The following is a 54,399-nucleotide window of genomic DNA, read 5'->3' on the forward strand; positions in this document are numbered from 1 at the left end:
CTTGCCGCGCTGACGCTGTTTCTTGCCGTGCTGGGTCCGGTGGCGGCGGCGCTGGCGCTGCGGCATGGAACGGATTGATATGACCGCTCCGGCGCGACGATCAATTGCGAAGCCCCAGCGGCAAAGCTAAGAAGGCCGCAAAGCTATGGGAAGGCCATGATCGAGCACGACGAAGTGACGGTGGAAGGGGAGCGAAGCGCATGAGTGCACACGCACTCTATGTCGCGGCCGCCTATGGCATCACGGCGATCGTGCTGGCCGGGCTGATCGGCTGGATCCTGCTCGACCAGCGGACCCGCAAGCGCGAACTGGCAGACCTCGAAGCGGCCGGCGTGCGGCGTCGCTCGGACAAAGCCGGTACTGGGGCCAGCACTGGGGCCAGCAAGCCATGAGCACGGAAAGCGAAACGCCGGCGTCGCCGCGCCGCCGCCTGATCGTGCTGTTGCCGCTGCTGGTTTTTCTCGGCCTCGCCGGATTGTTCCTGTCGCAGCTTTTGTCGGGACGCGATGAGGCGGCAGTGCCGTCGGCGCTGATCGGCCTGCCGGCGCCGCAGACCAACCTGCCGGCGCTGGAAGGGTCAAACCTGCCCGGGCTGGATTCGAAAGCCTTCGCCGGCAAGGTAACGCTGGTCAACGTCTTTGCATCGTGGTGCGCGCCGTGCCGGGAAGAGCATCCGGTGCTCTTGGCGCTGTCGCAGGACAAGCGCTTCGTCATGGCCGCGCTAAACTACAAGGACCAAGCGCAAAACGCGCGCCGGTTCCTTGGTGATCTCGGCAATCCATTCCAGGCGATAGGTGTCGACGAGGCTGGCCGCACGGCCATCGACTGGGGCGTCTACGGCGTGCCGGAAACGTTCGTCATCGGCAAGGACGGCAAGATTGCCTACAAGCATGTCGGGCCGCTGACAGGGGAGTCGGCGAGGGATGTTCTGTTGCCGCAGATTGAAAAGGCGCTCGCGGCACCGGGCTGACGTTGGCGCCATGCCCCCTCATCGGGCCGCTACGCGCCCCCTCCTCCCCGTGGGGGAGAAGAGGGAAGCATCGGCACAGGCTAGCTCCTCTCCCTGGGGGGAGAGGTCGGATTGCCCGAATTGCTCATGCAATTCGGTTTGGCAATCCGGGTGAGGGGGCGGTGCCCCGCTGAGGTCTGAAATGCTCAGCCGTAGATCTGCCTGTGGACCTGGTAGAGCATTTCCGAGCGGTCGGCGCGCAGGTCGGCCAGATCGCGGCTCGTCAGGTTTTCGATTTCCGCGACGAGGCGGTTGTAGTGGCGGCGCTTGGCCATCGAGGTGCGCGCGCGGGAGAAGAGGTTGTCAAAAGCCATAGCAAGGGTCCTTTCGTGCCGCATATCAGCGGTGAATTTGTTCCTCCCTTGGTCGTTCGCACCATGACATAGGAATGGTGCGGTGCAAAAAGAAGATGTTGCAATGCACCATTGCACAGGGCGCATAGCGGGTTAATACAGCGCTACAGCACCATAAACGGCCGGACAGGCTGGCGGGCCATGCCGGCCGGGCACCTTTTGTCTTACAAATTGCGCCTGCGCCACCTTGCCATCGCGCCCGCAGGCTGGCTTGATCCGCGCGTCACGTGATGCCCGGAGGAAATGCATGGCGACCGCAGACTATTACGAAATTCTCGATCCGCGTTTCGCGCGGCTGTTCAACGGCAACGCCCAGGTGGAAAAGCTGTTTACCGGATGTCAGTGGGCGGAAGGGCCGGCCTGGTTCGCCGCCGGCCGCTATGTCGTCTGGTCCGACATCCCCAACAACCGCATGCTGCGCTATGACGAGACCGACGGCAATGTCAGCGTCTTCCGTCAGCCCTCCGGCAATTCCAACGGCAACACCGTCGACCGCCAGGGCCGACTGGTGACGTGCGAGCATTCCGGCCGCCGCGTCAGCCGCACCGAGCATGACGGTTCCGTCACCACCATCGCGGCCGAATGGAAGGGCAAGCGGCTGAATTCGCCCAATGACGCGGTCGTGAAATCCGACGGCTCGATCTGGTTCACCGATCCGAGCTACGGCATCGACACCGACTATGAGGGCGACAAGGCCGAAAGCGAGATCGGCGCTTGCAATGTCTACCGGGTCGATCCGGATACGGGCGAGGTCGAGGCCGTCATCACCGACATGGTCCGGCCGAACGGGCTTGCCTTTTCACTGGATGAAAGCCAGCTCTATGTCGTCGACACCGGCCGCACCCATGGCGCGCAGAACCCCGCGCATATGCGAGTCTTCAACGTCGGCAAGCACGGCAAGAAGGTCTCGGGCGGGAAGGTGTTCGCTGACTGCACGGCCGGCCTGTTCGACGGCTTCCGGCTCGACGAGGCCGGCCGCATCTGGACCAGTGCCGCCGACGGCATCCATTGCTACGATCCCGACGGCACGCTGATCGGCAAGGTCAAGGTGCCGGAAGTGACCGCCAATTGCGTGTTCGGCGGCAACAAGCTGAACTGCCTCTACATCGCCGGCACCACGTCGCTCTACATGGTGCGGCTGATGGTGAACGGGGCGAAGACGTATTGAGGCTGCTGGAAACGCTTCTCTGGCGGCCCTTGATGGCATTTCTGCGCATGTCCGCGGCGCCTGTTGCGCGGCGGCCGCCGGAACCGCCGCCAAGCGGTTCGCCGGAGCGGATTTCGAAGCCGCCCAGCGGCGGCGGTATCAGACACAATTCAAGGGGAGGACGTCATGCCATTCGTCAACATCCGCATCGTCAAGGAAGTGATCGCCGCTGATCCCGCTGGCAAGAAGGCCGACATCGCCAAAAAGGTCACGGCGGCCATCATGGACGCCACCGGGCTTAGCAATGACGACGTCTGGGTGGTGTTCGAAGAGGTCAATGCGCGTGACTGGTATGTCGGCAAGACTGATGTCGAGACGTTGCGGAAGGGGTAGCACAGCGGCACGTTGGGGTGCGGCCGCACCCTTTCGTTCGTCATCCTAGGGTCTGCGCCGCGTCGCTTCGCTCCTTGCTCCGCCCTAGGATGACGAGGCAACGTTTGCGCGTATAAAACTCGCGAAAACCTGCACCGCTTCGCGCATGGCCCGCAGGTTCTCGTCCTCTACCAGGATCGCTTCCATCTCCGGCGGTTTCTTGCCGAGCAAGGCGATCTCCAGCACTGCGTCCTCACAAAGCGCGAACGACATGGTGCGCATGATCTCGGCCAGCGCGGCGCGGGCATAGAGCGAGCGCGCGGAGGCGTGGGCCAGCATGGCGGGCTTGCTGACTGCGGCGTCGCGTGAGACCAGCCAGTCGAGCGCGTTTTTCATGCCGCCCGGCACGCCATGGGCATATTCGGGGCAGGAGACGATGATGCCGTCGGCGCCGGTGACGGCCTCGATCAGCCGCGTGGCCTCGGCCGGTGTGCGCTCGCCTTCGTCATCCGGGTTGAAGATCGGCAGCAGGCCGAGCCCGTCATAGACAGTTACGCGGCAATCCGAAGGCGCGTTCGCGGACAGCGCCGCCAGCAGCGCCGAATTGGTCGAGGCGGCGCGCAGGCTGCCGGAGATGGCGAGGAGTTCGATCACGGGGAACCAAGACTAGGGAAACCGGCAATGGCGAATCGTACCCGAAATCTACCACAGGGTCTTGCTGTAGGCCTCGTCCAGTGAGCGGTCGAAATCGTCGGCAGTTTCGGTATGCGCCATCTGATCGGACAGCATCTGACCCAGCGTCGGCAATGTCGCGCGGTTGTGCCAGCTGTCCGGCTTCCACAAGTCGGAGCGCATGAAGGCCTTGGCGCAGTGCATGTAGGCGGCCTTGACGCTCACCACGACGACGCTTTGCGGTTGCTTGCCGTCGACGGCGAGGCGCTCGCGCAAACCGGCATCGACGGTTATGCGGGCGTCGCCATTGATGCGCAGCGTCTCGTTCATGCCGGGGATGAGGAAAAGCAGGCCGACCGAAGGGTTGAGCAGGATGTTTTCCAGCGTGTCCAGCCGGTTGTTGCCGGGCCGGTCGGGAATGGCGATGGTCGTGTCGTCTAGGACAAGGGCGAAGCCCGGCCTGTCGCCTTTCGGCGTCACGTCGGAATTTCCGGCGCCGTCGGAAGAACCAATCAGCACGAAGGGGCTCTTGCCGATGAAGGAGCGGCAGTGGCCGTCGAGCGCCCTGAGCTCCTTGCGCATCGATGCGTCGGTCGGCCGCGGCGTTTTGTAGATCGCCCTCAGTTCATCGCGCGTGGTGACGAATTCCATGGCCGTCTCCGTTTATTCGGACGCAATTCCGGACGGAAAACCGCTTCACACTTTTCCTGGAATTGCTCTACTTGCCGGCTTCTTCCACCTTCTCGGCCTTATCCTCGATCGAATGGTGCAGGATCAGCGGCATCTGGCTGAAGGTGAACAACAGGGTGATCGGCATGATGCCCCAGACCTTGAAGGTAACCCAGAAGTCGGTGGAAAAATTCCGCCACACCACTTCATTGGCAAGAGCCAGGAACAGGAAGAACAGGCCCCAGCGGAAAGTCAGCTTGCGCCAGCCTTCGGCATCGAGGCGAAAGGCCGAATCGAAGACATAGCCGAGCAGCGATCGGCCGAAATACAGACCGCCGAGCAGCACGCCGCCGAACAGGGTGTTGACGATGGTCGGCTTCATCTTGATGAACACGTCGTCCTGCAGATAGAGCGTCAGCGCGCCGAAGATGAAGACGACGACGCCCGAGACCATCGGCATGATCGGCAAGGTGCGCAGCAGCAGCCAGGACGCGATCAGCGCGATCGCGGTCGCCGCCATGAACAGGCCGGTAGCGACGAAGATCGGCCCGCCGAATTCGGCCAGGACAGGAAATTTCTGCACCAGCCAGGCGCCGCGTGCATTGGCGAAGAAGAACACCATCAGCGGCCCGAGTTCCAGCACCAGCTTGAGCAGCGGATTGACGCTTTCTTTCTTCTTTCGCGGGTCGGACGGGTCGCGTTCGAGGATGGGAGGGTTCATGACTTCCTTCTGACGCATGATCTTGTCCAAAAAAGCCTGCAGCTCTTCGGGATCATTGCCTGTTACGCTACGCCGGCGATCGCCCTGGCGAATTCGCCGGCCGAGAATGGTTCGAGGTCGTCGACCTGTTCGCCGACGCCGATGAAATAGACCGGCAGTTTGTGCTTTGCCGCGATCGCGACCAGAATACCGCCGCGCGCCGTGCCGTCCAGCTTGGTCATCACCAGGCCATTGACGCCGGCGACATTGCGGAAGATCTCGACCTGATTGAGCGCATTCTGGCCGGTGGTGGCGTCGACCGTCTGCAGCACGGTATGCGGCGCTTCCGGATCGAGCTTGCCCAGCACGCGCACGATCTTTTCCAGCTCCGCCATCAGTTCGGTCTTGTTTTGCAGCCGGCCGGCGGTGTCGATGATCAGTACGTCGGAGCCGGCCTCCTTGGCGCGTTCGAAAGCGTCGTAGGCGAGGCCGGCGGCATCCGCGCCGATCTTCGAGGCGATGACCGGGGACTTCGTCCTCTCGCCCCAGATCTTCAGCTGCTCGATGGCTGCAGCGCGAAAGGTATCGCCGGCGGCCAGCATCACCGACAGGCCACCATCGGTCAGTTTGGCGGCGAGCTTGCCGATGGTCGTGGTCTTGCCGGTGCCGTTGACGCCGACCACCAGAATGACATGCGGCTTGTGCGACAGGTCGAGCTCCAGCGGCATGGCGACATGGGCCAGCACCTTCTCCACCTCGGCCGCCATGATGGTGCGGACATCCGCGTCGGAGACATCCTTGCCATAGCGGCTGGCGGCGAGCGCATCGGTGACGCGCAAGGCTGTTTCCATGCCGAGATCGGCGCGGATCAGCACGTCTTCGAGGTCCTGTAGCGTCTCTTCGTCGAGCTTTCGCTTGGTGAAGACGCCGGCAATGTTGCCGGTGAGTTCTTTCGAGGAGCGGGCAAGCCCGTCGCGCATGCGCTGGAACCAGGAGCGTCGCGGCGCCGGTTCGGGCGCCTTTTGCGGCTCGGCTTTCTGCTCGACCTTTTTGGTGACGGTGACTTTGCCGGGAGCTGGTTTTGACTGTGGCGAAGGTTGCGGGGCCGGCGCGGGCGCTAGCTCGGCAACGATGGTCTTGGCTTCGACCGGCGCGGGTACAGCTTCAACCGACGTGCGCTTTACCTCCCCCTTGATGGGGGAGGTCCCAAGCGAAGCTTGGGGGTGAGGGTGATTTGCGCTGGCGTCGGCGCCATCACCCCACCCCGCCGCTTCGCGTCGACCCTCCCCATCGAGGGGAGGGTGGGGCGCCTCGTCCTTCTCCCCGTGGCTATACGGGGAGAAGGTGCCGGCAGGCGGATGAGGGGCGGCGCTGACCTCTGAGGTAGGCTGTGCGGGAGGCGCGGACGGTTGCGGCACTTCGATCGGGGCGGCCGGTTCTGCTGGAGTATCGGCAGGCGTCGGCACTTCGACGGGAGCCGGCTCCAGCTGCGGTTCCGGACGCGATGGTTCGATCTCCGGCTCGGCCGGCGCCGGCGGCACTTCTTGGGGTTGCGGCTCGGGAGCCGGCTCCGGAACGGCTGGCGGCGCAGGAACTTCTTCCGGTGCAGGCGGCTCGGGTATCTCCGGCTCAGGCTGCGGTTCTTCTACCGGCGCGGGCTCCGGCAACGGTTCCGGCTCGGATGGGACGACCGGTTCCGGCGCGGGCGGGATGGTCGGCGCGGGTTCGGGCTTCGGTTCTTCTGGCGCCGACTGCGGCGCAGGCTTTACCTCCCCCTCGATGGGGGAGGTCCCAAGCGAAGCTTGGGGGTGGGGGTGAGTGGCGCCGGCGTCGGCGCTCTCACCCCTCCCCGCCACTTCGTGGCGACCCTCCCCATCGAGGGGAGGGTGGGGCGTCGGCGGCTCGGGCTCCTCGCGCTTCAAGAACTCCGGAACGACCTGCTCGGCCGCCGGCTTCAGCGCCTCAAGCGCATCCCATTTGATCGGCGGCAGGGGAGCGGTTTCGTCGATGCGCTCCTCGACGACTTCCTTCTTGCCGAACGAAAATATGTTCTTGAAAAAACCGGCCATGCTTCAATCGTCTCAGGCGGCGCAGGCAGTGAGCGGCGCCGCTATTAGGCGCACGCCGTCATGGCCGGTGATGTCTGCCTCGACGATCTCGCCCGGCGCGCCTGTGCCGAGCGCGGCAAGCGTGAACCCTTCGGTGCGGCCGAGGCCGTCGCGCTCGATAAGGATCGTTTGGCGCGTTCCGGGAAGCGACGACAGATGGCGGCGATACGCAGTCTCACCAGCGGCGCGCAGCTGGGCCGCGCGCTGCTTGACCAGTTCGCGGCGGACCTGCGGCATGCGCGCGGCGGGCGTGCCTTCGCGCGGCGAAAACGGGAAGACATGCAGGTGCGTCAGCCCACATTCCTCGACGATCTTTATCGAATTCTGAAACATTTCCTCGGTCTCGGTCGGGAAGCCGGCGATGATGTCGGCGCCGAAGACGATTGCCGGGCGCAATTTGCGCACATCTTCGCAGAAGCGGATCGACTGGTCGCGCAAATGCCTGCGCTTCATGCGCTTCAGGATCATGTCGTCACCTGATTGCAGCGACAGATGCAGATGCGGCATCAGCCTGGGTTCGGTGGCGATGGCGTCGAGCAGATCATCATCCGCCTCGATCGAATCGATGGAGGACAGCCGCAGCCGCTTCACATCAGGCACCTGCTTCAGGATGGTCTTCACCAGCTTTCCCAGCTTCGGCGCGCCCGGCAGGTCGGCGCCGAAAGAGGTCATGTCGACGCCGGTCAGCACGATCTCGGCATAGCCGTTGCCGGCGAGACGCTTGACCTGCTCGACAACCGCGCCCATCGGCACCGAGCGTGAGTTGCCGCGGCCATAGGGGATGATGCAGAAGGTGCAGCGATGGTCGCAGCCGTTCTGCACCTGGACGAAAGCACGTGCCCGGCCCTCAATGGCGTCGACCATGTGGCCGGCGGTCTCGCGCACCGAGAAAATGTCGTTGACGCGCGCCTTCTCGCTGTCGTTGACGCCGAAATCCGGCAGCGCGCGGTAGGAGTTGGCCTTCAGCTTCTCTTCGTTGCCAAGCACGAGGTCGACCTCGTCCATGGCGGCAAAATTCTGCGGTTCGGTTTGCGCGGCGCAGCCGGTGACGATGATGCGCGCCGCCGGATTTTCGCGGCGGGCCTTTCTGATCGACTGCCTGGCCTGGCGCACCGCTTCGGCGGTGACGGCGCAGGTGTTGAAGATGATGGCGCCGCCTTTGAGCACGCCGAGGCCGGCACTTTCGGCCTCGCGCCGCATCACCTCGGATTCATAGGTGTTGAGACGGCAGCCGAAGGTGACGACGTCTATGCCTTGGGAGTTGAGGCCCTTGGTATCGGCAAGTGCAGACATCAGGCCGCGCTTTCGGTGTCGCGGGCCCAGCTGCCGGTCGACGGATCGAAACTGCCGGAAAATTCCCATTCGGCGGCGCCGGTCAGGATGACGTGGTCGTCGTCGCGCCATTCCACATGCAGCGAGCCGCCGCCGGGCGTCATCAGCGTAACGCTGCGGCCGGTGCGCCGGGTGCGGGCAGCGGCGACGACGGAAGCGCAAGCGGCCGAGCCGCAGGCCTTAGTCAGGCCGGCGCCGCGCTCCCAGGTGCGGATGATCATCGTCTCCGGCGACGTTACCTGGGCGATGGTGATGTTGGCGCGCTCGGGGAAGATCGGATGATTTTCGAGCAGCGGGCCGAAACGCTCGAGTTCGTAGGACCAGACATCGTTGTCGACCCAGAAGATGGCGTGCGGGTTGCCCATCGAGAGAGCCGAAGGCGAATGCAGCACCGGCGCGTCGATGGGGCCGATCTGCAACTCGATCATGCGGGTGTCGCGGAATTCCTCGGCCAGCGGAATGTCCTGCCAGCCAAAGCGCGGCGTGCCCATGTCGACCGAGATGGTGCCGTCGGCATGTTCGACGGCGTTGAGGATGCCGGCGCGGGTCTCGAAGGTGAAAGTCTTCTGGCCGGTTTCGGCAGCCAGCGCCTGGACGACACAGCGCATGCCGTTGCCGCAGGCCTGCGCGCCCGAGCCGTCGGAATTCAAGATGTCGATGTAAAAGGCGGTGCCCGGCGTGCGCGAATCGTGGATCGCCATGATCTGGTCGAACCTGGTCGCCGCATCGGCGTTCAGCGCGACAGCCGACGCCGCCGTGACCCTATCGGCACGGCCACGCATGTCGGCGACGATGATTTCGTTGCCGATGCCGTTCATCTTGGCGAAGGGGGCAGTGCCTGCCATGATCTGAGGTAATTCCTGTACGTTTCGCCGCTATATGGCGGAAACGGGCGGGAATTACCAGTGTGGGCTGCGTCTAGGTTACCGCGAAAACGCCGAGTACGATCAGCAGGAAGATGACGAGAACGATGCCGATCAGCAGGCGCGCGCCGGTGGCGGCGGCACCGGCCAGCGCCGGCATGCCGAGCAGGCTGGCGGCGGCAGCAACGATCAGAAGAATGATGATCCATTTGATCATGGACAATGCCTCGCAAATTGACTGGCCTGCAGCCGGCTTAAGAACGCATCTGCGGCGCTCTGGTTCCGTTGCCGCGAGGCTCTTTCCGACTGGGTGCGCTATTCGGCAATCTCGAAGTCGGTCGTGAAAGGCGCCGTCTTTGGCGAGTTCTCGTCGTGCATGAGGAAATCCGCGCGGTATTTGCCGGGGGGAACGCCATCCAGGGAGACGTTTAATTTGAAGAACATCTCTCGGTTATGCGAGCGCGAGGCGAGCTGGACCCGACCAAGCTTTTCGTCGGTTCCCAGCTTCTCGCCCGACTGGGAAAGCACGGTAAGGTCAACGTAAAGCGCGATCTGGTTGTTGCCGAGCCCATCCGAGCCGTAGGCGTAACCAACCGGCTCCATATAAAGCACAATCTCTTCGCCCGGCTTGTAGACATGGTTCGGGCGCTCGGCGTAGGCGCCGAACCCGCTGGCCGACAGGATATGCTTCACATTTTGCACGCCAAGCGGCATCGCTTGCCACAGAGCGTCCTCGGCGCTGCGGAATTTGTCCAGCGCGCCGGCGCCATCACCCGCCTGCAGTGCCTTTTCGGCTTCAGCGGCGCGATCGGTGATTTCACCCGCGAAAGCGGCCGGCGTCGAAATTACCAGCGCGATCAAAACTGCCAAGATTGATTTCATCTGTTCCCCCTATTGCGATAGACCATCGGCTAAAATGGCAGTGCCGTAAACGGCCAAATGCAGACTCCAGCCGCGCTCGATCTCGGGAACGTCCCAAACCTCGCCCGGACGCAAGGCGCGAAACCGCTCACGCGCCAGGCCTTGCGCCTCAAGCGCTTCAGTCAGTTTTGCGCCGGCAGTTGCGCTCGACCGCCGATGCGCCGACCTGCTGCGGGCTCCGGTGCCGCTTTCGCAACCAATGTACCGGTTGGAACCGCGCTAGAGCGAAGACATGCCTTTTGTCCGCCAGCCATTTTGCGACAAATTTACAACAATTCGTGGTGCAAACCCTATTTTAACCATATCGGGTTGAAATTTCGCCACCTTCTCCATCTTGGTGAGGGGTGAGATTGTGCGGACGGCTTCCCCCCAGCCGGATCCGACGGAGGTTTGAATGATTTTTTCGAGAAGCGGGCTGATGGCCGTATCGCTGGCAGCGCTCGTTGCGAGCGGCTGTTCGACCTCGCGTTTTTCATCGATGGATGACCAGCAGCCCGCCCCGCTGCAGCCCGCGCCCGCCGGCACGGTGAGCGGAAGCCAACTGCCGCCCCCGGCAGCGCCGGGCACCACCGACCCATCGCAATTCCCGACCGCGCCGGCAGGCGCGCAGGTCGCCTCGCTGCCGCCGGACGGATCGGCGCCGGCCGGAGCCTCCGACCTTACCGCTGCGAGCGTTGCCGGCGTCTGGAACGCCAGCGTGTCCGGACAGAGCTGCAAGGTGGCGACGCCGCAGACCAAATTCGGCGCCGGCTTCCGCGCCGGGCCGCTGCATTGCCCGCCGCCCATCGACGGCATCAAATCGTGGAACGTCGCCGGCAAGCAGCTGACGCTCTATGACGAGAATGGCGGCACGCTGGCGCGGCTCTATTCCTCGGGCGGTTCGAAATTCGACGGCCAGACTACCAACGGCTTGCCGATATCGCTTACAAGGTAGGCAGGGTATGCTGATATTCAGGTGAGGCCGGCCTGCGAACGGCGGCTTCCTGCGCTTCAGGTGCGTACTTAAGTACGCTCCGCTCCGGTTCTCAGGAGCCACCATTCTCGGCTCGGCCTGACCTGAACCTCAACACACCCTGATCTTTCCTGGAGCAATCCGCTCAAAGTAAGCGACGTGACCGATGCATCTGCGTGACGGCCTCCAGACCCATGCGACCGTCAGGCAGCGCTACGACCATCTGGTCGCAACCGGCGCCATCGAGCGCGATCCTGCGCAGGAGCGCATCGCCGCCGCGCTCGACCGGCTGACCGACGAGATCTCGGTCAAGCGGCTGGCGCACAAGTCGAGCGCGCTCGGCTGGCTGTTTGCCCGCAAGCGCGAGACGCGCGAGGTCGTCAAGGGCCTCTACATTCATGGCGGCGTCGGTCGCGGCAAGACCATGCTGATGGATATGTTCTTCGAGCTGTTGCCGGTCAGGCGCAAGCGCCGCGTTCATTTCAACGACTTCATGGCCGATGTGCAGGACCGCATCCAGAAGCACCGGCAGGCGCGCAAGAACGGCGACGTCAAGGAGGACGACCCGATCCCGCCGGTCGCGCTTCAGCTTGCCGAACAGGCCTGGGTGCTGTGCTTCGATGAGTTTTCGGTCACCGACATTGCCGATGCGATGGTCCTGTCGCGGCTGTTTTCGGCGCTGTTCGCCAATGGCGTGGTTCTGGTCGCCACCTCGAATGTCGCGCCGCAGGACCTTTATCGCGACGGGCTGAACCGCCAGCTCTTCCTGCCCTTCATCAGCATTCTCGAGCGCCACGCCCATGTGCTGACGCTTGATGCCGACAAGGACTACAGGCTGGAAAAGCTCGCCCGCACGTCGGTTTATGTCACCCCGGCGGATGCCGAAGCCGACCGTGTGCTCGACGAGGCCTGGCAGGCGATGACGCGTGGAGCGCTGACGGCCGAGACCTCGCTGACGCTCAAGGGGCGGCAAGTGAGGATACCGGCTGCCGCCGGGGATGCAGCGCGGTTTTCCTTCGCCGACCTCTGCGAAAAGCCGCTCGGCGCGCGCGATTTTCTGGCCATTGCCGGCCGCTTCTCGACCGTCTTCATCGATCACGTGCCGGTGCTGGGCGAAGGCAAGCGCAACGAGGCCAAGCGCTTCATCCTCCTGATAGACACGCTCTACGATCATCACACGCGGCTGGTGGTAAGCGCCGACGCCTCGCCGCCGGAGCTCTATACGGCCAGGCGCGGCGTCGAGGTGTTCGAATTCGAACGCACCGCCTCGCGGCTGATCGAGATGCAAAGCCGCGACTGGCTGGAGGACTGGGCGGAACGGCAGAAGGACAACGCGGAAGCGCAGGTCTGAGGGTTCCAAGAGGTCATTATGTAGTGATCCTTCGCGCCCCCCTCTGTCCTGCCGGACATCTCCCCCACACGGGGGGAGATTGGCGGTTTCGGCGCTCCGCTCATTCCTGCGGCCATTGGAGATTGGCGAAAGGTCGCGTGACGTCCGATCTCCCCCCTCGTGGGGGAGATGCCTGGCAAGGCAGAGGGGGCGCTGTCCCGCCGACGCCTAAAGCTCGTACACATACATCACAAACGACTCCGCCGGCCCATGCACCTCCTTGCGCGATTCATATAGCGCGCGCCCTGGGACATTGTCCGGTTCGGTGCCGACCCAGGCTTCGCCGCATCCCTGCTCGCGGCCGAGCGCGAACATGGCGTCGAGCATCTTTCGCGCGATGCCATGGCGCTGGTAGGCGGGTGAGACGCCGACCTCGACGATGTAGAGTTCGCTGACCTTGTCCAGGTGGCGGTGGATGACGGCAGCACACTGGCCGACGACGACGCCATCGGTCAGTGCCACAATCATCATATGACCTGAGGAGGCGAGGTAGGCGGACAGTCTGTCGGCCCGTACCGGTTCATCGAACACGTCTCGGCGATGCGCTTCACAAGGGCGTCATCGCCTGGATATAGTCTTCTGATTTCCACGTTCATTGTGTAAAATCTCTCAAGTCGGCTTACAAACTTTGACGTTTACGTAAATCCCAATGTTTCTAACCGATTGAAATTGTTCACTCGAAAATAATCGATTGAATATATTTTCCACCAAGGCTACTGGATGCGGCGAAATCTCGCTGAGACCACAGCATTCCGGCCTCTTCCTCGGCGCCGTCAACCAGATCACCAGATTTGGGCGTCGTCACAGACAAAGGGAAAATTTCCTCACATGGCACGCAACAAGATAGCGCTCATCGGCTCCGGCATGATCGGCGGCACGCTCGCTCACATGATCGGCCTCAAGGACCTCGGCGACGTGGTGCTATTCGATATTGCCGAGGGCATCCCGCAAGGCAAGGGGCTCGATATCGCGCAGTCTTCGCCGGTCGATGGTTTTGACTCCCGGCTGACCGGCGTCAATGATTATGCCGGGATCGAGGGCGCCGATGTCTGCATCGTCACTGCCGGCGTGCCGCGCAAGCCGGGTATGAGCCGCGACGATCTGCTCGGCATCAACCTCAAGGTCATGGAACAGGTCGGCGCCGGGCTGAAGAAATATGCACCCAAGGCCTTCGTCATCTGCATCACCAACCCGCTCGACGCCATGGTATGGGCGCTGCAGAAGTTTTCGGGCCTGCCCAAGACCCATGTCGTCGGCATGGCCGGCGTGCTCGACAGCGCGCGCTTCCGCTATTTCCTAGCCGAGGAATTCAAGGTCTCGGTCGAGGACGTTACCGCCTTCGTGCTTGGCGGCCACGGCGATTCCATGGTGCCGATGATCCGCTATTCCACGGTGTCGGGCATTCCGCTGCCCGACCTCATCAAGATGGGTTGGACCTCGAAGGAAAAGCTCGACCAGATCGTGCAGCGTACCCGCGATGGCGGCGCCGAGATCGTCGGCCTCTTGAAGACCGGCTCGGCCTACTATGCGCCGGCGGCTTCCGCAATTTCGATGGCCGAATCCTATCTCAAGGACAAGAAGCGTGTGCTGCCTTGTGCGGCGCATCTCTCGGGTCAGTATGGCGTCAAGGGCACCTATGTCGGCGTTCCCGTGGTCATCGGCGCCGGCGGCGTCGAGCGCATCATCGAGATCGACCTCAACAAGGCCGAGCAGAAGATGTTCGACGCTTCGGTGGCGACGGTGCAGGGCCTGACCGAGGCCTGCGTCAAGATCGCCCCGCATCTCGCCTCGAAATAATCCTCCGGAGACCATCCAGATGAACATCCATGAATATCAAGGCAAGGCGCTGCTGAAGAGCTTTGGCGCGCCGGTGGCCGAAGGCGTGCCGGTGTTCAAGGCAAGCGAAGCGGAAGCCGCGGCACAAGCGCTTCCCGGTCCGCTCTATGTGGTGAAGAGCCAAATCCATGCCGGCGGCCGCGGCAAGGGGAAGTTCAAGGAACTGTCGCCCGACGCAAAGGGCGGCGTGCGGCTGGCTAAGTCGGTTGCCGAAGTCGTTGCCAACGCCAATGAGATGCTCGGCCACACGCTGGTGACCAAGCAGACCGGCCCCGCCGGCAAGCAGGTCAACCGCCTCTATATCGAGGACGGCGCCGACATCGATCGCGAGCTTTATCTGTCGATCCTGGTCGACCGCTCGGTCGGCCGCATCGCTTTCGTCGTCTCGACCGAGGGCGGCATGGACATTGAAGGCGTCGCCCACGACACACCGGAAAAGATCATCACCCGCGCCATCGATCCGCTGGCCGGCGTGACGACCATCGACGTCGACATATTGGTGGAAGCGCTGGGCCTCACCGGCGATGCCGCCAAGGATGCCGGCACGCTGTTCCCGATCCTCTACAAGGCCTTTGTCGAGAAGGACATGAGCCTGCTCGAGGTCAACCCGCTGATAGTGATGAAAAACGGCCGCCTGCGCGTGCTGGACGCCAAGGTGTCGTTCGACAACAACGCGCTGTTTCGCCACCCCGAACTGATGGAATTGCGCGACACCACGGAAGAGGACGAGAAGGAGATCGAGGCGTCGAAATACGACCTCGCCTATGTCGCGCTCGACGGCAATATCGGCTGCATGGTCAATGGCGCCGGCCTCGCGATGGCGACGATGGACATCATCAAGCTCTACGGCGCCGAGCCCGCCAACTTCCTCGATGTCGGCGGCGGTGCGTCCAAGGAAAAAGTGACGGCAGCGTTCAAGATCATCACCAGGGACCCGGCGGTCAAAGGCATTTTGATCAACATCTTCGGCGGCATCATGAAGTGCGACATCATTGCCGAGGGCGTCATTGCCGCGGTCAAGGAAGTCGGCCTGGAAGTGCCGCTGGTGGTGCGCCTCGAAGGCACAAACGCCGAACTCGGCAAGAAGATCATCAACGACAGCGGCCTGAACGTGGTGTCGGCCGATGATCTCGACGACGCAGCCAAGAAGATCGTGGCGGCGGTGAAGGGCTGAAGGCGAATGCCTCCGCGCATGATAAACCTCGTCGAGGCGGCGGACGCGAAGATCACCAAGGTCTTCGATCCGCATATCGCCGGCGACGTCAATGACAGCCAGGCCAAGGTCGCCAAGTTCGGCGAGACCTTCGACTGGCATGCGCATGAGCATGAGGACGAAGCCTTCCTCGTCCTGCGGGGCAAGATCGCCATCGATTTCCGTGACGGTCCGGTCGAACTCGGCGAGGGTGATTTCATCGTCGTGCCTAAGGGCGTCGAGCATCGGCCGCGGTCGCTGACCGCCGAGCCGGTGGTGCTGATGTTCGAGCCGGCAACGACGCTCAACACCGGCAACGCCAAGAGCGACCTCACCGTCTCCGACCTGAAGCGGCTCTGACCCATGAACGCGTTCTCCTCGCTCTCGGCCGATCACCAGCGCCTGCAGGCACTGGTCGGCGCTTGGCGCGGCGAGGAAGAGGTGGCGGAAACGCAGTGGGCCGATGGCGGACCGGCGGCGTCGGAAGTGCTGGCAGAGCCACAGTTCGGCGGCCTGTTCGTGGTGCAGCGCTATCGCCAGCGCCGCGACGGCACGGTCTCGTTCGGCTCGCACAGCGTGTTCGGCTTCGACCAGCCAAACAGGCTCTTCACCATGCACCAGTTCGACTCCATGGGTTTTGTGCCGGCCTCGCCGGCCACAGGAACGTGGAACGGCGATGAGCTGGTTCTGGAGCGGTCGTCGCCGCGTGGCTCAGCACGCGTGACGTATATTTTCGACAATGTCGATGCCTACCGGATGCGACTGCATTTCAAACCTGCCGGCATCGACAGCTGGCAAGACATGGTGAGCGGCGTCTACCGGCGCGTTTCGCCTTCCTCGATCAACGGTTTTTAGAAAAGGGCTCCGATGTCCATTCTCATCGACAAGAACACCAAGGTGCTGGTTCAGGGCCTGACCGGCAAGACCGGCACGTTCCACACCGAGCAGGCCTTGGCCTATCACGGCACCAAGATGGTCGGCGGCATCCATCCCAAGAAGGGTGGCGAGACCTGGACCAGCGCCAAGGGCGAAAACCTGCCGATCTTCGCTTCCGTTGCCGAGGGCAAGGAAAAGACCGGCGCCAATGCCTCGGTGGTCTATGTGCCGCCGGCGGGCGCCGCCGAAGCCATCCTCGAAGCCATCGAAGCCGAGATCCCGCTGATCGTCTGCATCACCGAAGGCATTCCGGTGATGGACATGGTCAGGGTCAAGGCGCGGCTCGACCGCTCGACCTCGCGGCTGATCGGCCCGAACTGCCCCGGCGTGCTCACCCCCGACGAATGCAAGATCGGTATCATGCCCGGCAACATCTTCCGCAAGGGCTCGGTCGGCGTTGTTTCGCGCTCGGGAACGCTTACCTACGAGGCAGTGTTCCAGACCACCAATGTCGGCCTCGGCCAGACCACCGCCGTCGGTATCGGCGGCGACCCCGTCAAAGGCACCGAGTTCATCGACATGCTCGAAATGTTCCTCGCCGACGACGAGACCAAGTCGATCATCATGATCGGCGAGATCGGCGGTTCGGCCGAGGAAGACGCCGCGCAGTTCCTCAAGGACGAGGCCAAGCGCGGCCGCAGGAAACCGATGGCCGGCTTCATCGCCGGGCGCACCGCGCCGGCCGGTCGCACCATGGGCCATGCGGGCGCGGTCATCTCCGGCGGTAAGGGCGGCGCGGAAGACAAGATCGCGGCGATGGAATCGGCCGATATTAAAGTATCGCCATCGCCGGCGCGTCTGGGCACGACGCTGGTTGAGGCGATCAAGGCTAAGTGAGTAGCGAGTACTGAATAGCGAATAGGGAAAAGAGAGCAACGGCGCGACCCGGGAAAAATCCCTACTCGCTATTCGCTACTCACTATTCGCTTTTGAAAAGGAGACGGAGCCAGGCTCCGCGGACAAAAATGGCAAGACAAGATCAGGCCAACGACCAATTTTCGCTCACCTCTTTCCTGTATGGCGGCAATGCCGACTATATCGACGCGCTGTACGCGTCCTATGAGGATGATCCAGAGTCGGTAAACCCCGAATGGCAGGACTTCTTCGCCGGGCTGAAGGACGACGCCGGCGATGTCCGCAAGAACGCCAAGGGCGCTTCCTGGGCAAAGCCGTCCTGGCCGCTGCAAGCCAATGGCGAACTGGTGTCGGCGCTGGACGGCAATTGGGGCATCGTCGAGAAGCATCTGGAAAAGAAGGTCAAGGACAAGGCGGTCACCAATGGCGTCGTGCTGTCGGATGCCGACGTGCATCAGGCGACGCGCGATTCGGTGCGCGCCATCATGATGATCCGCGCCTTCCGCATGCGGGGCCATCTGCACGCCAATCTCGACCCGCTCGGCATCGCCAAGCCGCTTGAGGACTATAACGAGCTGTCCCCGGAAAATTACGGTTTCACCGCAGCCGACTACGACCGGCCGATCTTCCTCGACAATGTGCTCGGCCTCGAATTCGGCACCATCCGGCAGATGCTGGAGATCCTGACCCGCACCTATTGCTCGACGCTCGGTGTCGAGTTCATGCACATTTCCGACCCCGAGGAAAAGGCCTGGATCCAGGCGCGCATCGAGGGTGCCGACAAGGAGATTTCCTTCACCGCTACAGGAAAAAAAGCGATCCTGCAGAAGCTGGTCGAGGCCGAAGGCTTCGAGCAGTTCATCGATGTCAAGTACAAGGGTACCAAGCGCTTCGGCCTCGATGGCAGCGAAGGCCTGATCCCGGCGCTGGAGCAGATCATCAAGCGCGGCGGCCAGCTCGGCATGAAGGAGATCGTGCTCGGCATGGCGCATCGCGGCCGGCTGAATGTGCTGTCCCAGGTGATGGCCAAACCGCATCGCGCCATCTTCCACGAATTCAAGGGCGGCTCGGCCGCTCCTGACGAGGTCGAGGGCTCGGGCGACGTCAAGTACCATCTCGGCGCCTCGTCGGACCGCGAATTCGACGGCAACAAGGTGCATCTGTCGCTGACCGCCAATCCTTCGCATCTGGAAATCGTCGATCCGGTTGTGATGGGCAAGGCGCGCGCCAAGCAGGACTATCTGTTCGGCCGCAGCCGCGAGGAGATCGTGCCGCTGGAAGAGCGCGCCAAGGTGCTGCCGCTGCTTCTGCATGGCGACGCCGCCTTTGCTGGCCAGGGCGTAATCGCGGAAATTCTCGGCCTGTCGGGCCTGCGCGGCCACCGCGTCGCCGGCACGCTGCATTTCATCATCAACAACCAGATCGGCTTCACCACCAATCCGCGCTTCTCGCGCTCGTCGCCCTATCCGTCCGACGTCGCCAAGATGATCGAGGCGCCGATCTTCCACGTCAATGGCGACGACCCGGAAGCGGTGGTGCACGCCACGAAGGTGGCGATCGAATTCCGCATGAAGTTCCACAAGCCGGTGGTGGTGGACATGTTCTGCTACCGCCGCTTCGGCCACAATGAGGGCGACGAGCCGGCTTTCACCCAGCCGATCATGTACGCCAACATCCGCAACCACAAGACGACGGTGCAGATCTATGGCGAGCGGCTGATCGCCGAGGGCCATATCAGCCAGGCCGAACTCGACAAGATGAAGGCCGACTGGCGCGCCCATCTGGAATCCGAATGGGAAGTCGGCCAGCACTACAAGCCCAACAAGGCCGACTGGCTGGACGGCGCCTGGTCTGGCCTGCGCACCGCGGACAACCAGGACGAACAGCGCCGCGGCAAGACGGCCGTGCCGGTCAAGGTGCTGAAGGACATCGGCAAGAAACTGACCGAGGTGCCGAAGGGTTTCGAGGCGCACAAGACCATCATCCGCTTCCTCGAAAACCGCCGCCAGGCGATCGACTCCGGCGAAGGCATCGACTGGTCGACGGCCGAGGCGCTGGCCTTCGGCGCCATCCTGCTCGACGGCAATCCGATCCGGCTCTCCGGCCAGGATTCCGAACGCGGCACCTTCTCGCAGCGCCATTCCGTGCTCTACGACCAGCGCGACGAGACCCGCTACATCCCGCTCAACAATCTGTCGGCGGCACAGGCCGGCTACGAAGTCATCAACTCGATGCTGTCGGAAGAGGCGGTGCTCGGCTTCGAATATGGCTACAGCCTGGCCGAGCCTAAGGCGCTGACGCTCTGGGAAGCGCAGTTCGGCGACTTCGCCAACGGCGCCCAGGTGGTGTTCGACCAGTTCATCTCGTCGGGCGAGCGCAAGTGGCTCAGAATGTCAGGCCTGGTCTGCCTGCTGCCGCATGGCTATGAAGGCCAGGGTCCAGAGCATTCCTCGGCCCGGCTCGAGCGCTTTCTGCAGCTTTGCGCCGAAGACAATATGCAAGTCGCCAACTGCACCACGCCGGCCAACTACTTCCACATATTGCGCCGGCAGCTGAAGCGCGACTTCCGCAAGCCGCTGATCCTGATGACGCCGAAGTCGCTGCTGCGCCACAAGCGGGCAGTGTCGACGCTGCCGGAAATTTCGGGCGAAAGCTCGTTCCACCGGCTTTTGTGGGACGATGCCCAGCTGCTGCAGAACCAAGCGATCAAGCTCACCAAGGATTCCAAGATCCGCCGCGTCGTGCTGTGCTCGGGCAAAGTCTATTATGACCTCTACGAGGAGCGCGAGAAGCGCGGCATCAACGACATCTACCTGCTGCGCGTCGAACAGCTCTATCCCTTCCCGGCCAAGGCGCTGATCACCGAACTGTCGCGTTTCCGCAATGCGGAGATGGTGTGGTGCCAGGAAGAACCCAAGAACATGGGCGCATGGTCGTTCATCGACCCTTATCTGGAATGGGTGCTGGCGCATATCGACGCCAAGCATCAGCGGGTGCGCTACACCGGCAGGCCGGCGGCGGCATCGCCGGCGACCGGTCTGATGTCGAAGCATTTGGCGCAGCTCGCCGCCCTGCTCGAAGACGCGCTCGGCGAATAGAACAAACCCGGCGAATAGAACAGACAGAGAAGAAACGGACAGGCACAATGGCTACCGAAATCCGCGTTCCCACTCTCGGCGAATCCGTCACCGAGGCGACCATCGGCAAGTGGTTCAAGAAGGTCGGCGATGCCATTGCCGTCGACGAGCCGCTGGTCGAGCTCGAAACCGACAAGGTGACGGTGGAAGTGCCTGCCGCCGCCGCCGGCACGCTGGGCGAGATCACCGCCAAGGAAGGCGAGACCGTCGGCGTCGGTGCGCTGCTCGGTTCGATCTCGGCTGGAGGCGCTGCCGCCGCCCCGGCGTCCAAGCAGGAGACCAAGCCGCAAGCTGTGTCGCAGGCGTCGAGCCCCGACGCGGCACATACGACCAAGCAGGCCGCGGCCGAGACCGCCAAGATTGCCGGCGATGCCGGGCCGGTCGAGCCGCGCGCCATGCCGCCGGCGCCAGCTGCCGCAAAGCTGATCGCCGAGAACAATCTGTCGGTCGACCAGGTTTCTGGCTCGGGCAAGCGCGGCCAGGTGCTGAAAGGCGATGTGCTCGACGCGATTTCCAAGGGCGCGCCGTCGCAGCCGGCCGAAATTCCGAAGGCCGCACCGGCTCCGGTCGCCGTGCGTGCGCCGTCCTCGGGCGACGATGCGTCGCGCGAGGAGCGCGTGCGCATGACCAAGCTGCGCCAGACCATTGCGCGCCGGCTGAAGGAAGCGCAGTTGACCGCCGCCATGCTGACCACCTTCAACGAGGTCGACATGTCGGCGGTGATGGCGCTCAGGACCAAGTACAAGGACATCTTCGAGAAGAAGCATGGCGTGAAGCTCGGCTTCATGGGCTTCTTCACCAAGGCGGTTACGCACGCATTGAAGGAAATCCCCTCGGTCAATGCCGAGATCGACGGCACCGACATCATCTTCAAGAACTATGCCCATATCGGCGTTGCCGTCGGCACCGAAAAGGGTCTCGTCGTGCCAGTGGTGCGCAATGCCGACCAAATGTCGATTGCCGAGATCGAGAAGGATATCGGCCGGCTGGGCATCGCCGCGCGTGACGGCAAGCTCTCCGTCGCCGACATGCAAGGCGGCACGTTCACGATCTCCAACGGCGGCGTCTACGGCTCGCTGATGTCGACGCCGATCCTCAATGCGCCGCAGTCCGGGATTTTGGGCATGCACAAGATCCAGGACCGGCCGGTCGTGGTCGGCGGCCAGATCGTGATCCGGCCGATGATGTACTTGGCGCTGAGCTACGATCACCGCATTGTCGACGGCAAGGAAGCTGTGACCTTCCTGGTCCGCGTCAAGGATAGTCTGGAGGATCCCGAACGGCTGGTGCTCGATCTGTGAGTGATCCGGGATGGCCGAGCCCGCCCAGCCGATCGATCTTTTCGAACTCCTGACGACTGGCCGCGCGGGTCCTCTCGAACTCGGCAAAAGCAGCCGTGAGGCGGTTCGACAACTGATCGAGGCGGAGGATGTGCGGGCGGACGGTCATTATCGCCACGGGGACACGGAGTCCGCGTGGTGTATCTATGGCGCCAATTGCGAATTCTTCTTCAGCCCCGATTTTCGCTTGCGATCGATCAGCGTCGAGCCTTCCAAGACCGCCTTGGCACTCAATGGCATGATGGCGACCTGGCGCGGCGATTTCGCACTCAATCTGGGAAGACATCCAACCATTCTGGCTGGCAACGACCCGATTGCATTTCACGCGTTGCCGAAAGCGCTGCAGGTCCTGAACAAGCCTGAGTTCAATTGGACAATCGGTGGCGGCGATGAGCGCGACATCTATATCGAACTGTCGGAAGGCTCCCGCTATTTGACCCTCAAGTATGAGATCAACACCATTCCGGTGGACGGGGATGCGAAAATTGTCTTTGAGATAGATTACTTTCTAGCAGCGGTCTTCCTTGTCGACCGGGATGTTCAGGGCGACGAATGACAATCCGGTCCTTCCGCATTTCGCAGCGTGTTCTGGCCCTGTCGCTAGCAGCAGCGGTGGCGACGCCGATCCCCGCACACGCCGCCTGCCCTCTGGCGCTTGCCGTTTATGGCGATGCCGAGAGCGATGCCGGAATCGATTTTCGGCCGACGATGGGTGCGGCCACCGTCACCAATACCTTCGAGATGGTGCTCGACAAGGGCATCGTGCTCGACGGCCTTGTGATGTGGACCTCCGGTGTTTCGCGACCGCATGGCTCGCTGATGTACAAATGCCCGACCGGCGACGTCACCGGTGACGAGCTTGCCGCCTGCACGGTCTGGCAGGGCGTGGTCTACAGCGCCGACGACAAGGGCAACATTGCGCTGCTGGCGGCCGAAGGCACGGACGCGCCGCAGAGCCTGATCTTCCCCGACCTGGGTCCATCGTTGCAGATGTCGTCCGCCTTTGGCTCCAACGGTTTTTCGAAACTGCCGTGGGATGTGTTTTTGCTGAAAGGTTGCCAGGAATGAGCGCGGCGAAGAAAGTTCTTCTGGTCACCGGCGGCAGCCGCGGCATTGGTGCGGCCACTTGCCGGCTTGCGGCGAAGGCCGGCTACCGCGTCGCGGTCAACTATGCCGCAAACGAGGCCGCGGCCCAGGCGCTGGTCGCCGAGATCGAGGCCGGTGGCGGTGAAGCGATAGCGGTCAAGGGCGATGTCGGCGTCGAGGCTGACATCGTCGCCGTGTTTGAAGCCGTCGATAGCGCCTATGGCCGGCTCGACGCCCTGGTCAACAATGCCGGAATCGTCGACGTCAAGGCGCGTGTCGACGAGATGAGCCTGGCGCGGCTGGAGCGCATGATGCGCATCAATGTCATCGGCTCGTTTCTGTGCGCCCGCGAAGCGGTGCGGCGCATGTCGAGCAAGCATGGCGGCCAGGGCGGCGCCATCGTCAACATCTCGTCGGCGGCGTCGCTACACGGCTCGCCCGGCGAATATGTCGACTATGCAGCGTCCAAGGCGGCGATCGACACTTTTACGCTCGGCCTGGCGCGCGAAGTCGCGACCGAAGGCGTGCGCGTCAACGCGATACGGCCGGGCATCATCGACACCGAGATCCACGCTTCGGGCGGCCAGCCGGACCGGGTCGAGCGGTTCCGCGACATGCTGCCGATGAAACGAGCCGGCACGGCGGATGAAGTCGCGCATGCCGTTCTCTATTTTTTGTCGGATGAAGCGTCCTACACGACGGGCGCAATCCTGAATGTAAGCGGCGGCCGCTGAGCCCCAAGCTAAGGGAAACGAACATGGCTTATGATGTCGTTATCATCGGGTCGGGGCCGGGCGGCTATGTCTGTGCCATCAAGGCGGCACAGCTCGGGCTCAAGGTCGCGGTGGTCGAGAAGAACGCCACTTTCGGCGGCACCTGCCTGAACATCGGCTGCATCCCATCCAAGGCGCTGCTTTATGCCTCGGAGATGTTCGCCGAGGCCGGCCATTCCTTCGATGCGCTGGGCGTCGAGATACCGGCGCCGAAACTCAATCTGAAGAAGATGATGGCGCACAAGGACGCGACCGTTTCGGCCAACGTCAATGGCGTCGCCTTCCTGTTCAAGAAAAACAAGATCGATAGTTTCCGTGGCACCGGGAAGGTGGTTGCGGCCGGCAAGGCGTCGGTGACGGCTGAGGACGGCAAGGTCGAGGAGATCGAGACGAAAAATATCGTTATTGCCACGGGCTCCGATGTCGCCGGCATTCCCGGCGTCAAGGTCGACATCGACGAGAAGGTGATCGTGTCGTCGACCGGCGCGCTGTCGCTGGAGAAGGTGCCGGGACATCTGGTGGTTGTCGGCGGTGGGGTCATCGGTCTGGAGCTCGGCTCGGTCTGGGCACGGCTCGGCGCCAAGGTCACCGTGGTCGAATTCCTCGACACCATCCTGGGCGGCATGGACGGCGAGGTCTCCAAGCAGTTCCAGCGCCTGCTTTCCAAGCAGGGTTTCGAGTTCAAGCTCGGCACCAAGGTGACAGGGGTGACCAAGGCCAAAAAGGGCGCCGCCGTTACCTTCGAGCCGGTCAAGGGTGGTGCGGCCGAGACCATCGAGGCCGACGCGGTGCTGATCTCGACCGGACGCCGGGCCTATTCCGACAGCCTCGGGTTGAAAGAAGCCGGCGTCGAGGTCGACGAGCGCGGCCGGGTCAAGACCGACGGGCATCTCAGGACCAACGTGGCCGGCATCTACGCCATTGGCGACGTCATCGCCGGGCCGATGCTGGCGCACAAGGCCGAGGATGAAGGCGTGGCGGTGGCCGAGACCATTGCCGGCCAGGCCGGCCATGTGAATTACGACGTCATTCCGAGCGTCGTCTACACCAGCCCGGAAATCGCTTCGGTCGGCAAGACAGAGGAAGAGCTGAGGAAGGCCGGCATCGACTACAAAAGCGGCAAATTCCCGTTCACCGCCAACGGCCGCGCGCGCGCCATGCTGCACACGGACGGCTTCGTGAAGATCCTCGCCGACAAAGCCAGCGACCGCGTGCTCGGCGTCCACATTGTCGGCTTCGGCGCCGGCGAGATGATTCATGAGGCGGCGGTGCTGATGGAATTCGGCGGCTCATCCGAAGACCTCGCCCGCACCTGCCACGCGCATCCGACAATGTCGGAAGCGGTGAAGGAAGCAGCGCTGGCGACGTTCTTCAAGCCGATCCATATTTAAGGAAACGCTGGAGGGACAGCACCCCCCTGTGGCCTGCCGGCCATCTCCCCCTCAAGGGGGGAGATTGGACTTCACCGCCGCGTCGCGAGCTTTCAAGTTTCTCACGTTTCTAACCCGGCGCTGTTCGTGAGACAGCCGATCTCCCCTCTCGAGGGGGAGATGTCCGGCAGGACAGAGGGGGCGGTGAAGAATCGCGACGCTCGCCGATAGGTGCCCCAAACACAACGGCCCGCTTTTCAGCGGGCCGTTCTTGGCTGGAATCAAGATGCCAGATCAGTTGGCCAGATTACGGGCTCGGCGCCGGAGCGGGCGCGGGTGCCGGGGCTGGCGCAGGAGCCGGTGCGGGCGCAGGGGCTGGTGCGGGAGCCGGTTCGGCGGGCTTCATCGGCTCAGCCGGTGCAGGTGCGGGCGCCGGTGTGCTGGCTGCCGGCGGCTCTGCGGGCGCAGGATGTTCGCCGCTTCTGCCGAAAACATAGTACGCGACAATCGCAAGGATGACGACGACCAGCGCAATCAGCCAGCCGCTGCCACCACCCGACCTGGGCGCTGGATCGTTAGGGTTCGCCATAAAAGTGTCCTCCGTGGATGAAAAGCATCAATCAACACCCCTCAACGCGCAACCGTTGAACGGGTTCATACTAGGCCTTCAAATTGACGAACGCAGGAAAATTCTGATTCGCAACCGCTTGTTGGCCTGTATTTCCCCCGCAAAATCAATCACGAAAGAGGTAGAACGAGCTTAGCTGGCCTTTTCCGCCAAAAATAGGGCCAACCGCCTCCGCTTTGCGAATCAGTTGCGCACCGCACAGAGCCGGGCTTACGTGATTCGGCATTCAAGACGGGCGCTGCTCAGTCGACGGCGGTGACGGTATAGCCGGCCTTGCGAAAATCCTCGACCAGGCCTTCGGGGCCGGGAAGATGCATGGCGCCGACGGCCATGAAGGCATTGCCCTTGGCCAGGATCGGTGCGGCATGGTCGGCCATGACCTTGTTGCGGCCGGTGATCATCGTCCGGTCGAATTCGGCGTAACCTGCGTCGTCTTCGTCGGGCGAGATCGAACGCAACAGCGGCCAGAAGGTGCCGGTGTCGCCGCGCTGGTAAAGCACGATCATGGTTTCGTTGATGTCGTTTATCTTGTCGCCGAGCTTCAGGGTCTCGACCAGCCCCTTGATGTGGAACGCAAGCGGCAGCGAGGCCATGGCGCGCAGCTGGCTGGCTGCGGTCTCCAACCCTTCCACCGGCTTGCCATTAGCCTTGGCGTCCTGCGCCAGCTTGACGTCGAGAACCGGTGCGCCGCCTGCCTGACGGGCGACCTCACAGACCGGCAGCGCGACCATGGCCGACAGCAGCCACGGCTTCATCTTGGAGACGCTCGCCGGCGGAATGCCGCGCGCATCGAGCCCTTTGTTCACCACCGCCGCATCCTCCGGCGACAACAGCGACGACAACGTCGTGTTGTCGGTGAACATCATCAGCTCGGGTTCCTTGAGCATGGCCTCCATCATCTTCTGCTTGTCGAGCACGTCGGTGGTCTCGATGATGATGGTGCCGGCAGCGCCATAGGCTTTCCTGGCTGCCGGCGGCAGAGTGGTCACGCGCGGGTCGGTCATGTGCATGGTGCCGAACAGGAAGGATGGCTTTTCGCCTGATTTCTCCAGCTTCCACAACAGGCCCTTGCCGTTCAGCGTCGCTGCTGCTTCCGTCTCGATCCTGGAATAGGTGGCGGGGTCTTCCTTCTGCAGGGCCGACAGCAGATCGGCGCCGGCGCAGGCCGGGGCTTCGGCATGCGCCCTGCCCATGGCAAGCAGCAGCACGATGAGGAAAGACAGGAAAAACAGGGCGTTGAGCGCGACGAGCAGCTTCAGCGACACAAGGGCGGCGCGGTCGGCGATGGCAAGGGCGCGTTTCATGGTGCGGTTCTAGGACTGAAAAGCGGCGAAACGGTTAACCGGCGTGGGGAAATTGTCCTGGACTTATACAGTGTCACGCGCGGGGATGGGCAGATTCGTAGATCTCGAGCAGCCTTGCCGTGTCGACGCCGGTATAGACCTGCGTCGTCGACAGGCTGGCGTGGCCGAGCAGTTCCTGGATGGTGCGCAGGTCGCCGCCGCGCCCGAGCAGATGGGTGGCGAAGGAATGGCGCAACGCGTGCGGCGTCGCGGTGTCGGGCAGGTTCAACGCCGAGCGCAGCCTGGCCATGTCGCGCTGGACGATGGCCGGGTTGAGCGGCCCGCCGCGGGCGCCGCGAAATAGCAGGCCCTTGGGATCGAGATGGTAGGGACACAGTTTTCGGTATTCGGCGATTGCCCTGAGCGCCACCGGCAGCACCGGCACCAGCCGTGTCTTGCCACCCTTGCCGGTGACGCGCAGCACGGTGTCGGCTTCCGATGCCAGGTCGGCGGCGCTGAGGCCCAGCGCTTCGGAAATGCGCAGGCCCGATCCATAAAGCAGCGTCAGCACGGCGGCGTTGCGGGCGGCGATCCAGGGCTCTTCAGCCAGCTGGCCTTCCACCGACACGACATGTTTGGCATCGCTGGCGGTCAGCGGCTTGGGCAGCGATTTCGGCTGGCGCGGCGCGCGCAAAGCTGCTGCACCCGCGGCGTTGGCGAGGCCGCGCCGTTCGAGGAAACGCAGCAGCGAACGGATGCCGGCAAGACCCCGGCCGAGCGTGCGGGCGCCAGCGCCAGCGTTGCGCCGCGCGGCAAGAAAGCCGCGCAGATCGGCCGGGCGTAAGGTTGCGATGTCGGAAATGCCGGGCGAGCCGCCGCAATGTCCGGTCAGGAAATGCAGGAACTGGCGCGTGTCGCGCTCGTAGGCCTCGACAGTCGCCGGTGACAGCCGACGCTCGCGCGCCAGCATCTTCAGCCAGCTTTCGCGCGCTGCCTGGAGGTCGGGTTTTGCCGGGATGAGAAATTCCTGCATGCCGCCATTGTCAGGCAGCCGGGTTAGGAAGCGGTGAAGAACCTGTCATTGAAATGGCCACGGGCGATCATTGAAATGACGCCGGTAGGGCGTTAGAGCAGGGCAAAGGATATCAGCCATGTCGAAGCCCCAGAACCCCGTGCAAATGGCCGTGATCGGCGCCGCCCACGGCATCAAGGGCGAATTGCGGGTGAAAACCTTCACCGGCGAGCCGCTGGCGCTGGCGGATTATGGCCCGCTCTATGCCAAGGACGGCCGCGCCTTCCAGATCATCGACATAAGGCCGGCAAACACTGTCGTCGTGGTGCGTTTCAAGGGCATTGCCGACCGCAACGCCGCCGAGGCGCTGGCCGGCACGGAGCTGTTCGTCGACCGCTCGATGCTGCCGGACGATGGCGAAGAGGACGAGTTCTACCACGCCGATCTCGTCGGGCTGGAAGTCCGCGACGACACGGATGCGGTTGTCGGCAAGGTGGTCGCGGTACACAATTTCGGCGGCGGCGACATTCTCGATGTCACGCTTGGCGGGCGCAAAGGCGTGCTGATCCCGTTCACGCAGGCCGCCGTGCCGCAGGTGGTGGTTGCCGAAGGTTTTGTCCGTGTCGATCCGGCGGCGGCCGGGCTGGTCGAGGACGAGGATGGCGAGGCGCCGCGCGAAGAAGACTTCGACGCGAAGGGCCGGCCGCGCGGGCCACGCGACGCCGGGGGCAACCGGTGACGTTCAAGGCTTCGGTGCTGACGCTCTATCCCGAGATGTTTCCGGGCGGGCTAGGTCTGTCGCTGGCCGGACGGGCGCTCGAAGTCGGGACATGGTCGCTGGAAGCTATCCAGATCCGCGACTTCGCCAGCGATCGCCATCACACCGTCGACGACACGCCGGCCGGCGGTGGCGCCGGCATGGTGATGCGCGCCGATGTGCTGGCCAAGGCGATCGACCACACCTCGCCGTCCGGCGATCCGCGGCCAAAATTGCTGATGAGCCCGCGCGGCAAGCCGTTGACGCAGGCGCGGGTGCGCGAGCTGGCCGCCGGGCCGGGCGCCGTCATCGTCTGCGGCCGCTTCGAGGGTGTAGACCAGCGATTGATCGAGGCGCGTGGGCTGGAGGAAGTCTCGATCGGCGATTTCATCCTCTCCGGTGGCGAGCCGGCAGCCCTGGTGCTGCTCGATGCCGTGGTCCGGCTGTTGCCCGGTGTGATGGGCAATGCGGTATCAGGCGAGGAAGAAAGTTTTGAGAACGGTCTGCTCGAACATCCGCATTACACGCGACCGCAGGAGTTCGAAGGCAGGCCAATCCCCGACGTGCTGGTTTCCGGCAATCACAAGAAGATCGCCGCCTGGCGCCGCGCAGAGTCCGAGAGGCTGACGAAGGAGCGGCGGCCGGATTTGCTCGCCGCTCAGCCCTTGGCAAAATAGTAGACGGCGAGAAACAGGCCGACGGCGATGACGAAGCCGCGTACTGCGTTTTGCGGCACGCGCTTGGCGATCCAGACGCCGGCATAGCCGCCGAGCGCGCCGCCGGGGATCATGACGATTGCCTGAGGCCAGGCAACAACGCCGCCGGAAACGAAGACCAGTATGGCAACGGCGGCGATGACCACGGCCAGCATGTTCTTCAGCGCGTTCAGCCGGTGATAGTCGCCGGATTGCGTCAGGCCGAGCGTCGCCAGCATCATGACGCCCATGCCGGCGCCGAAGAAGCCGCCATAGATGGCGGTAGCGAACTGCGCCAGCGAACCGGCCAGAGAGCCGACCGTGGCTTCATGCCCAGGCTTCGGCGTTGGTTTCAGCCACGGCCCGGCGGCGAACAAGGCGGTTGCGGCCAGCAGCAGCCACGGCACGAGGGCGCGGAACGACGGATTTGAGAGCGCCAGCAGGATGAGCGCACCAGCCAGCGCGCCCAAAGCCGAGATCAGGCAAAGCAGCAGCGCGCCGCGCCAGAAATGCTTGATGTCGGTCCAGTAAGCCAGCGTCGAGGTGATGTAACCGGGAAACTGCGTTACCGAGGACGTGGCGTTGGCGACGATCGGCGGCAGGCCGGCCAGCGTCATGGCGCCGAAGGTTATGAAGGTGCCGCCGCCGGCAACGGCGTTGACGGCGCCTGACAGAAAACCCGCGAGGAAGAGCAGGACTGCGTCGAAAACAGACATTGTGAGGCCGCCGGACAAGTGTGCTGCTCCCGGATTAGGAAGCTTGAAGGGCCGGCGCAACCCTGCACTGGACGATTGCGTGGTGGCATGCGACCAAAAAAGACAGGGCCAAGGCGTGACAAGTCAGTGAAATAGCTGTATGTGCCCGCCCGTACTGGCGAGAAAAATCTCCCGGACCCGTCAACAATGACGGTGTAGTCGCCCCTGCCCAATGTTTCGAAGACAAGATGTCTCGGGGACAAAGGGCATAGCCGAGCGGTCAATGGAACTGCAAGGCGAGTGTCGGACGCTCTGACTGTCGGAAGAACAAGAAGTGGACTATTGAGATGGATATCATCCGTCAGCTCGAGGCCGAACAGGCCGCCAAGATCGAAGCCAAGCGCAAGCTTCCCGAGTTTCAGCCCGGCGACACCGTGCGCGTCCAGGTCCGCGTGACCGAAGGCACCCGCACCCGCGTCCAGGCCTATGAGGGCGTCGTCATCGCCCGCGCCGGCGCCGGCTTCCAGGAAAATTTCACCGTCCGCAAGATCTCCTACGGCGAAGGCGTCGAGCGCGTTTTCCCGGTCTACTCGCCGATGGTCGAAGGCGTCGAGATCGTGCGCCGCGGCAAGGTGCGCCGCGCCAAGCTCTATTATTTGCGCGACCGTCGCGGCAAGTCGGCCCGTATTTCGGAAAACACCGGCGTGCGCGCCCGCAAGCTGAACGATGAGGAGCGCGACGCGCTGAACGCTGAGAAGGCCCGCATCGAGGCCGAGAAGATCGCCGCCGTGCAGGCGCTGGCAGCCGAGAAGGCCGCGCAGGAAGCCGCCGAGAAGAAGGCCGCCGACGAAGCCGCCAAGGCCGCCGACGAGGCTGCAAAGGCCGCGGAAGCGACCCCGGCCGAATAAGATCTCGACCAAGGATTTTGAAAAGGCGGCTTCGGCCGCCTTTTTTCGTTTCACCAGACTGTGAACGATTGCCGGCCGAGAGTTGCGCCACGGCTGTTGACTCGAATTATCTTGTACACTAAATGATCGGATACAAAGCAAATGGAGAACTGACATGGCACTCTACACCACACAGGCTCGCGTCACCGGCGGCCGCGCCGGCCAAGGCGAGACCAGCGACGGCCTGCTGAAGGTCGACCTCGCTTTGCCGAAGGAGCTCGGTGGACAGGGTGGCGCCACCAATCCCGAGCAGCTGTTCGCGGTCGGCTATGCCGCCTGCTTCGAAAGCGCCATCCGCTTCGTCGCGCGCAAGCAGAAGCTGCCGCTGGACGATGCGGCGGTGAGCGCCACCGTCAGCCTGCTTCCCAATGGTGAAGGCTTCAAACTTGGTGTCGCACTGGCCGCGGAGACCAAAGGCCTTGATCAGGCGGCGGCGGAAGCGCTTGTATCGGCAGCGCATCAGATTTGCCCCTATTCCAATGCGATCAAAGGCAATATCGAGGTGGCGCTTTCGACCGTGGCGCTTCCGGCAAAGGCAGCATGACGACGAAGACCGAAACCAGGGCCAGCGAAGTCCCGGCGGACACCGCCGGGAGGATCGCCGTTCCGCGCCTCGACCAGCAGCTCTGCTTCGCGCTCTATTCGGCGAGCGGGCTGATGACCAAGCTCTATCGGCCGCTGCTTGACCCGCTCGGCCTGACCTATCCGCAATATTTGGCGATGCTGGCGCTGTGGCAGCATGCGCCGAGCACGGTCGGCGAACTCGGCGAGGCGCTGGGGCTGGATTCGGCGACATTGACGCCTCTGCTCAAGCGGATGGAAGCGGCTGGTCTCGTCACCCGCCGTCGCGATCCGGCCGACGAGCGCCGCGTGCTGGTCGAACCGACTGCCAAGGGCCAGGCGCTGCGCGCCCGCATCAAGGACGTATCCGCAGGCCTTGCCTGCGCCATGCCGCTGGAAGTCGAGGAGCTGAAGTCGCTGCACCGGACCTTGACCGGATTTGTCGCCAAGCTGCGTGAGGCTACGTCACCATCCTGATCCGTCATCTGACGGGTTCCCGTGTCCAGGAGGGGCCTGGTTTGCCGGCGGCGCAATCACGGAATAAATTCCGACCACGGGGCGTTCTAAAACCGCGTTGGTTGAAGGCATTGGAATCCGCTTTCACCGGACGCTGAGCACCGGACCGGCTTGCAAGCCGTCTGCGGACGGCTAAAGTCGCGCCTGGATTTTCATGCGAGCCCGGCTGCAAGCGGGCTTCTCATCCTGGAGCGTGTCATGACCAAATCGAAGCTGCTGCTGGCCGCCCTCGCGGCCTGTTTCCTCGCGCCCGTCGCTGCATGGGCGGCCGATGCGCTGCCCGATCTCGGCGGCAAGAAGGTCGTGGTAGTGACGGAAAACGCCTATCCGCCGTTGCAGTTCATCGACGCCAAGACCGGCAAGCAGATCGGCTGGGAGTATGACGCGATGGACGAAATCGCCAAGCGGCTGAACTTCAAGGTGGAGTACCAGAACACCTCCTGGGACGCGATGATCCAGGCGGTTTCCGACAACCAGTACAACATTGGCATGACCGGCATCACCATCAAGGACGACCGAAAGGAGAAGGTCGATTTCTCCGACCCCTATATGCGTTCGGAGCAGTTCATGCTGGTGCGCGCCGATGAAAGCCGCTTCACCGACGCCAAGACCTTCGCCGCCTTCAAGGACGGGTTGATCGGCGCGCAGGCCGGAACGACGCCGTTCTACACCGCCGTCTACAGCGTGCTCGACGGCAATGAGCAGAACCCGCGCATCAAGCAGTTCGAGACCTTCGGCGCTTCGGTGCAGGCACTGAAATCCGGCGACGTCGATGTCGTCCTGACCGACGGCACCGCCGGCAAAGGCTATGTCGATGCCTCCGGCGGCAAGCTCAAGCTGATCGGCGGCCCGCTCGGCACCGAGGATTTTGGCTTCATCTTCCCGAAGGGCTCGGACCTGGTGAAGCCGGTCAACGCGGCGATCGCGGCGCTGAAGGCCGACGGCACGATCGAGGCGCTCAACAAGAAGTGGTTTCTCGACTACAAGATGGGGCGGTGATGTCCGACTCCTTACCCTCCCCCTTGTGGGGAGGGTCGATCCGCGAAGCGGAGCGGGGTGGGGGTGCCAGCGCCGGCGCTTTGTCACCACCCCCACCCCGGCTCACCAGCTTTGCGATGCAAAGCTTGTTCGCCGACCCTCCCCACAAGGGGGAGGGTGAAGCGCCCTGATGGCCACGCCCCACGCCTCAACCCCAAAATCCGATTTCCCCTGGTGGCTTGCCGCCGCGATCGCGCTCGCCGTCGTCGCTGCGCTCTCCATTGCCGCCAGCGATCTCTACGCCCAGGTTTTTGCCACCGTCGCCAAAGGCATCGGCATCACCATTCTTGTCACCGTGGTCGCCTTCGCGCTGGCTTCCGCCGTCGGGCTCGGCATTGCGCTGATGGGGTTGTCGGGGTCGCGTTGGCTCAGGCAGATCGCTCGTTTCTATGTCGAGATCATCCGCGGCGTGCCGATCCTGGTGCTGTTGTTCTGGATCGCCTTCGCCGGCGCGCCGGCCTTCGTGGCTGCGTGGAATGCGCTGACCGCGCCGCTGCAAAACGCCGGCTATCTCGGCGAGCTTTTGGTGCGCGACGTGTCGCTGTTGTGGCGTGCAATCATGGCGCTGACCATCGGTTATTCCGCCTTCATCTCCGAGGTCTTCCGCGCCGGCATCCAGTCGGTCGAGAAAGGCCAGATCGAGGCTGCCAAGGCGCTCGGGCTGACGCGCACGCAGCGCTTCCGGCTGATCGTGTTCCCACAGGCGATCCGCACCATCCTGCCGCCGCTCGGCAATGACTTCGTCGCCATGGTCAAGGATTCCTCGCTGGTCTCGGTGCTCGGCGTCGCCGACATCACGCAGATGGGCAAGATCTACGCCGCCGGCTCGTTCCGCTTCTTCGAGACCTATTCGATCGTCGCCTATATCTATCTCATCCTCACCGTCAGCCTGTCGCTGGCGCTGCGGGGGCTGGAGCAACGACTGCGGCGGGCGCAGCAGGAATAGAAGTCCGACGCGGGCACGGCTACGATCGCGGAGGACAGGATTCCGGAGGATGCAGGCGATGACGATCGACAAGGCCAATGCGGCGCTGGGTACCGTCTATTCGGCCGACACGCCGGAAGGGCTGGCCAAGGCCTATGCAGACTGGGCCGCGACCTATGACGGCGAGACCGCTTCGCTCGGCTATCTGCTGCCGTTCCTGATCACCGCCTGGGTGGCGCGCCATGTGAAGGTGGGTGAAGGCCCGCTGCTCGACGCCGGCTGCGGCACCGGCCTGTCGGGCCCGTCATTGAAGGCGCTGGGTTATCACGACATTGCCGGGCTCGACCTCTCCGACGACATGCTGAAGATCGCCGGCAGCCGCAATGCCTATGGCGATCTGAAGCAGGCAATGCTCGGCGGGCCGCTGCCCTGGCCGGACGGGCATTTCCGCGCCTTCTTCTCGACTGGCGTGTTCACCATCAGCCATGCGCCGGCGTCCGGCCTGCACGAGCTTGTCCGCATCACCAGAAAAGGCGGCCACGCCATCTTCACCGTGCGCGACCAGGTGTTTGACAGCGGCGGCTTCCAGGACGTGTTCGATGAGTTGGAACGGGCCGGGAAATGGCGGCCGGTCGAGCAAAGCCCATGGTTCCGCTGCTATGCGATCGCCGAGCCGGATGCGTTGGTAAAGACTTTTGTGTTCGAGGTGCTTTGAGCGCCGCCCCTTCCCCTTCTCTTACAAGGGGAGAAGGGAAAACACGCCGCAATTGCCGAAAAGCCAAAACATTGGTATGAGCCACGCCATGGAAGAGCTTTTTGGCGATCCGGCCTATAAGGGTTTCGTGCTGCAGGACAGAAAACGCCTGCCGTCGCGTTTCTCTTCGCGCATTTCCGGCGCGCTCACCAGCCGACTTAGCTAAGCCGCTTTCGCTGGGCCGAAGGCTTAGGCGCGTCTGCCCCTCCCCTTTTTTGCAAATCGACGGATTTACGCACATGAGCGCACCGCGCACCCTCTACGACAAGATATTCGACGACCACGTCGTCGACCGCCAGGACGATGGCACCTGCCTGCTCTACATCGACCGCCATCTCGTCCATGAAGTGACCAGCCCGCAGGCCTTCGAAGGTCTGCGCATGACCGGCAGAAAAGTCCGGCATCCGGAAAAGACGCTGGCCGTGGTCGATCATAATGTCTCGACCTCGCCGGAGCGCAAATTCGGCATCAAGAACGAGGAAAGCCGCATCCAGGTCGAGGCCTTGGCCAAGAACGCTAGGGATTTCGGCGTCGAATATTACTCCGAAAACGATATCCGCCAGGGCATCGTCCACATCATCGGGCCGGAGCAGGGCTTCACGCTGCCTGGCATGACGATCGTCTGCGGCGACAGCCACACCTCGACGCATGGCGCCTTCGGCGCATTGGCACATGGCATCGGCACCTCCGAGGTCGAGCATGTGCTGGCGACCCAGACGCTGATCCAGCGCAAGGCCAAGAACATGCTGGTGCGCGTCGACGGCGTGCTGCCGGAAGGCGTCACCGCCAAGGACATTATCCTCGCCATCATCGGCGAGATCGGCACTGCCGGCGGCACCGGCTATGTCATCGAATATGCCGGCGAGGCGATCCGCGCGCTGTCGATGGAAGGCCGCATGACGATCTGCAACATGTCGATCGAGGGCGGCGCGCGCGCCGGCCTGATCGCGGCCGACGAAACCACCTTCGCCTATGTCAAAGACAAGCCGCGCGCGCCGAAGGGCGCGTCGTGGGACGCCGCGCTCGAATACTGGAAGACGCTGCAGTCCGACGAGGGCGCGCATTTCGACAAGGTGATCGTGCTCGACGCGGCCAAGCTGCCGCCGATCGTCTCCTGGGGTTCCTCGCCCGAGGACGTCGTTTCGGTGCAGGGCGTCGTTCCCGATCCGGAAGAGATCACGGACGAGAACAAGCGGACGTCAAAGATCCGCGCGCTCGACTATATGGGGCTGACGCCGGGCACGAAGATCACCGACATCACGCTCGACCGCGTCTTCATCGGCTCCTGCACCAATGGCCGCATCGAGGATCTGCGTGCGGTGGCCAAGGTGGTCGAAGGCAAGACGGTGAGTGCGCATGTCGATGCGATGATCGTGCCGGGCTCCGGTCTGGTCAAGGAACAGGCGGAGGCCGAGGGTCTCGACAAGATCTTCATTGCCGCCGGTTTCGACTGGCGCGAGCCGGGCTGCTCGATGTGCCTGGCCATGAACGACGACCGGCTGAAGCCGCATGAGCGCTGCGCCTCGACCTCGAACCGCAATTTCGAGGGCCGGCAAGGCTTCAAGGGCCGCACCCATCTGGTGTCGCCGGCGATGGCGGCGGCGGCGGCGATCGCCGGCCATTTCGTCGACATCCGCGACTGGAAATAGCGCAGACTGTTTCAAGCCTGATCTGAGCTTATGCAAACCCCGAACGGCAAAACCGTTCGGGGTTTTGTTTAATGCGCGCCGCTCTAAGACCCTTGGGGTATATGCCCTAGCCGGCACGCCGGATGATTTCATGAAATTCCTCCCGGCTGCCGGGTTCGTCGGCCGCGACCACCAGCGCCAGTTCGCGCTCGTCGAAGATCTTGAACCACTCGTCCCATTCGACCAGCTCGTAGCCGCCTGCGTTGATCGGGCGTTCAGGTTGATCCTGGTCCTGATAGGCGTGCTGGCCGAAGACGAGCCTCAGCAACGGCTGCGTTCCGGTTTCGGGCGATACATCGACGATCGCCGGAAATCCGGCGCGCCCTGCGGCCCATGAGCGAATTGCTTCGTGGTCGGTCAGCGTGATCGTGTCGGCCATGAATAACTTCTCCTTGATTGCTGTCACGAAACGCCTGCCTCAGGTCCCGGTTCCGTGCAGCAGCTTCATCAGTGGCGACTTGCATATTCGTCCCGGCTTAACCGCTTGTTGGGGCTTGCGCTCTAAGGTCTTCCCTGACGTCAAGCGGGGAAGTCACCGTCCTTTGGACACCGGCCTGTTCATAGCGCTGCTCAATCCGACGATCGCGCTGGCGCTCGGCGCGGCGTTCCTCGTGCTGTGGTTCTACCAGCGCCACCGGCCCTATCTGGCTGTGCTCGGCACGAGCTATTGCGTGTCCGCGCCCGGCTTCCTGCTGCAGTATTTCACGCTGCCCGGCGGCATGGTGCTGACCAAGCTGGTCTCCAACCTCTGCTTCACGCTCGCCGCCTGCTGCCTCGTCGGTGCGATCATCTCGCGCTACGGCAGGCGCGTGCCCTATATCGCGATCGGCATTCTGGCGGGTGGCGGGATGGTCGCATTCTCCTGGTTCCTGTTCGTCCAGCCGGACCTAACTTGGCGCATCCTGTCGATCAATTTCGGCTTTGGTGGCCTCAGCCTGCTGGTCGCAGCCGAGCTGCGTGCCGTGCGCAAGAACGGCCCGACGGAAAAAATCCTGTTCGTATTGTCGCTGCTGTCCGGGCTGAACTTCATCGGCCGCACGCTGCTCGTCGTCATCTGGCACGGGCCGTTCACCAGCTATGACGGGTTTTATGGCTCGTCCTACTGGACGACGGCGCTTTTGACGCACGCGCTGCTGTCGTTGCTGATCGCGCTCTGCCTGTTCTCGGCAGCTGCGCTCGACGTGATGAAGGCGCTGAAGACCGAGACGCACACCGATCCGCTGTCTGGCCTGCTCAACCGCAGGGGTTTCGAGGAGCGCGCCTTGCTGGTGCTGCAGCATTGCGCTGTTACCAAGGTGCCGGTCGCGCTGGTGCTGGCCGATCTCGATCACTTCAAGGCGCTCAACGACAAATACGGACATGCCGCGGGCGACCAGGTGATCGCCGACTTCGCCGCCAAGCTTCGCGCGGCCGCCGGCACGCGTGCGGTTGCCGGCCGCATCGGCGGCGAGGAGTTCGCTGTGCTTCTGTCGCTGAGCGATCTTGCCACGGCGCGGCTGTTTGCCGAAGCCGTGCGCACGCACTATTCGGCCGGCAGTGTCGACGGGTTGCCGCCGGGCACCAGGGTGACCGCGAGCTTCGGCGTCGCGGCGCGCACCGGCGACGAAGGGCTGGAGCCGCTGATGCGGCGCGCCGACGAAGCGCTCTACAAGGCCAAGAAGAACGGCCGCGACAGTGTGCGATTGTCCTATGAGCGGGCGGAAACGGTGTTCATCCCGGATACAGGCAGCGTCGGTTAGCGTCTCGCTTAAACGGCCTCTCGGCCGTGCCGGATCATCAGCGGCAAGGGCTGAGGTTGGGCATTTCGCCATCGGAGAGGCCGTACATATAGGAGCGGCCCTTCACGAACACCGGCGGCTGGTAGCAGCCACGCCTGGAGATGTGATCCGCCTCGTCTTCATAAAGGACTTCCGGTTCCGCTTCCGGCTGCCCGGCGCTGGTGTAGTCGGACAATTTCTTGGCCAGCCTGCCTTGGCCGACAATGATGCGCTTGTAGCCGGCGGCGCTGTCGATGACGAGATTGCCCAGGGAATCGGCATAGACGCGGTCATGATGGCGCGACCAGGCCATTGCCGGGGCGGCGAAGCCGAGACTGGCTGTCGCCAGCACAAGCGCCGCAAGGCGCGCTCTTCCTGAATTCGAAAGCATGGTGTCCTCTCTGCTGTGGACCCGGTCGAATCGGAAATTAACCTGTTCTTAACCTTTGTTAAGAGGGCAGGCGCATCCGGCGGCGATCTCTCGCCAAACATGGTTAATATCCGACGGGATGGAAACCTGGGCGTCATCATTCGGCCATGCTTGCCCGCACCATCGGCCGCGACGCACACAACTACGCTGACGTGGGGTGAGCTTGATCTTGGTGGAACATCGCGGCTAGTTAGCCGCGCAGGAGGACAGCATATGGCGTTACGCCGGACGTTTCGGGTGACGCTGTTGTCGATCCCCTTGCTGACTGCCGCAGCCTGCGTGCCGCAGAACGGCGCGCCGACGGCGGTGAATACCGTACCACCCACTGTCGCGCCCGTGCCGGCTAAGCAGTCCGCCGCACCTGTGGCGCCCCCGGCTTCCGCAACGGCTCCGACAGCGCCTGCCGCACCTTCAGCCAAGATCGTCACCGACCTTACCGCGCCGCGGTCTGCTGTCGGCACGGCAACTTACAGATGCGGCAATGGCGGCATGATCACCATCCAGAACCTCGGCACGGCGTTGCGCGTTGTCAGGCCCGATGGCACGACCGAGGAGTTTGCCGCATCACCCGCCAACCAGTCCAGCCGCTACCAGGAAGCCGCGTCGCATGACGCAATCGTGATCGACGCGCGCGAGGCGCTGGTGATGAAGAGGGGCTCGACACCACAGACCTGCAAACGATAGCCTGGCGTCGATTGCAAAGGAAATGCCGCACTGCAGCGAACGGTGCGCCGGCTTTCGACGGTGGCCAAATCGATTGAAGCGAAACAGCAGCCTTTTGTCAGACTAAATGACGTTTTCAAAACGATTTTCCGGCTTTGACGCGGTGCAAAAAGAGCATTAGAAACCGGCTGTCTGAAGTCATATATCGAGGCGGTAAGTGCCGCTTTCCACCGCGGCTCCGGACATCGAACTGGGGCAGCCATGAGCAAATCACCAGCCACCCGAACCGCCAGACGTGAACGGCCGCTCTCGCCGCACCTGACGATTTACCGCCCACCGATCACCATGACGATGTCGATCATTCACCGCATCACTGGCGGGGCGCTGTATTTCGGCACGCTGCTGGTCGCCGCGTGGCTGATGGCGGCGGCGAGTTCGCAAGGCGCTTTCGATTGGATCAACTGGGCCTTCGGCACCTGGCTCGGCCGGCTCATCCTGTTCGGCTACACCTGGGCGCTGATGCACCACATGCTGGGCGGCGTGCGCCATCTCGTCTGGGACACCGGCGCCGGGCTGGAGAAACACACGGCATCGAAGATCGCCTGGGCGACGCTCGCCGGTTCCATCCTGCTCACGCTGCTGATCTGGGTCGCCGGCTACATGGCGCGGGGAACCTTGTGATGAGCGGCACGAACAACAACGATATGCGCACGCCGCTGGCCAAGGTCCGCGGTCTGGGCTCGGCCCGCGAAGGCACCGGGCATTTCTGGCGACAGCGGCTGACGGCCATTGCCAACATCCCGCTGATACTGTTCTTCGTCGGGTTCCTGATCGCGCTCAATGGCGCCGGCTTCGCCGAGGTGCGGGCGGCGCTCGCCAGTCCGTTCGTGGCGCTGGTGTTGGCGCTGGTGCTCGTTTCCGGTCTCACCCATATGCGTGTCGGCATGCAGGTCATTATCGAGGATTACGTGCATGCCGAAGGCATGAAGCTGGCGCTGATCGCACTCAGCACGTTTTTCACCATAGCGGTCGGCGTCGCCTCGATCTTCGCCCTGCTCAAACTGGCATTCGGAGGCTGATTTGTCCAAGGACGCGAAATCGGCCACCGGCTATACCTTTGTCGACCACAAGTTCGACGTGGTGGTCGTCGGCGCCGGCGGCGCCGGCCTGCGCGCCACGCTCGGCATGGCCGAGCAGGGCCTGCGCACGGCCTGCATCACCAAAGTGTTCCCGACCCGCTCGCACACGGTGGCGGCACAAGGCGGCATTGCCGCGTCGCTGTCCAACATGGGTCCGGACTCCTGGCAGTGGCACATGTACGACACCGTCAAGGGTTCGGACTGGCTGGGCGACGTCGACGCCATGGAATATCTGGTGCGCGAGGCACCGGCGGCGGTCTACGAGCTCGAGCATTACGGCGTGCCGTTCTCGCGCACCGAAGAGGGCAAGATCTACCAGCGGCCGTTCGGCGGACACATGATGAATTATGGCGATGGCCCGCCGGTGCAGCGCACCTGTGCTGCCGCCGACCGCACCGGTCACGCCATCCTGCACACGCTCTACGGCCAGTCGCTGAAGAACAATGCACAGTTCTTCATCGAGTATTTTGCGCTCGACCTGATCATGGAACCGGACGGCACCTGCACCGGCGTCGTCGCCTGGAACCTCGACGACGGCACCATCCATCGCTTCTCCGCCAAGATGGTGGTGCTGGCGACCGGCGGATATGGCCGCGCCTATTTCTCGGCGACGTCGGCGCACACCTGTACAGGCGACGGCGGCGGCATGGCGGCACGGGCCGGCTTCCCGCTGCAGGATATGGAGTTCGTGCAGTTTCATCCGACCGGCATCTATGGCGCCGGCTGCCTGATCACCGAAGGCGCGCGCGGCGAGGGCGGCTATCTCGTCAATTCCGAGGGCGAGCGCTTCATGGAACGCTACGCGCCGTCGGCCAAGGACCTGGCCTCGCGCGACGTCGTCTCGCGTTGCATGACGCTGGAGATCCGCGAAGGCCGCGGGGTCGGCAAGAACAAGGACCATATTTTCCTGCATCTCGATCATCTCGATCCGGCCGTGCTGCATGAGCGGCTGCCGGGCATTTCGGAATCGGCCAGGATTTTCGCCGGCGTCGACCTGACCAAGGAGCCGATCCCGGTGCTGCCGACGGTGCACTACAATATGGGCGGCGTGCCGACCAATTACTGGGGCGAGGTGCTGAACCCGACGGTCGAGAATCCTGACCGGGTGTCACCCGGGCTGATGGCGGTCGGCGAGGCCGGCTGTGCCTCCGTGCACGGCGCCAACCGGCTGGGCTCGAACTCGTTGATCGATCTGGTGGTGTTCGGCCGCGCCGCCGCAATCCGCGCCGGCCAGGTCATCGACCGTAATTCGGCGATCCCTTCGCCCAACGAAGCCTCGGTCGAAAAGATCATGGATCGCTTCGACCGGCTGCGCCACGCCAATGGGTCGACGCCAACCGCCGTTCTGCGTGAGAAAATGCAGAAGGCGATGCAGGAAGACGCGGCCGTGTTCCGCACACAGGAGTCACTCGAAAACGGCTGCAAGCGCATTTCGCAGATATGGACCGAGCTCAAGGACCTGAAAGTCTCCGACCGTTCGACGATCTGGAATTCCGATCTGGTCGAGACGCTGGAGCTGGAAAATCTGATGGCCAACGCCATCACCACGGTCTACGGCGCCGAGGCGCGCAAGGAGAGCCGCGGCGCGCATGCGCGCGAAGATTTTTCGGCCCGCGACGACATTGTCTGGCGCAAGCATACGCTGGCTCGGCTAAGCGAGGACGGCCAGGTGAGCCTCAGCTATCGTCCCGTGCACACCGAGCCGCTGGTGGCGGAAAAGGACGGCGGCATCAGCCTTGCCAAGATCGCGCCGAAGGCCAGGGTGTACTGACCATGGTGCCGAAGCCCGTCATCCGAAAGGACCAGAGGTAATGGTCGAACTCACGCTTCCCAAGAACTCCAAGGTGCAGCCGGGCAAGACCTGGCCGAAGCCGGAGGGCGCCACCAACCTGCGGGAATACCGCATCTACCGCTGGTCGCCCGACGATGACGAGAACCCGCGCATCGACACCTATTTCGTCGACATGGACGATTGTGGGCCGATGGTGCTCGACGCGCTGCTCTGGATCAAGAACAAGATCGACCCGACGCTGGCGTTGCGCCGCTCCTGCCGCGAAGGCATTTGCGGCTCCTGCGCCATGAACATCGATGGCTCCAACACGCTGGCCTGCACCAAGGGCTGCGACGACATTTCCGGCGCCGTCAAAGTCTACCCGCTGCCGCATATGCAGGTGGTCAAGGACCTGGTGCCCGACCTCACCAATTTCTACGCCCAGCACGCCTCGATCCAGCCATGGCTGAAGACAGTGTCGCCAGAGCCAGCCAAGGAATGGCTGCAGAGCCATGAGGACCGCGAAAAGCTCGACGGGCTCTACGAGTGCATCCTATGCGCCTGCTGCTCGACCTCGTGCCCGAGCTATTGGTGGAACGGCGACCGCTATCTCGGCCCGGCGACGCTGCTGCAGGCCTATCGCTGGCTGATCGACAGCCGCGACGAAGCCACGGGCGAACGGCTCGACGATCTCGAAGACCCGTTCCGGCTCTACCGCTGCCACACCATCATGAACTGCGCCCAGACCTGCCCGAAGGGGCTCAACCCGGCCAAGGCGATTGCCGAGATCAAGAAGATGATGGTGGAGCGCAGAGTCTGACGCCACCGCTACCCGCCGACTTTTCGCCGGACGCCGTCGCGGCGCTGCGCGCCCGCCTTGATCTGGTGCGAAGCCAGCCTGTAAAAATCCTGTTTGCCATCGAAAGCGGCAGCCGCGCCTGGGGGTTTCCGTCTCCCGACAGCGATTATGACTGCCGCTTTGTCTATATCAGACCGGTAACCGATCACCTCGTGCTGCAGCAGGCGCGCGATGTGATCGAGTATCCGATCGAAGGCGAGATCGATGCCGGCGGCTGGGATCTGCGCAAGGCGTTGCTGCTGGCGCTTGGCGGCAATGCCGTCATAGTCGAATGGGCGAAGTCGCCGATCGTCTATGAGGAGGTTTCGGGGTTTCGCCAGCGCCTTCTCGATTTGCTGGCCGAGATCGTCGATCCGGCGAAGGTATCGCACCACTATCTCGGCCTTGCGCGTTCGCATGTCGCCAAGATCGGCAGTTTCTCCGGCGAGGTGAAGCTGAAGAAGCTGTTCTATCTGATCCGCCCGCTCGTGGCGCTCGACTGGATGGAACAGCGCGGCTTTGCCAGCCTGCCGCCGATGAACCTTGGCGAATGCCTCGATCAGACCGAGATACCGGCTCAAGCCAGCGACGAAATCCGCGGCCTGATCGAGCGCAAAAGCCGGACGCGGGAGATGGGCTCGGGCCTCATCCCGACCGCAATCGCGCGCTATCTCGAAGCCCGCTATGGTCACCACGAAATGAACCTAGTCGGCCCCGTCAGGGACAAAGCCGGCCAAGCGCGCAAACATGCCCTTGCAACCGAATTTTACCGCCGGGAGGCTGAACTTCAATGAGCGATGACCTTCCCATTCTCAATCCCGTCGAAGCCCGTGTGCTCGGCTGCCTGATCGAGAAGAAGGAGCTGACGCCGGATGTCTATCCGCTGACGCTGAATGCAGCACTTGCAGCCGCCAACCAGAAGACGGCGCGCGAGCCTGTGATGGCGCTCGAGCCGACAGAGGTGCATCGGACGCTGAAGCTGCTCGAGCAGAAGGGGCTGGTGCGTCAGATGTTCGGCTCGCGCGTCGAGCGCTATGAGCATCAGATGGCGCAGCGCTTCTCGCTGACTAGGCCGCAGACTGCGGTGATCGGCCTGCTTTTGCTGCGCGGGCCGCAGACGGCGCATGAGTTGCTGGCGCGAGCTGAGCGCATGGCGCGGTTTTCGTCGATCGAAGACCTGCGCGCTGAACTCGACATGCTGATCGGCCGCCGACCGCCGCTGATCCAGGAAATACCGCGCGGGCCGGGGCAGCGCGAGGACCGTTTTATGCATCTGCTCGCAGGACCGGTGGACGTCGCGGCGTTATCGATGCAGCGGAGTGCGCCGGCCTTGCCTGCTTCCGACCTGGAAGCAAGATTGGAGGCTCTGGAGCAGGAAGTCGCCGCCCTTCGCGCCCGGCTTGATGCGCTGGGCGCCCAATAGTATCCGAGACGTCGGCGGGACAGCACCCCCCTCTGGCCTGCCGGCCATCTCCCCCTCAAGTGGGGAGATCAGATGTCACGCCGGCCTTCGCCAATTACGAACGTCGAAAGAAGAGTGCCAGCTACCGAGCTTCCAATCTCCCCGGGAGATGCCCGGCAGGGCAGAGGGGGGCGCGAAGGATCGCTACCCCGGGCAAAATCGGCGGATCACCCCAGTTTCGCGTCGAGCGACACTTTGATGGCGCCGAGCGCCTTCGAAACCGGGCATTCGGCCTTGGCCTTCTCGGCCAATTCCTTGAACTTCGCCGCATCGATGCCCGGTACCTTGCCGATCAGGGTGATGGCGCTGCCGGTGATGCCGGTGCCGGGGACCAGCGTCACCACCGCCTTGGCGTCGAGTTCAGTGGCGGGCGTGCCGTTCTCGGCCAGGAAATGCGACAGCTGCATGGCGTAGCAGCCGGCGTGTGCCGCCGCGATCAACTCTTCGGGATTGGTGCCGGATTTGCCGCTCTCGTCCTCGAAGCGAGCCTTGAACGAATAGGGCGTGCCCTTCAAGGTGCCGCTCTGGCTGTCGAGCGTGCCCTTGCCTTCCTTCAGATTGCCTTTCCAGACGGCGTTTGCGGTGCGGTCCATAAAATTCTCCTTGATTACAGCGACAGCGCCGGCCACGCGGCGTTCCCTCCAACTATAGCGCGGCGGCAGGGGAAGACCACCGCGCTGTTTCGGCGGGATGCGACGCCGGCGTGCCCTGCAAATTTTTTCTGAAAAAATGTGCGTGCAAAAATGTCGACTTGCATCGGCGCCGGCCGTCCTGCGAGCGTCCACGGATTCTCGTGGCGGATGGAGATCCAAGATGAACAATCTGTTTTCTGCCCATTGGAACGACGCCGACAAAAGCGCGCGTCTACACGAGATCGACTGCTCGCGACCTTCCGGCTTCGGCCGGCTGCTTGCTGCGGTCACTGTGATCGGCATTGCGGTCTGCGTGCTCGACCACGCTGCTGCCGGCAGGGATGCCGCCGGCGCCGTGATCGCATATGCTTCGTCACAGCAAGGGAGCTGGAAATGAAATATGTCTGTCTGGTCTACGGCGAGGAAAAGGACCTCCATGCCATGACGCCGGAGCGTCTGGCCAAGCTCGACGCCGATTCGATGGCCTATGATCGGTCATTGGACCAGCAAGGCAAGCTGATCATCGCGCAGGCGCTGCAATCGGTGAAGACGTCGAAGACGGTGCGGCGGCGCCAAGGCAAGCGGCTGATCACTGACGGTCCGTTTGCCGAAACCAAGGAGCAGTTGCTTGGTTTCGTCATGATCGAAGCCGACACTCTCGACAAGGCGCTGGAGATCGCCGGCAAAATTCCGCTGGCCGAAATCGGCACCGTCGAAGTCAGGGCGATCTACGACGTGCCGGGGTCATAGGCGGCGGCGACGTCATGCAGGCCGGCGGATCATATCCGCCGCCTTCTCGGCGATCATCACCACTGGCGAGGCGGTGTTGCCGGAGACGATGCGCGGCATGATCGAGGCGTCGACGACGCGCAGGCCCTCGACACCGGTCACGCGCAGGTCCGGGCTGACGACGGCGCGGCCATCGACACCCATCCTACAGGTGCCGACCGGGTGGAAGATGGTCGTCGCGATCGAGCCGATCTGGTGCAGCAGGTCCTCGTCCGACTGGTGGGCGAGACCAGGCAGGATTTCTTCCGGATGGAAGCCGGCAAGAGCCTTGGCGGTCATGATGCTGCGCGCCTGGCGCACCGAACGCAGCGCGATCTCGCGGTCGCGCGCCGTAGAGAGGTAGTTCAGCCGGATCTCCGGCTGCACGGCCAGCTCGCGCGTCGTAGCGTGCACCGAGCCGACGCTCTCGGGCCGCAGATTGCAGACCGACATGGTGATTGCCGGGAACGGGTGCAGCGGGTCGCCCAGCCGGTCGGTAGACAAGGGCTGGACGTGGTACTCCAGGTCCGGCGTCGCCATCGACGGATCGGATTTCGAGAACATGCCGAACTGGCTCGGCGCCATCGACATCGGTCCCGAGCGGCCAAAGGCATATTGCAGCGCGATCTTCGCCTTGCCGCTCAGGCTGTTGGCTAGCGTGTTGAGCGTCAGCGCCGACGACACTTTGTAGACAGTGCGGATCTGCAGATGGTCCTGAAGGTTCTCGCCGACATCGGGGCTGGCGTGAACCACATCGATGCCGAGCGCGGCGAGGCGATCCGGCTCGCCGACCCCGGAAAGCTCCAGCAGTTTCGGCGTGTTGATCGAGCCGGCGGTCAGCAGCACCTCGCTCCTGGCCTTTGCCTCGATGGTTTGGCCGCCGACGCGATAACAAACGCCGATAGCACGCTTGCCCTCGAACAACACCGTCTCGACATGCGCGTTGACGACCAGCCTGAGGTTCGGCCGTCGCAGCGCCGGGCGCAAGAATGCCTTGGCTGTGTTCCAGCGCACGCCCTTGCTCTGGTTGACTTCGAAGAAGCCGGACCCCTCATTGTCGCCGTCGTTGAAATCCTCGCGCGGCATGATGCCGAATTCCTTGGCCGCCTCCTGCACGGTGTTCAGGATCGGCCAGGACAGGCGTTGCCGCGCCACTTTCCATTCGCCGCCGGAACCGTGCAGCTCGGTCTTGCCGCCATGATGGTCCTCGGATTTGAGGAAATAGGGCAGCACATCGTCCCAGCCCCAGCCGACATTGCCCATCTGCCGCCAGCCATCATAGTCCGCCGCCTGTCCCCGCATGTAGATCATGCCGTTGACCGAGGTGCAGCCGCCCAACACCTTGCCCCGGGGATAGACCAGCGAGCGGCCGTTCAGGCCGGCTTCGGGGGCAGTCTTCATCATCCAGTCGGTGCGCGGATTGCCGATGCAATAGAGATAGCCGACCGGGATATGCACCCAGTGATAATTGTCGCTGCCGCCGGCCTCAAGCAGCAGCACGCGCGTCGCCGGGTTTTCGCTCAGCCGATTGGCCAGCACGCAGCCCGCCGTGCCTGCGCCGACGATGATGTAGTCGTAGTCGCCATCGAGCCGTTGGGTCATTGCGGTGGTTTACTCGGCGGTGTTCTACTCGGTTCTGCCGCCTGTTCGTCCCAGAACGATCGCAGCGTATCGGCAAGGCCGCAATAGGCGCGATAACGCCTGTTGTAATGGTCCTGCATGGCCGGGTTCGGACGATAGGCGGCGCTTGACCGGGTCATGGCGTCGACGCCGGCCTCATAGTCGGCGAACAGGCCGGCCGCGACCCCGGCGCCGATTGCCGCGCCAAGCGCGCCGGTCTCGCGCGCCACAGGCACGGTGATCGGCACCCCAAGCCCGTCGGCGAAGATTTGCGGCCAGTGCTCGCTGCGCGAGCCGCCGCCGGACAGGACCGCCTTGTCGAAGCTGACACCGGCGTCCTTCAGGACATTGATGTGGCGCCTATGCTCGAACATCACGCCCTCGAACAGCGCGCGCAGCATATGGCCTTCCCTATGCCAGCCGGCAAGGCCGTAGAAGCCGGCGCGGTATTCCGCCCCATGCCCCGACCCGTAGAGAAACGGGTGGAACATCGGATCGTCCCAGGCCGGCGTCACCGCGCGGACAGCCGCATTGCAGTGGCCGAACGGATCGTCATGATGGGCACCGCGCTCGATGCGAAGTCGGCGTTATCGCTAAGCGGTTGCACCATCAGATGCCCGTGACGAGCGACCTGAACCCAGGACGTCCGGTCTCGGCGTCTGGATGATTAGGGGGCCAGCTCTGTTTTCTCATCAGATACAATTCTGCGTGTTGAAGCAACGCCGGAGTTCTCCTATCGTCGCCGCAATTTTCGGGGGAATTCGACATGCCTTTCCTGATTGCTATTCTCGGCGTGCTGGGAGCCGGGGCGTTCTGGTGGTATCGCATGAAGGCCATGAACGAAGCCGCGCGCGAGGTCGCCGACGTCGTCGGCCGCGTTCAGGGCAACATAAGGCGCAAGAAGCTGCGCAAGCAGGCGGCGCTGTCGCCGCTGACGGCGATCGACGATCCGGTGGTGGCGGCGGCAACGCTGATCACCGCACTGGCAGCGGAGCACGGCCCGATCCTGCCGAAGCGCGAAACGGTCATCCGCGAGGTGATCTCGCAGATTGCGGACAACCAGAAGAAGACCGATGAAGCCGTCGTCTACGCCAAATGGGCCGCGGCGCAGATCGACGACACGACGATCGTCATCGACAAGCTGGCGCCCTTCCTGCGCGAGCGCCTCGATCCGCATGAGCGCGAAGACCTGCTGCAGATGCTGGATCGTGTTGCCAAGAGCGGCGAGCAGAGTTTCAAGGTCGCCGACCAACGCATGCTGCGACTGCGGCAGAAGCTGGGGTTTGAGGTCAACTGAGAAACAGCCCAGGCGCATGTCATTCTGGATAGCGAGCGTGGTAGGATCGGCTGCCGCTTACCTTATCGGCTCTACGCCTGCCGGCTATCTGGCGGGGAAACTGCTTAGGGGCATCGATATCCGGGAGCACGGCTCCAAGTCCACCGGTGCGACAAATGTATTGCGCACACTCGGGAAATGGCCAAAATTGGTGGTGCTTCTGGTGGACGTGCTGAAAGGGGCGGCAGCGGTCATCTTTGCCCGTTGGTTTTGTTTCTGGTCTTCCGCAACGCCGCCGTCGGCAATATCTGATATGCCCGTTTGGGTTCCTTGGGTTCTATGCCTGGCCGGACTCGCTGTTTTGCTTGGGCATAGCCGTTCGATCTGGCTGAATTTCACCGGCGGCAAATCGGCTGCGACGGGGTTGGGTGTTTTGTTGGCGATGTCCTGGCCTGTGGGTCTAGGCGCGGCGACGGCATTTGCCGTGGTGTTGGCAGTTTCCCGAATTGTGTCCCTGAGTTCGATGCTGGCGGCGCTCACCGCGATCGCCCTCGTCGGCGGCATGGAACAACCATTGCCCTACCGGTTGCTGGTCATCGCCGGCGGCATCTACGTGATCGTGCGCCACCGCGCCAACATTGCGCGGCTGATGTCAGGAGCCGAGCCGCGTCTATGACAAAGCGGCACTCATTCCCGGCCTAAATCGCCTCACCCTTGAGCAGCCGTGGTGTGCCGTTGGACAACCCCGACGCCTGGCGGATGAAGAACTCCTTCAGCCTGGGCATCCGTTCGACAAGGCCGAGGCCTATGTCGCGGAGCTGGCGCAGCGGGCCGATGTCGTTGGAAAACAGCCGGTTCAGCACATCTGTGGTGACGCCCATCTGCACCGTGTCGAAGCGGCGCCATTGCTGGTAGCGCTCGAGCACGTCGAGCGCGCCGATATCCTGTCCCAAGCGATCGGCCTCGACCACCACTTCAGCAAGGGCCGCCACATCCTTGAAGCCGAGATTGAGGCCCTGGCCGGCGATCGGGTGGATGCCGTGCGCGGCGTCGCCGGCAAGCGCGATGCGCGGGGCGACGAAGGCGCGCGCGATGGTCAGGCCGAGCGGCCAGGCGCGCGGCTTGTCGGTGACGCGGATTTCGCCGAGCTTCAGGCCGAAGCGCAATTCAAGCTCCTGCTCGAAGACGAGGTCGTCGCCCGAGACCAGCTTTTCGGCATCCTCGGAACGTTCGACCCAGACCAGCGACGAACGGTTGGTGCCGTCCTCGGTGGGCTTGAGCGGCAGCGTTGCAAACGGGCCGGCCGGCAGAAAATGCTCTTCGGCGCGGCCATTGTGCGGGCGCTCATGCGCCACCGTGCAGACGATGCCGGACTGGCCATATTCCCATTTCACCGTCTTGATGCCGGCCATGTCGCGCAATTTGGAATTGACGCCGTCGGCGGCGACCAGCAGCCGCGCCTCAATCGCCGCGCCGTCGGCCAGATGCACGGTGATGCCGGCGCCATTGCCGTCGAACGATGCGACCGCGACACCTTCGATGATGTCGATGCCGAGCTTTTGCGCGCGGCGGCGCAAGGCGCCGTTCAGGTCCTTGTTGGCGACCATGTGGGCGAACGGTTCGCCCGGCGCGACCTCGCCATCGAAGGTGAGAAACACCGGACGCACCGGGTCGGCGGTCCGCGAATCGGTGACGATCATCTCGGTGATCGCCTGCGATTGCCCGACGATTTCCTGCCAGACGCCGAGCTGGTCGAACATGCGGCAGGCGGCGGCGGCGATCGCCGAGGCGCGGCGGTCCTTCTGCCAGACGCCGGCGGGGGCAGCATCAACGACCGCCACGGCGAGGCCCGGCCGCGCCTGTTTCAGCGACACGGCGGCGGCGAGGCCGACATAGCCGGCGCCAGCGACCAGCACGTCGAGCGGGGTTTTTGCGTCCGGGTTGCGGTTCGCCATGTCAATTCCTTTCGAAGTCTCGACCATCCCCGCCCACTGGGGCATTCCGGCCTTGACTGCCCGCCATTCCTGTCGGAAACCGCCATAGCATCTTACGGCGAGGTCACGAAGCATGACGGCGGCCATGGACGAGCTTCTCAGCATTCTCGACCTCGAGCAGCTGGAACACAATCTGTACCGTGGTCGCAGCCCCAAGCTCGACTGGCAGCGCGTTTTCGGCGGCCAGACCATCGCCCAGGCGCTGGTCGCCGCGCAGCGCACCGTCGAGCCCGAGCGCCACGTGCATTCGCTGCACGGCTATTTCATGCGGCCCGGCGACACCAAGGTGCCGATCGTCTACGAGGTCGACCGCATCCGCGATGGCGGCTCCTTCACCACGCGGCGCGTGGTGGCGATCCAGCACGGCCAGGCGATCTTTTCGCTGGAAGCCTCGTTCCAGCAGGACGAGGTTGGCCTTGAGCATCAGCTGCCGATGCCGCGCGACGTGCCGCCGCCCGACAGCCTGTTGTCGCAGCGCGAATTGCTGGGCAAGTTCCGCGAGGCGGTGCCGGACGGCATCAAGCGCTACTGGGAGCGTGACCGGCCGATCGAGATGAAGCCGGTGATGCTGAAGCATTACACCAGCCGCGAAAAGCTGGAGCCGCAGCAGAACATCTGGATCCGCACCACCGGCCCGGTGCCGGCCGACCGCGGCATCCAGGCGGCGGTGCTTGCCTACCTCTCCGACATGACGCTGCTCGACACCTCGACCTTTGCGCACGGCCGCGCCATTTTCGACCGCGACATCCAGGCGGCGAGCCTCGACCATGCGATGTGGTTCCATCGCAGCCATCCGCTCGATGACTGGATCCTGTACACGCAGGACAGCCCGTCGACGCAGGGGTCGCGCGGCTTCACCCGCGGTTCGCTGTTTGCCCGCGGCGGCACGCTGATCGCCTCGGTTGCCCAGGAAGGCCTGATCCGGCTGAAGCGGCCGCCTGCGGAATAGGCATTTTCGAAAAATTGCCTACTTTTTAATCAGTGACTGTCGGTTGACAGTGCGCACCGTGGCGCCGGGACTCGAGCGATCCGTTTGTTTACAATGAGTTAACACCTGCTTCGGCAACTGGCACGGAGCTTGAATCCTGTTGGGCACTCTCCGGGCTTTTTGGGATCGGTGAAGGTGTGCAAACGCGGGGGACCGCAACAGCAAAGGGTGAAACCTTATGAAAATCGTGATGGCAATCATCAAGCCGTTCAAGCTCGACGAGGTGCGCGAAGCGCTCACCGCCGTCGGCATCCAGGGCCTGACCGTCACCGAAGTCAAAGGCTACGGGCGTCAGAAGGGACACACGGAAATCTATCGCGGGGCGGAATACGCGGTCAGTTTCCTGCCGAAAATCAAGATCGAAGTCGCGGTTAGCACAGACCTGGTCGACAAGGCCGTCGAAGCCATCACGGCGGCGGCCAAGACCGGCCAGATCGGCGACGGCAAGATCTTCGTCTTCGGCATCGATCAGGCGGTGCGCATCCGTACCGGCGAAACAGACACCGACGCACTTTGAGCGGCGAACACGTATTCCAATGGAGAGTTCAATGAATATACCTTCCACCTTGAAGTCAGTGGCGCGCTCCGCGCTGCTGGGCTCCTTAGCGCTCGGAGCATTGGGCACGGTTGCTGCCTTCGCGCAGGAGGCGGCTCCCGCCGTCGCGGCGGCAGCGCCAGCAGCGCCGGCTTTTACCGTCGACAAGGGCGACACCACGTGGATGATGATTTCCACCGTGCTGGTGCTGTTGATGACCATTCCCGGCCTTGCGCTTTTCTACGGCGGCCTGGTTCGTACCAAGAACATGCTGTCGGTGCTGATGCAGGTCTTCACCATCACCAGCGTGGTCATGATCATCTGGGTCTTCTACGGCTACAGCCTCGCCTTCACCCCGGGCAACGCCTTCGTCGGCGGCCTTTCGAAGATGTTTCTCTCCGGCGTCAACGTATCGACGCTTTCGGAAACCTTCAGCAAGGGCGTCGCCATTCCTGAACTGGTGTTCGTCGTCTTCCAGATGACCTTCGCCTGCATCACGCCCGCCCTGATCGTCGGCGCATTCGCCGAACGCGTCAAATTCTCCGCCTTGATCCTTTTCGTTATCCTATGGGTGACGTTAATCTACTTCCCGATCGCGCACATGGTCTGGTTCTGGGGCGGCCCGAGCGCCTATGCCGACCCGTCCGGCCTGATCTTCAGCTTCGGCGCCATCGACTTCGCCGGCGGCACGGTCGTTCACATCAATGCGGGCATTGCCGGTCTCGTCGGCGCGCTGATGATCGGCAAGCGCATCGGCTACAAGAAGGACATCATGGCGCCGCACTCGATGACGCTGACCATGGTCGGCGCTTCATTGCTGTGGGTCGGCTGGTTCGGCTTCAACGCCGGTTCGAACCTCGAAGCGAACGCCTATGCGGTGCTGGCCATGATCAACACCTTCGTCGCCACGGCGGCGGCGGCGGTGGCCTGGATCGTGCTTGAATCGCTGCTGCGCGGCAAAGCCTCCATGCTCGGCGCTGTTTCGGGCGCCGTCACCGGCCTCGTCGCGATTACGCCGGCTGCAGGTTTTGCGGGCCCGATGGGCGCTATCGTGCTTGGCATCGTCGCCACCTTCGTCTGCTACTTCTTCGTCTCGGTGGTGAAGAACACATTCGACTATGATGACAGCCTCGATGTCTTCGGCGTCCACTGCGTCGGTGGCATCATCGGTGCGCTCGGCACTGGCATTCTGGTCAATCCCGCCCTCGGCGGCGCCGGCATCGTCGACTATTCGACGGCCGACTTCGCCGCCGGCTATGCCGGCACGGCCACGCAGCTCCTGGCGCAGGGCAAAGGCGTCCTGGTAACCCTGCTGTGGTCGGGCATCGGCAGCGCCATCCTCTACAAGGTTGTCGACTTGATCATCGGTCTGCGTCCGACAGCCGACGCCGAGCGCGAAGGCCTCGACCTGACTTCGCATGGCGAAGCGGCCTACCACTCGTAAGCACCGCGGGGCGGCTTCGGCCGCCCCGCATTCTCCCATCCCGTCGTGACGCTCCCGAAAGGAGTTCACGCTTTGAGGCCCGGGTTATTCCGGGCCTCTCTTTTTTGGGCAACCGTGCTGGCAGGCCTCGATCCCCGCGCAATCACGTTCTAGTGATGGCCGCCGGCGGGGAGACGTCGACCGGATTGGTTCCGAACTGTTGAGACTGCCTACAGTGGAGTGAGCAAGATCGTGGCTCTGGCTGCCGTATAGTTAATGCGGCCTTAACCTTCCCCCCGATAGTCTGACATCCGAATCTGCCGGAGTGCGTCATGCGCCCGGCCAGTCCATGACAGACGGGGAACGAAGCATGCGTTCAGGGGCTTCAGCACCGCTCGCGCTGACCGATACGGGGCACGGCATCCAGGCATTCGCGCGGCGCCAGGTCGGGCGGCTGGTCGGCGCCGGCCTGTTTGCGCTGGTCGCCTTTGGCGTCGCGGCGCTGGCGACCTGGAACGTCGCCGATCCCAGCTTCTCGCACGCCACCGACAACATCGTCACCAACGCCATGGGCTATGCGGGCGCGGTATT

Annotated in this window: 61 protein-coding genes and 1 pseudogene (2 of these 62 only partly in view); 43 read left to right on the top strand and 19 right to left on the bottom strand. The window is 63.5% G+C overall.

The window, feature by feature from the left end:
• The 3 genes from ccmB to NKI46_RS23275 all read left to right on the top strand — a co-directional run.
• On the top strand, positions 1–78 hold the 3' end of the coding sequence (gene ccmB / locus NKI46_RS23265) for a heme exporter protein CcmB (protein ID WP_352748139.1). Its footprint begins 588 nt before the window's first position; 78 of the gene's 666 nt are visible here — the last part of the coding sequence; its start codon lies beyond the left edge, outside the window; its stop codon occupies positions 76–78.
• 122 nt (positions 79–200) lie between these two features.
• Positions 201–392 carry a heme exporter protein CcmD gene (gene ccmD, locus NKI46_RS23270; RefSeq protein WP_023738014.1) on the top strand — a complete coding sequence of 64 codons (192 nt, stop codon included), beginning with the start codon at positions 201–203 and terminating at the stop codon, positions 390–392.
• Positions 389–970: a DsbE family thiol:disulfide interchange protein gene (locus tag NKI46_RS23275; protein ID WP_023726030.1), complete on the top strand. Its 582-nt coding sequence runs from the start codon at positions 389–391 to the stop codon at positions 968–970. Before ccmD ends, NKI46_RS23275 begins: the two co-directional genes overlap by 4 nt.
• 185 nt (positions 971–1,155) lie before the next feature.
• Here the strand turns inward: NKI46_RS23275 and NKI46_RS23280 are convergent, their stop codons facing one another.
• The gene (locus tag NKI46_RS23280) at positions 1,156–1,323 is read right to left on the bottom strand and encodes a hypothetical protein (RefSeq protein ID WP_023671737.1); all 168 of its coding nucleotides are present in this window, start codon (positions 1,321–1,323) and stop codon (positions 1,156–1,158) included.
• 286 nt (positions 1,324–1,609) lie between these two features.
• On the opposite strand from NKI46_RS23280, the gene NKI46_RS23285 reads away from it, so the two are divergent.
• Positions 1,610–2,530, top strand: coding sequence for an SMP-30/gluconolactonase/LRE family protein (locus NKI46_RS23285; RefSeq protein ID WP_023671738.1), 921 nt, complete (start codon positions 1,610–1,612; stop codon positions 2,528–2,530).
• 165 nt (positions 2,531–2,695) lie between these two features.
• Positions 2,696–2,902, top strand: coding sequence for a tautomerase family protein (locus NKI46_RS23290; RefSeq protein WP_013528835.1), 207 nt, complete (start codon positions 2,696–2,698; stop codon positions 2,900–2,902).
• A gap of 84 nt (positions 2,903–2,986) precedes the next feature.
• On the opposite strand, the gene NKI46_RS23295 is transcribed toward NKI46_RS23290, so the two are convergent.
• The 8 genes from NKI46_RS23295 to NKI46_RS23330 all read right to left on the bottom strand — a co-directional run bounded on the left by NKI46_RS23295 (position 2,987) and on the right by NKI46_RS23330 (position 10,107).
• Entirely contained in the window at positions 2,987–3,535 is a 549-nt protein-coding gene (locus NKI46_RS23295; protein ID WP_352748093.1) for an NADPH-dependent FMN reductase, read from the bottom strand.
• 48 nt (positions 3,536–3,583) lie between these two features.
• Positions 3,584–4,204 carry a pyridoxamine 5'-phosphate oxidase family protein gene (locus NKI46_RS23300; protein ID WP_352748095.1) on the bottom strand — a complete coding sequence of 207 codons (621 nt, stop codon included), beginning with the start codon at positions 4,202–4,204 and terminating at the stop codon, positions 3,584–3,586.
• A gap of 67 nt (positions 4,205–4,271) precedes the next feature.
• Positions 4,272–4,943, bottom strand: coding sequence for a septation protein A (locus NKI46_RS23305; RefSeq protein WP_023687683.1), 672 nt, complete (start codon positions 4,941–4,943; stop codon positions 4,272–4,274).
• A 62-nt stretch (positions 4,944–5,005) separates the two neighbouring features.
• Complete coding sequence (gene ftsY, locus NKI46_RS23310) at positions 5,006–6,991, bottom strand: signal recognition particle-docking protein FtsY (RefSeq protein ID WP_352748098.1); 1,986 nt, start codon at positions 6,989–6,991, stop codon at positions 5,006–5,008.
• Between the two features lie 12 nt (positions 6,992–7,003).
• Complete coding sequence (mtaB, locus tag NKI46_RS23315) at positions 7,004–8,323, bottom strand: tRNA (N(6)-L-threonylcarbamoyladenosine(37)-C(2))-methylthiotransferase MtaB (RefSeq protein WP_352460332.1); 1,320 nt, start codon at positions 8,321–8,323, stop codon at positions 7,004–7,006.
• The gene (gene dapF, locus NKI46_RS23320; RefSeq protein WP_352460331.1) at positions 8,323–9,207 is read right to left on the bottom strand and encodes a diaminopimelate epimerase; all 885 of its coding nucleotides are present in this window, start codon (positions 9,205–9,207) and stop codon (positions 8,323–8,325) included. Before dapF ends, mtaB begins: the two co-directional genes overlap by 1 nt.
• 73 nt (positions 9,208–9,280) lie before the next feature.
• A complete protein-coding gene (locus tag NKI46_RS23325; protein ID WP_023671746.1) occupies positions 9,281–9,442 on the bottom strand; it encodes a DUF1328 family protein in 162 nt (53 codons plus the stop codon).
• 98 nt (positions 9,443–9,540) lie between these two features.
• Positions 9,541–10,107 (bottom strand): hypothetical protein, encoded by a 567-nt coding sequence (locus NKI46_RS23330; RefSeq protein ID WP_352460330.1) that lies wholly within the window; start codon positions 10,105–10,107, stop codon positions 9,541–9,543.
• Between the two features lie 433 nt (positions 10,108–10,540).
• Between NKI46_RS23330 and NKI46_RS23335 the strand changes: the two genes are divergently transcribed.
• Positions 10,541–11,080: a protease inhibitor Inh/omp19 family protein gene (locus NKI46_RS23335; protein ID WP_023687689.1), complete on the top strand. Its 540-nt coding sequence runs from the start codon at positions 10,541–10,543 to the stop codon at positions 11,078–11,080.
• Positions 11,081–11,264: 184 nt separating this feature from the next.
• Complete coding sequence (zapE, locus tag NKI46_RS23340) at positions 11,265–12,449, top strand: cell division protein ZapE (protein ID WP_352748102.1); 1,185 nt, start codon at positions 11,265–11,267, stop codon at positions 12,447–12,449.
• Between the two features lie 207 nt (positions 12,450–12,656).
• Here the strand turns inward: zapE and NKI46_RS23345 are convergent, their stop codons facing one another.
• Positions 12,657–13,019, bottom strand: a complete 363-nt coding sequence (locus NKI46_RS23345; RefSeq protein WP_352460328.1) for a GNAT family N-acetyltransferase — start codon at positions 13,017–13,019, stop codon at positions 12,657–12,659.
• Positions 13,020–13,316: 297 nt separating this feature from the next.
• On the opposite strand from NKI46_RS23345, the gene mdh reads away from it, so the two are divergent.
• The 11 genes from mdh (at position 13,317) to lpdA (ending at position 25,034) form a co-directional block, all read left to right on the top strand.
• Positions 13,317–14,285 (top strand): malate dehydrogenase, encoded by a 969-nt coding sequence (gene mdh / locus NKI46_RS23350; protein WP_023726040.1) that lies wholly within the window; start codon positions 13,317–13,319, stop codon positions 14,283–14,285.
• A 19-nt stretch (positions 14,286–14,304) separates the two neighbouring features.
• Entirely contained in the window at positions 14,305–15,498 is a 1,194-nt protein-coding gene (sucC, locus tag NKI46_RS23355) for an ADP-forming succinate--CoA ligase subunit beta (protein WP_023687692.1), read from the top strand.
• A 6-nt stretch (positions 15,499–15,504) separates the two neighbouring features.
• Positions 15,505–15,876, top strand: coding sequence for a cupin domain-containing protein (locus NKI46_RS23360; protein ID WP_352460326.1), 372 nt, complete (start codon positions 15,505–15,507; stop codon positions 15,874–15,876).
• Between the two features lie 3 nt (positions 15,877–15,879).
• Positions 15,880–16,371: a DUF1579 family protein gene (locus NKI46_RS23365; protein WP_352460325.1), complete on the top strand. Its 492-nt coding sequence runs from the start codon at positions 15,880–15,882 to the stop codon at positions 16,369–16,371.
• 12 nt (positions 16,372–16,383) lie between these two features.
• On the top strand, positions 16,384–17,289 hold the full coding sequence (gene sucD / locus NKI46_RS23370) for a succinate--CoA ligase subunit alpha (RefSeq protein WP_352460324.1): 906 nt from the start codon (positions 16,384–16,386) through the stop codon (positions 17,287–17,289).
• A 128-nt stretch (positions 17,290–17,417) separates the two neighbouring features.
• Entirely contained in the window at positions 17,418–20,405 is a 2,988-nt protein-coding gene (locus tag NKI46_RS23375) for a 2-oxoglutarate dehydrogenase E1 component (RefSeq protein ID WP_023736764.1), read from the top strand.
• A gap of 47 nt (positions 20,406–20,452) precedes the next feature.
• The gene (odhB, locus tag NKI46_RS23380) at positions 20,453–21,745 is read left to right on the top strand and encodes a 2-oxoglutarate dehydrogenase complex dihydrolipoyllysine-residue succinyltransferase (protein ID WP_352460323.1); all 1,293 of its coding nucleotides are present in this window, start codon (positions 20,453–20,455) and stop codon (positions 21,743–21,745) included.
• A 10-nt stretch (positions 21,746–21,755) separates the two neighbouring features.
• On the top strand, positions 21,756–22,340 hold the full coding sequence (locus NKI46_RS23385) for a hypothetical protein (RefSeq protein WP_352460322.1): 585 nt from the start codon (positions 21,756–21,758) through the stop codon (positions 22,338–22,340).
• Positions 22,337–22,852 carry a hypothetical protein gene (locus NKI46_RS23390; protein ID WP_352460321.1) on the top strand — a complete coding sequence of 172 codons (516 nt, stop codon included), beginning with the start codon at positions 22,337–22,339 and terminating at the stop codon, positions 22,850–22,852. The genes NKI46_RS23385 and NKI46_RS23390 overlap by 4 nt, the downstream gene beginning before the upstream one ends.
• Positions 22,849–23,604 (top strand): SDR family oxidoreductase, encoded by a 756-nt coding sequence (locus NKI46_RS23395; protein ID WP_352460320.1) that lies wholly within the window; start codon positions 22,849–22,851, stop codon positions 23,602–23,604. The genes NKI46_RS23390 and NKI46_RS23395 overlap by 4 nt, the downstream gene beginning before the upstream one ends.
• Positions 23,605–23,627: 23 nt before the next feature.
• Positions 23,628–25,034, top strand: a complete 1,407-nt coding sequence (gene lpdA, locus NKI46_RS23400; RefSeq protein WP_352460319.1) for a dihydrolipoyl dehydrogenase — start codon at positions 23,628–23,630, stop codon at positions 25,032–25,034.
• Positions 25,035–25,883: 849 nt separating this feature from the next.
• On the opposite strand, the gene NKI46_RS23405 is transcribed toward lpdA, so the two are convergent.
• Complete coding sequence (locus NKI46_RS23405) at positions 25,884–26,945, bottom strand: TraB/GumN family protein (protein WP_023752708.1); 1,062 nt, start codon at positions 26,943–26,945, stop codon at positions 25,884–25,886.
• Between the two features lie 73 nt (positions 26,946–27,018).
• Positions 27,019–27,957, bottom strand: a complete 939-nt coding sequence (locus NKI46_RS23410; protein WP_023670529.1) for a tyrosine recombinase XerC — start codon at positions 27,955–27,957, stop codon at positions 27,019–27,021.
• A 118-nt stretch (positions 27,958–28,075) separates the two neighbouring features.
• Between NKI46_RS23410 and rimM the strand changes: the two genes are divergently transcribed.
• Positions 28,076–28,675, top strand: coding sequence for a ribosome maturation factor RimM (rimM, locus tag NKI46_RS23415; RefSeq protein ID WP_023814767.1), 600 nt, complete (start codon positions 28,076–28,078; stop codon positions 28,673–28,675).
• A complete protein-coding gene (gene trmD / locus NKI46_RS23420; RefSeq protein ID WP_023670527.1) occupies positions 28,672–29,370 on the top strand; it encodes a tRNA (guanosine(37)-N1)-methyltransferase TrmD in 699 nt (232 codons plus the stop codon). Before rimM ends, trmD begins: the two co-directional genes overlap by 4 nt.
• On the opposite strand, the gene NKI46_RS23425 is transcribed toward trmD, so the two are convergent.
• A complete protein-coding gene (locus tag NKI46_RS23425) occupies positions 29,352–30,104 on the bottom strand; it encodes a sulfite exporter TauE/SafE family protein (RefSeq protein WP_023683874.1) in 753 nt (250 codons plus the stop codon). The two genes, trmD and NKI46_RS23425, sit on opposite strands and share 19 nt — an antisense overlap.
• Positions 30,105–30,430: 326 nt before the next feature.
• Here NKI46_RS23425 and rplS point away from each other — a divergent pair, with 326 nt between their 5' ends.
• The 7 genes from rplS (at position 30,431) to leuC (ending at position 36,473) form a co-directional block, all read left to right on the top strand.
• Positions 30,431–30,991: a 50S ribosomal protein L19 gene (gene rplS / locus NKI46_RS23430; RefSeq protein ID WP_023670525.1), complete on the top strand. Its 561-nt coding sequence runs from the start codon at positions 30,431–30,433 to the stop codon at positions 30,989–30,991.
• 154 nt (positions 30,992–31,145) lie between these two features.
• Positions 31,146–31,574: an organic hydroperoxide resistance protein gene (locus tag NKI46_RS23435; RefSeq protein WP_352748109.1), complete on the top strand. Its 429-nt coding sequence runs from the start codon at positions 31,146–31,148 to the stop codon at positions 31,572–31,574.
• The gene (locus NKI46_RS23440; protein ID WP_023683877.1) at positions 31,571–32,068 is read left to right on the top strand and encodes a MarR family winged helix-turn-helix transcriptional regulator; all 498 of its coding nucleotides are present in this window, start codon (positions 31,571–31,573) and stop codon (positions 32,066–32,068) included. The genes NKI46_RS23435 and NKI46_RS23440 overlap by 4 nt, the downstream gene beginning before the upstream one ends.
• Before the next feature lie 237 nt (positions 32,069–32,305).
• Positions 32,306–33,106 (top strand): transporter substrate-binding domain-containing protein, encoded by an 801-nt coding sequence (locus NKI46_RS23445; RefSeq protein WP_352713038.1) that lies wholly within the window; start codon positions 32,306–32,308, stop codon positions 33,104–33,106.
• A gap of 169 nt (positions 33,107–33,275) precedes the next feature.
• Entirely contained in the window at positions 33,276–34,091 is an 816-nt protein-coding gene (locus tag NKI46_RS23450; protein ID WP_352748112.1) for an amino acid ABC transporter permease, read from the top strand.
• A 58-nt stretch (positions 34,092–34,149) separates the two neighbouring features.
• Entirely contained in the window at positions 34,150–34,785 is a 636-nt protein-coding gene (locus NKI46_RS23455) for a class I SAM-dependent DNA methyltransferase (protein ID WP_023687706.1), read from the top strand.
• 278 nt (positions 34,786–35,063) lie between these two features.
• A complete protein-coding gene (gene leuC, locus NKI46_RS23460; protein WP_023683880.1) occupies positions 35,064–36,473 on the top strand; it encodes a 3-isopropylmalate dehydratase large subunit in 1,410 nt (469 codons plus the stop codon).
• A 106-nt stretch (positions 36,474–36,579) separates the two neighbouring features.
• Here the strand turns inward: leuC and NKI46_RS23465 are convergent, their stop codons facing one another.
• Positions 36,580–36,891: a hypothetical protein gene (locus NKI46_RS23465; RefSeq protein ID WP_352520162.1), complete on the bottom strand. Its 312-nt coding sequence runs from the start codon at positions 36,889–36,891 to the stop codon at positions 36,580–36,582.
• 163 nt (positions 36,892–37,054) lie between these two features.
• Here NKI46_RS23465 and NKI46_RS23470 point away from each other — a divergent pair, with 163 nt between their 5' ends.
• On the top strand, positions 37,055–38,251 hold the full coding sequence (locus NKI46_RS23470; protein ID WP_352520161.1) for a GGDEF domain-containing protein: 1,197 nt from the start codon (positions 37,055–37,057) through the stop codon (positions 38,249–38,251).
• Between the two features lie 37 nt (positions 38,252–38,288).
• Here NKI46_RS23470 and NKI46_RS23475 read toward each other — a convergent pair whose 3' ends face one another.
• The gene (locus NKI46_RS23475; RefSeq protein ID WP_023687709.1) at positions 38,289–38,660 is read right to left on the bottom strand and encodes a hypothetical protein; all 372 of its coding nucleotides are present in this window, start codon (positions 38,658–38,660) and stop codon (positions 38,289–38,291) included.
• 252 nt (positions 38,661–38,912) lie between these two features.
• On the opposite strand from NKI46_RS23475, the gene NKI46_RS23480 reads away from it, so the two are divergent.
• The 7 genes from NKI46_RS23480 (at position 38,913) to NKI46_RS23510 (ending at position 44,533) form a co-directional block, all read left to right on the top strand.
• Complete coding sequence (locus NKI46_RS23480) at positions 38,913–39,383, top strand: hypothetical protein (RefSeq protein WP_352748117.1); 471 nt, start codon at positions 38,913–38,915, stop codon at positions 39,381–39,383.
• Positions 39,384–39,623: 240 nt separating this feature from the next.
• Complete coding sequence (gene sdhC, locus NKI46_RS23485; protein WP_023683884.1) at positions 39,624–40,043, top strand: succinate dehydrogenase, cytochrome b556 subunit; 420 nt, start codon at positions 39,624–39,626, stop codon at positions 40,041–40,043.
• Positions 40,043–40,441: a succinate dehydrogenase, hydrophobic membrane anchor protein gene (sdhD, locus tag NKI46_RS23490; protein WP_023683885.1), complete on the top strand. Its 399-nt coding sequence runs from the start codon at positions 40,043–40,045 to the stop codon at positions 40,439–40,441. Before sdhC ends, sdhD begins: the two co-directional genes overlap by 1 nt.
• 1 nt (position 40,442) lies before the next feature.
• Entirely contained in the window at positions 40,443–42,272 is a 1,830-nt protein-coding gene (sdhA, locus tag NKI46_RS23495; RefSeq protein WP_352748120.1) for a succinate dehydrogenase flavoprotein subunit, read from the top strand.
• 40 nt (positions 42,273–42,312) lie between these two features.
• The gene (locus tag NKI46_RS23500; protein ID WP_023670510.1) at positions 42,313–43,092 is read left to right on the top strand and encodes a succinate dehydrogenase iron-sulfur subunit; all 780 of its coding nucleotides are present in this window, start codon (positions 42,313–42,315) and stop codon (positions 43,090–43,092) included.
• Between the two features lie 65 nt (positions 43,093–43,157).
• Complete coding sequence (locus NKI46_RS23505; protein WP_023737989.1) at positions 43,158–43,904, top strand: nucleotidyltransferase domain-containing protein; 747 nt, start codon at positions 43,158–43,160, stop codon at positions 43,902–43,904.
• Positions 43,901–44,533 (top strand): YceH family protein, encoded by a 633-nt coding sequence (locus NKI46_RS23510; RefSeq protein WP_023737988.1) that lies wholly within the window; start codon positions 43,901–43,903, stop codon positions 44,531–44,533. The genes NKI46_RS23505 and NKI46_RS23510 overlap by 4 nt, the downstream gene beginning before the upstream one ends.
• A gap of 206 nt (positions 44,534–44,739) precedes the next feature.
• On the opposite strand, the gene NKI46_RS23515 is transcribed toward NKI46_RS23510, so the two are convergent.
• Positions 44,740–45,165, bottom strand: coding sequence for an OsmC family protein (locus NKI46_RS23515; protein ID WP_023726055.1), 426 nt, complete (start codon positions 45,163–45,165; stop codon positions 44,740–44,742).
• Between the two features lie 220 nt (positions 45,166–45,385).
• Between NKI46_RS23515 and NKI46_RS23520 the strand changes: the two genes are divergently transcribed.
• Both NKI46_RS23520 and NKI46_RS23525 read left to right on the top strand, forming a co-directional pair.
• On the top strand, positions 45,386–45,601 hold the full coding sequence (locus tag NKI46_RS23520) for a hypothetical protein (RefSeq protein WP_023737987.1): 216 nt from the start codon (positions 45,386–45,388) through the stop codon (positions 45,599–45,601).
• On the top strand, positions 45,598–45,954 hold the full coding sequence (locus NKI46_RS23525) for a YciI family protein (RefSeq protein ID WP_023698373.1): 357 nt from the start codon (positions 45,598–45,600) through the stop codon (positions 45,952–45,954). The genes NKI46_RS23520 and NKI46_RS23525 overlap by 4 nt, the downstream gene beginning before the upstream one ends.
• Positions 45,955–45,966: 12 nt before the next feature.
• Here NKI46_RS23525 and NKI46_RS23530 read toward each other — a convergent pair whose 3' ends face one another.
• Together NKI46_RS23530 and NKI46_RS23535 are read right to left on the bottom strand one after the other, a co-directional pair.
• Entirely contained in the window at positions 45,967–47,574 is a 1,608-nt protein-coding gene (locus NKI46_RS23530) for a GMC family oxidoreductase (RefSeq protein WP_023737986.1), read from the bottom strand.
• Positions 47,571–48,161: pseudogene (locus NKI46_RS23535) on the bottom strand (FGGY-family carbohydrate kinase); the annotation flags it as partial. The pseudogene NKI46_RS23535 and the gene NKI46_RS23530, both read right to left, overlap by 4 nt.
• Before the next feature lie 197 nt (positions 48,162–48,358).
• Here NKI46_RS23535 and NKI46_RS23540 point away from each other — a divergent pair.
• Both NKI46_RS23540 and plsY read left to right on the top strand, forming a co-directional pair.
• Positions 48,359–48,889, top strand: a complete 531-nt coding sequence (locus NKI46_RS23540) for a hypothetical protein (RefSeq protein WP_023670503.1) — start codon at positions 48,359–48,361, stop codon at positions 48,887–48,889.
• 16 nt (positions 48,890–48,905) lie between these two features.
• On the top strand, positions 48,906–49,544 hold the full coding sequence (gene plsY / locus NKI46_RS23545; RefSeq protein ID WP_352748126.1) for a glycerol-3-phosphate 1-O-acyltransferase PlsY: 639 nt from the start codon (positions 48,906–48,908) through the stop codon (positions 49,542–49,544).
• 22 nt (positions 49,545–49,566) lie between these two features.
• Here plsY and NKI46_RS23550 read toward each other — a convergent pair whose 3' ends face one another.
• The gene (locus tag NKI46_RS23550; protein WP_352748129.1) at positions 49,567–50,823 is read right to left on the bottom strand and encodes a ubiquinone biosynthesis hydroxylase; all 1,257 of its coding nucleotides are present in this window, start codon (positions 50,821–50,823) and stop codon (positions 49,567–49,569) included.
• 112 nt (positions 50,824–50,935) lie between these two features.
• Between NKI46_RS23550 and tesB the strand changes: the two genes are divergently transcribed.
• The 4 genes from tesB to NKI46_RS23570 form a co-directional block, all read left to right on the top strand.
• A complete protein-coding gene (tesB, locus tag NKI46_RS23555) occupies positions 50,936–51,811 on the top strand; it encodes an acyl-CoA thioesterase II (RefSeq protein WP_352748132.1) in 876 nt (291 codons plus the stop codon).
• A 217-nt stretch (positions 51,812–52,028) separates the two neighbouring features.
• The gene (locus tag NKI46_RS23560) at positions 52,029–52,367 is read left to right on the top strand and encodes a P-II family nitrogen regulator (protein WP_023670499.1); all 339 of its coding nucleotides are present in this window, start codon (positions 52,029–52,031) and stop codon (positions 52,365–52,367) included.
• A gap of 13 nt (positions 52,368–52,380) precedes the next feature.
• On the top strand, positions 52,381–53,829 hold the full coding sequence (locus NKI46_RS23565) for an ammonium transporter (protein WP_373420142.1): 1,449 nt from the start codon (positions 52,381–52,383) through the stop codon (positions 53,827–53,829).
• 349 nt (positions 53,830–54,178) lie between these two features.
• Positions 54,179–54,399 carry the start of a DNA translocase FtsK gene (locus tag NKI46_RS23570; RefSeq protein ID WP_352748134.1) on the top strand. Its footprint extends 2,449 nt past the window's final position, so only the first 221 of its 2,670 coding nucleotides appear in the window; its start codon is at positions 54,179–54,181; the stop codon falls past the right edge of the window.

The organism is Mesorhizobium sp. M0615, assembly GCF_040320805.1.
Classification (GTDB): Bacteria; Pseudomonadota; Alphaproteobacteria; order Rhizobiales; family Rhizobiaceae; genus Mesorhizobium.

What these genes read in the sequence shown, in the direction of transcription:
- ccmD (WP_023738014.1), top strand. Translation starts at nt 201, where the DNA reads ATGAGTGCACACGCACTCTATGTCGCGGCCGCCTATGGCATCACGGCG.
- NKI46_RS23275 (WP_023726030.1), top strand. Translation starts at nt 389, where the DNA reads ATGAGCACGGAAAGCGAAACGCCGGCGTCGCCGCGCCGCCGCCTGATC.
- NKI46_RS23280 (WP_023671737.1), bottom strand. Translation starts at nt 1,323, where the DNA reads ATGGCTTTTGACAACCTCTTCTCCCGCGCGCGCACCTCGATGGCCAAG.
- NKI46_RS23285 (WP_023671738.1), top strand. Translation starts at nt 1,610, where the DNA reads ATGGCGACCGCAGACTATTACGAAATTCTCGATCCGCGTTTCGCGCGG.
- NKI46_RS23290 (WP_013528835.1), top strand. Translation starts at nt 2,696, where the DNA reads ATGCCATTCGTCAACATCCGCATCGTCAAGGAAGTGATCGCCGCTGAT.
- NKI46_RS23300 (WP_352748095.1), bottom strand. Translation starts at nt 4,204, where the DNA reads ATGGAATTCGTCACCACGCGCGATGAACTGAGGGCGATCTACAAAACG.
- NKI46_RS23305 (WP_023687683.1), bottom strand. Translation starts at nt 4,943, where the DNA reads ATGAACCCTCCCATCCTCGAACGCGACCCGTCCGACCCGCGAAAGAAG.
- ftsY (WP_352748098.1), bottom strand. Translation starts at nt 6,991, where the DNA reads ATGGCCGGTTTTTTCAAGAACATATTTTCGTTCGGCAAGAAGGAAGTC.
- mtaB (WP_352460332.1), bottom strand. Translation starts at nt 8,323, where the DNA reads ATGTCTGCACTTGCCGATACCAAGGGCCTCAACTCCCAAGGCATAGAC.
- dapF (WP_352460331.1), bottom strand. Translation starts at nt 9,207, where the DNA reads ATGGCAGGCACTGCCCCCTTCGCCAAGATGAACGGCATCGGCAACGAA.
- NKI46_RS23325 (WP_023671746.1), bottom strand. Translation starts at nt 9,442, where the DNA reads ATGATCAAATGGATCATCATTCTTCTGATCGTTGCTGCCGCCGCCAGC.
- NKI46_RS23330 (WP_352460330.1), bottom strand. Translation starts at nt 10,107, where the DNA reads ATGAAATCAATCTTGGCAGTTTTGATCGCGCTGGTAATTTCGACGCCG.
- NKI46_RS23335 (WP_023687689.1), top strand. Translation starts at nt 10,541, where the DNA reads ATGATTTTTTCGAGAAGCGGGCTGATGGCCGTATCGCTGGCAGCGCTC.
- zapE (WP_352748102.1), top strand. Translation starts at nt 11,265, where the DNA reads ATGCATCTGCGTGACGGCCTCCAGACCCATGCGACCGTCAGGCAGCGC.
- mdh (WP_023726040.1), top strand. Translation starts at nt 13,317, where the DNA reads ATGGCACGCAACAAGATAGCGCTCATCGGCTCCGGCATGATCGGCGGC.
- sucC (WP_023687692.1), top strand. Translation starts at nt 14,305, where the DNA reads ATGAACATCCATGAATATCAAGGCAAGGCGCTGCTGAAGAGCTTTGGC.
- NKI46_RS23360 (WP_352460326.1), top strand. Translation starts at nt 15,505, where the DNA reads ATGCCTCCGCGCATGATAAACCTCGTCGAGGCGGCGGACGCGAAGATC.
- NKI46_RS23365 (WP_352460325.1), top strand. Translation starts at nt 15,880, where the DNA reads ATGAACGCGTTCTCCTCGCTCTCGGCCGATCACCAGCGCCTGCAGGCA.
- sucD (WP_352460324.1), top strand. Translation starts at nt 16,384, where the DNA reads ATGTCCATTCTCATCGACAAGAACACCAAGGTGCTGGTTCAGGGCCTG.
- NKI46_RS23375 (WP_023736764.1), top strand. Translation starts at nt 17,418, where the DNA reads ATGGCAAGACAAGATCAGGCCAACGACCAATTTTCGCTCACCTCTTTC.
- odhB (WP_352460323.1), top strand. Translation starts at nt 20,453, where the DNA reads ATGGCTACCGAAATCCGCGTTCCCACTCTCGGCGAATCCGTCACCGAG.
- NKI46_RS23385 (WP_352460322.1), top strand. Translation starts at nt 21,756, where the DNA reads ATGGCCGAGCCCGCCCAGCCGATCGATCTTTTCGAACTCCTGACGACT.
- NKI46_RS23390 (WP_352460321.1), top strand. Translation starts at nt 22,337, where the DNA reads ATGACAATCCGGTCCTTCCGCATTTCGCAGCGTGTTCTGGCCCTGTCG.
- NKI46_RS23395 (WP_352460320.1), top strand. Translation starts at nt 22,849, where the DNA reads ATGAGCGCGGCGAAGAAAGTTCTTCTGGTCACCGGCGGCAGCCGCGGC.
- lpdA (WP_352460319.1), top strand. Translation starts at nt 23,628, where the DNA reads ATGGCTTATGATGTCGTTATCATCGGGTCGGGGCCGGGCGGCTATGTC.
- NKI46_RS23405 (WP_023752708.1), bottom strand. Translation starts at nt 26,945, where the DNA reads ATGAAACGCGCCCTTGCCATCGCCGACCGCGCCGCCCTTGTGTCGCTG.
- NKI46_RS23410 (WP_023670529.1), bottom strand. Translation starts at nt 27,957, where the DNA reads ATGCAGGAATTTCTCATCCCGGCAAAACCCGACCTCCAGGCAGCGCGC.
- rimM (WP_023814767.1), top strand. Translation starts at nt 28,076, where the DNA reads ATGTCGAAGCCCCAGAACCCCGTGCAAATGGCCGTGATCGGCGCCGCC.
- NKI46_RS23425 (WP_023683874.1), bottom strand. Translation starts at nt 30,104, where the DNA reads ATGTCTGTTTTCGACGCAGTCCTGCTCTTCCTCGCGGGTTTTCTGTCA.
- rplS (WP_023670525.1), top strand. Translation starts at nt 30,431, where the DNA reads ATGGATATCATCCGTCAGCTCGAGGCCGAACAGGCCGCCAAGATCGAA.
- NKI46_RS23435 (WP_352748109.1), top strand. Translation starts at nt 31,146, where the DNA reads ATGGCACTCTACACCACACAGGCTCGCGTCACCGGCGGCCGCGCCGGC.
- NKI46_RS23440 (WP_023683877.1), top strand. Translation starts at nt 31,571, where the DNA reads ATGACGACGAAGACCGAAACCAGGGCCAGCGAAGTCCCGGCGGACACC.
- NKI46_RS23445 (WP_352713038.1), top strand. Translation starts at nt 32,306, where the DNA reads ATGACCAAATCGAAGCTGCTGCTGGCCGCCCTCGCGGCCTGTTTCCTC.
- NKI46_RS23450 (WP_352748112.1), top strand. Translation starts at nt 33,276, where the DNA reads ATGGCCACGCCCCACGCCTCAACCCCAAAATCCGATTTCCCCTGGTGG.
- NKI46_RS23455 (WP_023687706.1), top strand. Translation starts at nt 34,150, where the DNA reads ATGACGATCGACAAGGCCAATGCGGCGCTGGGTACCGTCTATTCGGCC.
- leuC (WP_023683880.1), top strand. Translation starts at nt 35,064, where the DNA reads ATGAGCGCACCGCGCACCCTCTACGACAAGATATTCGACGACCACGTC.
- NKI46_RS23465 (WP_352520162.1), bottom strand. Translation starts at nt 36,891, where the DNA reads ATGGCCGACACGATCACGCTGACCGACCACGAAGCAATTCGCTCATGG.
- NKI46_RS23475 (WP_023687709.1), bottom strand. Translation starts at nt 38,660, where the DNA reads ATGCTTTCGAATTCAGGAAGAGCGCGCCTTGCGGCGCTTGTGCTGGCG.
- NKI46_RS23480 (WP_352748117.1), top strand. Translation starts at nt 38,913, where the DNA reads ATGGCGTTACGCCGGACGTTTCGGGTGACGCTGTTGTCGATCCCCTTG.
- sdhC (WP_023683884.1), top strand. Translation starts at nt 39,624, where the DNA reads ATGAGCAAATCACCAGCCACCCGAACCGCCAGACGTGAACGGCCGCTC.
- sdhD (WP_023683885.1), top strand. Translation starts at nt 40,043, where the DNA reads ATGAGCGGCACGAACAACAACGATATGCGCACGCCGCTGGCCAAGGTC.
- NKI46_RS23500 (WP_023670510.1), top strand. Translation starts at nt 42,313, where the DNA reads ATGGTCGAACTCACGCTTCCCAAGAACTCCAAGGTGCAGCCGGGCAAG.
- NKI46_RS23510 (WP_023737988.1), top strand. Translation starts at nt 43,901, where the DNA reads ATGAGCGATGACCTTCCCATTCTCAATCCCGTCGAAGCCCGTGTGCTC.
- NKI46_RS23515 (WP_023726055.1), bottom strand. Translation starts at nt 45,165, where the DNA reads ATGGACCGCACCGCAAACGCCGTCTGGAAAGGCAATCTGAAGGAAGGC.
- NKI46_RS23520 (WP_023737987.1), top strand. Translation starts at nt 45,386, where the DNA reads ATGAACAATCTGTTTTCTGCCCATTGGAACGACGCCGACAAAAGCGCG.
- NKI46_RS23525 (WP_023698373.1), top strand. Translation starts at nt 45,598, where the DNA reads ATGAAATATGTCTGTCTGGTCTACGGCGAGGAAAAGGACCTCCATGCC.
- NKI46_RS23530 (WP_023737986.1), bottom strand. Translation starts at nt 47,574, where the DNA reads ATGACCCAACGGCTCGATGGCGACTACGACTACATCATCGTCGGCGCA.
- NKI46_RS23540 (WP_023670503.1), top strand. Translation starts at nt 48,359, where the DNA reads ATGCCTTTCCTGATTGCTATTCTCGGCGTGCTGGGAGCCGGGGCGTTC.
- plsY (WP_352748126.1), top strand. Translation starts at nt 48,906, where the DNA reads ATGTCATTCTGGATAGCGAGCGTGGTAGGATCGGCTGCCGCTTACCTT.
- NKI46_RS23550 (WP_352748129.1), bottom strand. Translation starts at nt 50,823, where the DNA reads ATGGCGAACCGCAACCCGGACGCAAAAACCCCGCTCGACGTGCTGGTC.
- tesB (WP_352748132.1), top strand. Translation starts at nt 50,936, where the DNA reads ATGACGGCGGCCATGGACGAGCTTCTCAGCATTCTCGACCTCGAGCAG.
- NKI46_RS23560 (WP_023670499.1), top strand. Translation starts at nt 52,029, where the DNA reads ATGAAAATCGTGATGGCAATCATCAAGCCGTTCAAGCTCGACGAGGTG.